This is a genomic window from Lentihominibacter sp. (assembly GCF_046951855.1).
Classification (GTDB): Bacteria; Bacillota; Clostridia; order Peptostreptococcales; family Anaerovoracaceae; genus Lentihominibacter; species Lentihominibacter hominis.
Genome location: NZ_JBKTXS010000002.1, coordinates 1 through 55,883, shown reverse-complemented (window position 1 = coordinate 55,883; position 55,883 = coordinate 1). Strand labels below are relative to the sequence as shown.

At 39.9% G+C, this 55,883-nt stretch carries 46 protein-coding genes; 7 read left to right on the top strand and 39 right to left on the bottom strand.

Annotated features, from left to right (window positions below):
* Window positions 1-6: 6 nt before the first annotated feature.
* Entirely contained in the window at window positions 7-1,542 is a 1,536-nt protein-coding gene (locus ACLR96_RS00965; protein ID WP_177268922.1) for an ATP-binding cassette domain-containing protein, read from the bottom strand.
* 398 nt (window positions 1,543-1,940) lie between these two features.
* Window positions 1,941-2,822, bottom strand: a complete 882-nt coding sequence (locus ACLR96_RS00960) for a tyrosine recombinase (RefSeq protein WP_177268920.1) — start codon at window positions 2,820-2,822, stop codon at window positions 1,941-1,943.
* A gap of 287 nt (window positions 2,823-3,109) precedes the next feature.
* Here ACLR96_RS00960 and ACLR96_RS00955 point away from each other — a divergent pair, with 287 nt between their 5' ends.
* Window positions 3,110-3,664 (top strand): stage II sporulation protein M, encoded by a 555-nt coding sequence (locus tag ACLR96_RS00955; protein ID WP_412265072.1) that lies wholly within the window; start codon window positions 3,110-3,112, stop codon window positions 3,662-3,664.
* On the opposite strand, the gene ACLR96_RS00950 is transcribed toward ACLR96_RS00955, so the two are convergent.
* From ACLR96_RS00950 to proB, 3 genes are read right to left on the bottom strand one after another with little or no spacing between them, the layout of a single operon-like run.
* Complete coding sequence (locus ACLR96_RS00950; protein WP_207722965.1) at window positions 3,630-4,178, bottom strand: NUDIX domain-containing protein; 549 nt, start codon at window positions 4,176-4,178, stop codon at window positions 3,630-3,632. The two genes, ACLR96_RS00955 and ACLR96_RS00950, sit on opposite strands and share 35 nt — an antisense overlap.
* Entirely contained in the window at window positions 4,175-4,990 is an 816-nt protein-coding gene (proC, locus tag ACLR96_RS00945) for a pyrroline-5-carboxylate reductase (protein WP_177268916.1), read from the bottom strand. The genes ACLR96_RS00950 and proC overlap by 4 nt, the downstream gene beginning before the upstream one ends.
* Before the next feature lie 27 nt (window positions 4,991-5,017).
* Complete coding sequence (gene proB / locus ACLR96_RS00940; protein ID WP_177268914.1) at window positions 5,018-5,824, bottom strand: glutamate 5-kinase; 807 nt, start codon at window positions 5,822-5,824, stop codon at window positions 5,018-5,020.
* A 162-nt stretch (window positions 5,825-5,986) separates the two neighbouring features.
* Here proB and ACLR96_RS00935 point away from each other — a divergent pair, with 162 nt between their 5' ends.
* Window positions 5,987-6,880, top strand: coding sequence for a YitT family protein (locus ACLR96_RS00935; protein ID WP_177268912.1), 894 nt, complete (start codon window positions 5,987-5,989; stop codon window positions 6,878-6,880).
* A gap of 56 nt (window positions 6,881-6,936) precedes the next feature.
* Here ACLR96_RS00935 and ACLR96_RS00930 read toward each other — a convergent pair whose 3' ends face one another.
* The gene (locus ACLR96_RS00930) at window positions 6,937-7,197 is read right to left on the bottom strand and encodes a stage V sporulation protein S (protein ID WP_147593236.1); all 261 of its coding nucleotides are present in this window, start codon (window positions 7,195-7,197) and stop codon (window positions 6,937-6,939) included.
* Between the two features lie 359 nt (window positions 7,198-7,556).
* On the opposite strand from ACLR96_RS00930, the gene ACLR96_RS00925 reads away from it, so the two are divergent.
* Both ACLR96_RS00925 and ACLR96_RS00920 read left to right on the top strand, forming a co-directional pair.
* Entirely contained in the window at window positions 7,557-8,537 is a 981-nt protein-coding gene (locus tag ACLR96_RS00925) for a ribonuclease H-like domain-containing protein (RefSeq protein WP_177268910.1), read from the top strand.
* A gap of 14 nt (window positions 8,538-8,551) precedes the next feature.
* Window positions 8,552-9,829, top strand: coding sequence for a glutamate-5-semialdehyde dehydrogenase (locus ACLR96_RS00920; RefSeq protein WP_177268947.1), 1,278 nt, complete (start codon window positions 8,552-8,554; stop codon window positions 9,827-9,829).
* An 86-nt stretch (window positions 9,830-9,915) separates the two neighbouring features.
* Here the strand turns inward: ACLR96_RS00920 and ACLR96_RS00915 are convergent, their stop codons facing one another.
* From ACLR96_RS00915 to ACLR96_RS00905, 3 genes are read right to left on the bottom strand one after another with little or no spacing between them, the layout of a single operon-like run.
* Window positions 9,916-10,329 (bottom strand): DUF3842 family protein, encoded by a 414-nt coding sequence (locus ACLR96_RS00915; RefSeq protein ID WP_177267595.1) that lies wholly within the window; start codon window positions 10,327-10,329, stop codon window positions 9,916-9,918.
* A 32-nt stretch (window positions 10,330-10,361) separates the two neighbouring features.
* Entirely contained in the window at window positions 10,362-10,889 is a 528-nt protein-coding gene (locus tag ACLR96_RS00910; protein WP_177267594.1) for an FmdE family protein, read from the bottom strand.
* Between the two features lies 1 nt (window position 10,890).
* Window positions 10,891-11,973 carry a PTS transporter subunit IIC gene (locus tag ACLR96_RS00905; RefSeq protein WP_177267593.1) on the bottom strand — a complete coding sequence of 361 codons (1,083 nt, stop codon included), beginning with the start codon at window positions 11,971-11,973 and terminating at the stop codon, window positions 10,891-10,893.
* A gap of 211 nt (window positions 11,974-12,184) precedes the next feature.
* Between ACLR96_RS00905 and ACLR96_RS00900 the strand changes: the two genes are divergently transcribed.
* A complete protein-coding gene (locus tag ACLR96_RS00900) occupies window positions 12,185-12,736 on the top strand; it encodes a 3H domain-containing protein (RefSeq protein WP_177267592.1) in 552 nt (183 codons plus the stop codon).
* On the opposite strand, the gene ACLR96_RS00895 is transcribed toward ACLR96_RS00900, so the two are convergent.
* The 5 genes from ACLR96_RS00895 to ACLR96_RS00875 form a co-directional block, all read right to left on the bottom strand.
* The gene (locus tag ACLR96_RS00895; RefSeq protein WP_177267591.1) at window positions 12,726-14,060 is read right to left on the bottom strand and encodes an MATE family efflux transporter; all 1,335 of its coding nucleotides are present in this window, start codon (window positions 14,058-14,060) and stop codon (window positions 12,726-12,728) included. The genes ACLR96_RS00900 and ACLR96_RS00895 overlap by 11 nt on opposite strands.
* Before the next feature lie 88 nt (window positions 14,061-14,148).
* Window positions 14,149-15,504, bottom strand: coding sequence for an aspartate aminotransferase family protein (locus tag ACLR96_RS00890; protein WP_177267590.1), 1,356 nt, complete (start codon window positions 15,502-15,504; stop codon window positions 14,149-14,151).
* Between the two features lie 32 nt (window positions 15,505-15,536).
* Window positions 15,537-17,327, bottom strand: a complete 1,791-nt coding sequence (locus ACLR96_RS00885; protein ID WP_177267589.1) for a sigma 54-interacting transcriptional regulator — start codon at window positions 17,325-17,327, stop codon at window positions 15,537-15,539.
* Window positions 17,328-17,440: 113 nt separating this feature from the next.
* Window positions 17,441-19,117 (bottom strand): MBL fold metallo-hydrolase RNA specificity domain-containing protein, encoded by a 1,677-nt coding sequence (locus ACLR96_RS00880; protein WP_177267588.1) that lies wholly within the window; start codon window positions 19,115-19,117, stop codon window positions 17,441-17,443.
* 109 nt (window positions 19,118-19,226) lie between these two features.
* Window positions 19,227-21,125 carry a helix-turn-helix domain-containing protein gene (locus tag ACLR96_RS00875; RefSeq protein WP_177267587.1) on the bottom strand — a complete coding sequence of 633 codons (1,899 nt, stop codon included), beginning with the start codon at window positions 21,123-21,125 and terminating at the stop codon, window positions 19,227-19,229.
* 181 nt (window positions 21,126-21,306) lie between these two features.
* Between ACLR96_RS00875 and ACLR96_RS00870 the strand changes: the two genes are divergently transcribed.
* Window positions 21,307-22,800 carry a carboxylesterase/lipase family protein gene (locus ACLR96_RS00870; RefSeq protein ID WP_177267586.1) on the top strand — a complete coding sequence of 498 codons (1,494 nt, stop codon included), beginning with the start codon at window positions 21,307-21,309 and terminating at the stop codon, window positions 22,798-22,800.
* Between the two features lie 53 nt (window positions 22,801-22,853).
* Window positions 22,854-24,293 (top strand): MFS transporter, encoded by a 1,440-nt coding sequence (locus ACLR96_RS00865; RefSeq protein WP_177267585.1) that lies wholly within the window; start codon window positions 22,854-22,856, stop codon window positions 24,291-24,293.
* A gap of 158 nt (window positions 24,294-24,451) precedes the next feature.
* Here the strand turns inward: ACLR96_RS00865 and ACLR96_RS00860 are convergent, their stop codons facing one another.
* The 25 genes from ACLR96_RS00860 to ACLR96_RS00740 form a co-directional block, all read right to left on the bottom strand.
* A complete protein-coding gene (locus ACLR96_RS00860; protein ID WP_177267584.1) occupies window positions 24,452-27,016 on the bottom strand; it encodes an Ig-like domain-containing protein in 2,565 nt (854 codons plus the stop codon).
* A gap of 521 nt (window positions 27,017-27,537) precedes the next feature.
* On the bottom strand, window positions 27,538-27,837 hold the full coding sequence (locus ACLR96_RS00855; protein ID WP_177267583.1) for a DUF4491 family protein: 300 nt from the start codon (window positions 27,835-27,837) through the stop codon (window positions 27,538-27,540).
* A 65-nt stretch (window positions 27,838-27,902) separates the two neighbouring features.
* A complete protein-coding gene (hisD, locus tag ACLR96_RS00850; protein ID WP_187525263.1) occupies window positions 27,903-29,177 on the bottom strand; it encodes a histidinol dehydrogenase in 1,275 nt (424 codons plus the stop codon).
* Between the two features lie 72 nt (window positions 29,178-29,249).
* The gene (locus ACLR96_RS00845; RefSeq protein ID WP_177267581.1) at window positions 29,250-30,611 is read right to left on the bottom strand and encodes an MFS transporter; all 1,362 of its coding nucleotides are present in this window, start codon (window positions 30,609-30,611) and stop codon (window positions 29,250-29,252) included.
* 55 nt (window positions 30,612-30,666) lie between these two features.
* The gene (gene spoIVA / locus ACLR96_RS00840; RefSeq protein ID WP_177267580.1) at window positions 30,667-32,145 is read right to left on the bottom strand and encodes a stage IV sporulation protein A; all 1,479 of its coding nucleotides are present in this window, start codon (window positions 32,143-32,145) and stop codon (window positions 30,667-30,669) included.
* Between the two features lie 85 nt (window positions 32,146-32,230).
* A complete protein-coding gene (locus ACLR96_RS00835; protein WP_177267579.1) occupies window positions 32,231-34,078 on the bottom strand; it encodes a DUF975 family protein in 1,848 nt (615 codons plus the stop codon).
* 36 nt (window positions 34,079-34,114) lie between these two features.
* The gene (gene miaB / locus ACLR96_RS00830) at window positions 34,115-35,452 is read right to left on the bottom strand and encodes a tRNA (N6-isopentenyl adenosine(37)-C2)-methylthiotransferase MiaB (protein WP_177267578.1); all 1,338 of its coding nucleotides are present in this window, start codon (window positions 35,450-35,452) and stop codon (window positions 34,115-34,117) included.
* A gap of 4 nt (window positions 35,453-35,456) precedes the next feature.
* On the bottom strand, window positions 35,457-36,455 hold the full coding sequence (locus tag ACLR96_RS00825) for an NAD(P)H-dependent glycerol-3-phosphate dehydrogenase (protein ID WP_207722964.1): 999 nt from the start codon (window positions 36,453-36,455) through the stop codon (window positions 35,457-35,459).
* Entirely contained in the window at window positions 36,456-37,079 is a 624-nt protein-coding gene (gene plsY, locus ACLR96_RS00820) for a glycerol-3-phosphate 1-O-acyltransferase PlsY (RefSeq protein WP_207722963.1), read from the bottom strand.
* On the bottom strand, window positions 37,072-38,397 hold the full coding sequence (gene der, locus ACLR96_RS00815; RefSeq protein WP_177267577.1) for a ribosome biogenesis GTPase Der: 1,326 nt from the start codon (window positions 38,395-38,397) through the stop codon (window positions 37,072-37,074). Before der ends, plsY begins: the two co-directional genes overlap by 8 nt.
* The gene (gene ftsY / locus ACLR96_RS00810; RefSeq protein ID WP_177267576.1) at window positions 38,390-39,289 is read right to left on the bottom strand and encodes a signal recognition particle-docking protein FtsY; all 900 of its coding nucleotides are present in this window, start codon (window positions 39,287-39,289) and stop codon (window positions 38,390-38,392) included. Before ftsY ends, der begins: the two co-directional genes overlap by 8 nt.
* A gap of 24 nt (window positions 39,290-39,313) precedes the next feature.
* Window positions 39,314-42,850 (bottom strand): chromosome segregation protein SMC, encoded by a 3,537-nt coding sequence (smc, locus tag ACLR96_RS00805; protein WP_177267575.1) that lies wholly within the window; start codon window positions 42,848-42,850, stop codon window positions 39,314-39,316.
* 3 nt (window positions 42,851-42,853) lie between these two features.
* A complete protein-coding gene (gene rnc, locus ACLR96_RS00800) occupies window positions 42,854-43,540 on the bottom strand; it encodes a ribonuclease III (RefSeq protein WP_177267574.1) in 687 nt (228 codons plus the stop codon).
* 8 nt (window positions 43,541-43,548) lie between these two features.
* A complete protein-coding gene (plsX, locus tag ACLR96_RS00795) occupies window positions 43,549-44,571 on the bottom strand; it encodes a phosphate acyltransferase PlsX (protein WP_177267573.1) in 1,023 nt (340 codons plus the stop codon).
* Between the two features lie 36 nt (window positions 44,572-44,607).
* The gene (gene rpe / locus ACLR96_RS00790) at window positions 44,608-45,261 is read right to left on the bottom strand and encodes a ribulose-phosphate 3-epimerase (protein ID WP_177267572.1); all 654 of its coding nucleotides are present in this window, start codon (window positions 45,259-45,261) and stop codon (window positions 44,608-44,610) included.
* A gap of 25 nt (window positions 45,262-45,286) precedes the next feature.
* Window positions 45,287-46,225, bottom strand: coding sequence for a ribosome small subunit-dependent GTPase A (gene rsgA / locus ACLR96_RS00785; RefSeq protein WP_177267571.1), 939 nt, complete (start codon window positions 46,223-46,225; stop codon window positions 45,287-45,289).
* The gene (pknB, locus tag ACLR96_RS00780; RefSeq protein ID WP_177267570.1) at window positions 46,215-47,966 is read right to left on the bottom strand and encodes a Stk1 family PASTA domain-containing Ser/Thr kinase; all 1,752 of its coding nucleotides are present in this window, start codon (window positions 47,964-47,966) and stop codon (window positions 46,215-46,217) included. The genes rsgA and pknB overlap by 11 nt, the downstream gene beginning before the upstream one ends.
* A 20-nt stretch (window positions 47,967-47,986) precedes the next feature.
* Window positions 47,987-48,715, bottom strand: a complete 729-nt coding sequence (locus ACLR96_RS00775) for a Stp1/IreP family PP2C-type Ser/Thr phosphatase (protein WP_177267569.1) — start codon at window positions 48,713-48,715, stop codon at window positions 47,987-47,989.
* A gap of 32 nt (window positions 48,716-48,747) precedes the next feature.
* A complete protein-coding gene (rsmB, locus tag ACLR96_RS00770) occupies window positions 48,748-50,040 on the bottom strand; it encodes a 16S rRNA (cytosine(967)-C(5))-methyltransferase RsmB (RefSeq protein ID WP_177267568.1) in 1,293 nt (430 codons plus the stop codon).
* On the bottom strand, window positions 50,040-50,744 hold the full coding sequence (locus ACLR96_RS00765) for a zinc metallopeptidase (RefSeq protein ID WP_177267567.1): 705 nt from the start codon (window positions 50,742-50,744) through the stop codon (window positions 50,040-50,042). Before ACLR96_RS00765 ends, rsmB begins: the two co-directional genes overlap by 1 nt.
* Before the next feature lie 24 nt (window positions 50,745-50,768).
* Window positions 50,769-51,695 carry a methionyl-tRNA formyltransferase gene (fmt, locus tag ACLR96_RS00760; protein WP_412265071.1) on the bottom strand — a complete coding sequence of 309 codons (927 nt, stop codon included), beginning with the start codon at window positions 51,693-51,695 and terminating at the stop codon, window positions 50,769-50,771.
* Window positions 51,692-52,171: a peptide deformylase gene (gene def / locus ACLR96_RS00755; protein WP_177267566.1), complete on the bottom strand. Its 480-nt coding sequence runs from the start codon at window positions 52,169-52,171 to the stop codon at window positions 51,692-51,694. The genes fmt and def overlap by 4 nt, the downstream gene beginning before the upstream one ends.
* 12 nt (window positions 52,172-52,183) lie before the next feature.
* On the bottom strand, window positions 52,184-54,208 hold the full coding sequence (gene priA / locus ACLR96_RS00750; protein WP_177267565.1) for a replication restart helicase PriA: 2,025 nt from the start codon (window positions 54,206-54,208) through the stop codon (window positions 52,184-52,186).
* Between the two features lie 3 nt (window positions 54,209-54,211).
* The gene (gene asnA, locus ACLR96_RS00745) at window positions 54,212-55,222 is read right to left on the bottom strand and encodes an aspartate--ammonia ligase (protein WP_177267564.1); all 1,011 of its coding nucleotides are present in this window, start codon (window positions 55,220-55,222) and stop codon (window positions 54,212-54,214) included.
* A 1-nt stretch (window position 55,223) separates the two neighbouring features.
* Window positions 55,224-55,847, bottom strand: a complete 624-nt coding sequence (locus tag ACLR96_RS00740) for an epoxyqueuosine reductase QueH (RefSeq protein WP_412265070.1) — start codon at window positions 55,845-55,847, stop codon at window positions 55,224-55,226.
* Window positions 55,848-55,883: the final 36 nt, after the last annotated feature.

The window sequence follows — 55,883 nt, the reverse complement described above, 5'->3', positions numbered from 1 at the left end:
GTACAATCACGACTTTGCCGATATTTCAACAACTCGTTGTATCCAGCCAGAGTAAAATGATTCTTCATGAGACACAAGCAGCACAGCTCCCTCAAACTCATCCAGAGCAGTTCTGAGCGCCTCTTTCGCCCAGATATCAAGATGATTAGTCGGCTCATCAAGTATAAGGAAATTGCATGGAGATACGGAAAGCAGACATATCTTTACTTTAGCCTGTTCACCCCCACTGAGTGTCCCTACTGACTGTGCGGCATGCTTACTTGAAATTCCACACTTTGCAAGGCGTTGTCTCACTTCTTTTACTGAAAAATGAGAACAAGTATCCGATATTATCTGAATGGGGCTCTTTCCGGGATCACGCCACGTCATTTCCTGTTGAAAATATCCTGTAACAGTCATCTGTGAGAAAGAAAAAGCTCCTCCAAGAGCGGGAATCTTCCCTGTTATGGTTTTAAGCAATGTAGATTTTCCTATCCCGTTAAATCCCCTGACTGCTACTTTTTCTCCGCCCTTTACCGTAAAACTTATATCTGTCAAAACAGGATAATGATATCCTACGGTAAGATGACTCACTTCCAAATGTCCGGAAGCAGGCTGGCCTACAGAAGAAAAATTAAAAATAGGTTTTATTTCTTTCTGCTTCGGAGCCTCCATAAGTTCCATTCGATCAAGCTGTTTCTGCCTGCCCCTTGCCATTCTGGATTTTCTTCCGGCAATATTCTTTCTTATAAACTCCTCTGTCTTTTTCACTTCTTTTTGCTGTGCCGCATATTGTCTCATATAATCCTGACGAAGCAAAGTTTTTTTCTTTGCAAAATCAGAATAAGAACCGAAATATTTATTAATTCTCTTATTATCAATATCAAGTATCCTTGTAGATATTTTCTCCAGAAAATCATAATCGTGTGATACTACCAAAAATGCTTTTGACAGATCTGATAAATATCCAGCAAGCCACGTTATATGCTCTCTGTCCAAAAAATTAGTAGGTTCATCTAACAGCAGCACATCGGGGCTTTCAAGCAGGAGTTTAGCCAATATTACTTTAGCTCGCTGTCCGCCGCTCAAGTTTTCTATAAAGCTGTCCAAACCCATAGCTGTCAGTCCCAGCCCCGATGATACCTTATCTATTTTAGTATCTGCTGAATAAAAATCTTCACGTTCCAGCTCCTCCTGACATTTTGCTGCAGCTTTCAGTTTTCCTTCATCGCCATTAGCCGCCTGTTCATAATATCTGTTCATTTGAGATTCTATTTTATATAACTTCGAAAAAGCAGATCTCAAAAAATCTCTTATGGTAACAAATTTTTTTATCTGCGCATATTGATCAAGATATCCTGTTTTAACACCGGGTTTCCACGTAATCATCCCCTCATCGGGAATGATTTGACCTGCACATATTTTTATAAGTGTACTTTTTCCCGTACCATTCTGCCCTACAATACCTGTATGTTCACCTCTGTTCAAAGAAAATCCGGTATCCCTGAACAGCAAATCATCTCCAAACGAATGCGTCATCGCTGTAATTTTTAATAAACTCATAACTAACAACCTCTCTATCGATATTTAATATAAAAAACAGAAGGTAGATGTCTCAGACATCTTGCCTTCTGCCAAACTCTTAATTCATAAAAATAACAAAAGGCTATGGATAAACATTGTCCATAGCCTTTAAATAATTAAACCGGTACGGGAAAATAAGCAATAATAGGAAACTGCTGCAGCTTACCTTTTAATCGCTGTCATTCCCGACGAAATCTCAGTACACTATTATGCACTGTACTCTGTACAATGTTTCATCGGATGTAATTGTACAGAGCTGATCTTCTTTACAGATGGTAGTTCATTATTTATATAAAAATTCATTATCTTTCTCCTTTTACCGTACCGACTATATCATAAAATGCATTCAATGTCAAATATATATTCTTTAATGCACATTATGCTCTTGGATGGGATTTATCATAAACATCCTTTATTCTGTTTTTCGTAACAGACAAATATACCTGTGTAGCCGTTATATCTTCATGACCCATAAGTTCCTGCAAAGTCTTAAGGTCTGCTCCGTTCTGAAGCATATGAACAGCAAAAGATGTTCTGATTATATTAGGAGTCAGCCTATGTTCTATCCCGGCCTTATTACCATACTCCTTAAGTATCTTCCACAGCCCCTGACGAGTTATACGTTTTCCGTAATAATTGACAAAAAGAGCCTTTTCTGCGGTATTCTCTTTTACAAGTTTTTTTCTTCCGTCATATATATAATCTTCCAGAGCTGCTCTTGAAGGTCTTCCCAAAGGCACTATTCTCGGATTGCTCTGCTCCCCTGTACATGTTATAAAGCCCATTCTCAGATTAATATCCTCCACGTTGGCTTCTATCAGTTCACTGACTCTGATACCGGTGGCATAAAGAACTTCCAAAATGGCTCTGTCTCTCACACCTTTTACTGAATCATCAGGAGTTGCAAGAAGCTTGTCAATCTCATCCATCTCCAGATATTCTATTTCTTTACGCTCTATTTTAGGTGACTTTATGTTAGCTGTGGGATTATTTTTCATAAGCCCTGCTTCTATCAGATAATTAAAAAAGGCTCTTACTGAAGCCAGCTTTCTGTTGACAGTCGCCGCCGATTTCCCTGCTATCTTGAGATTGTGAAGAAATGCTATTATTTCAGTGCTGGAAGTATCAAGAATATCCGACATACCTCTGGACCCTTCAAATGCCATGAATTCTAAAATATCACGGCTGTACGCCTCCAGCGTATTCTTAGACATTTTTCTTTCTTTTTGCAGGTATTCTATAAAATCTTTTGTATACATACTGCCCTCCCTGTCAAAATCAATGGTGACTATGCTTTGAATTATACTACTGATATATTAGGTTTACAATAATCAAATTTTATTGATTATCGAAATAAATGTATATTTATAAAGAATAAAAACAAACTCTTTACAGCTCATCCTGTTTCAATTCATGCTTTCCATACTTTAACATACTCATAAAGTTTTCTGATAATAATTATTGTCATAACACAGGTTTGTCCGTCATATCTTTTATATGAACTGAGGCTCCAAAGGGGCCGCTATATGTCATATTTGACAGATAGATGAAAGGGGACATACTTATGAAAAAATCAGCAACTATATTCATATTCATTTTTATGACAGGCCTATTTGCCGGAATATTTTTCAGTACGAATCTGTCATACGAAAATAACGAATATCTTTCTTCTCTGCTGCTTGCAAGCTTTACAGACAATGCAGCCGGTTTCGGTAAAATATTCTTCTCTGCTCTTGTATCTAATTTCATCCTAATGTTAATAATGCTTCCTGCTATAGTGACAAAATTTCTCTGCCCTATTCCGCCTGTCATTTTATGGTTTAAAAGCTTTTCCATCGGGTTCTGCAGCGGACTTGTATATCTCAACGCCAATAACGCCATACTGATCTCCCTTACAAAAATATTTCCCCCAAACTTATTTATTATACCTGCTTTTTTAATCATATCAACTGTTATATTCCACTGTTCCACGTCTGAAGCCATCAAAAAAAACAGACCTTATCAGGAAAATAAAAGTCTGCTGATTCTGACCGCTATTTCTGTCATTCTTGTATTGGCAGGCTGTATTACAGAATCAATATGTCACTCAGCTGCTCTTTAGCCATAAGAAGCCCTGCAACAGTTTTAGCATCTATGAGTCGGCCCTCATATGCCATCTTATAGACTTCTTCAAAAGGCATCTCAATTACATTTATTGCTTCATCATCATCAAGATCCTGCTCCCCTGCATTTAAGCCTGTCATAGCATACATGTGAATAACTTCTTCCGAATAAGCGACACTCGTATTTATCTTTCCGAGATATCTGATATTCTCTGCAGTGTACCCGGTTTCCTCCTTAAGCTCTCTTGCAGCTACCACTGCAGGATCTGTCTCGCCTTTGTCCACTTTTCCGGCAGGCAGCTCCAGTACTTTCATCCCACAGGCATATCGATACTGTTCCACCATGACTATATTCCCATTATCTTTAATAGGTACTACTGCCACAGCCCCATTATGTTCTATTATTTCTCTGTAGGCATAACCTTTCACTGCAGTTACTTTATCCCGGCGCACATTCAATATAGCCCCTTCATATATACGCTCGCTACCTATTTTCTTTTCTTCAAAAATCATTGCTTTTCTGACCCCATTTCAATAGATCTGTCAACAGCTGCCTGAAAACCTTCTTTTACATCCTCCATAAATCCGTTTTCAAATAACTTATTGACAGCTTCTATAGTTGTCCCATTAGGAGAACATACATTTATTCTAAGCTGCTCAACAGATTCCGGACTTTCAAGAACCATTTTTGCAGCCCCCAGTACTGACTGCGCGGCAAATATTCTTGCTGTTTCTGCATCCATCCCGTTTTTTACAGCCGCTTCTATAAGCGCCTCTATATACATATATGTATATGCGGGACTGCTGCCACTGACCCCTATTACGCAATCCATCAAACGCTCTTCTACAAACTCCGCTCTTCCTATGACCGAAAACAAAGATTCTGCCAGATTAAATACGTCGTCATCAACATTGCCGTTCCGGCAAATAGCAACCATAGCTTCACCTACTTTTGCAGGCGTATTAGGCATTATCCTTATAACTGCCGCGTCATTCCCCAAATAGCGTTCCACAAACTCCATACTTACTCCGGCGGCCATAGATATCACTGTCTTTTCATCTGTATATGCCGGAGCTATTTCTTTCATAACCGATTCTATGACCTGAGGTTTGACTCCTAAGACCACTATATCCGACTTCTCGCACAGCTGTCTGCCGCTTTCGCAGATAGTAAGCTGTGAAATTTCTTCCTTAGTCTTTTCACAAAGTTCACTATTCATATCAAATGCCAGCAACTGATTATGCCCGGTCTTTCCGGACTGCGCATAGCCGGATAAAATAGCTCCGCCCATATTGCCAATACCTATAAATCCTATTTTTTTCATAGTGATCACCTCATATTTATTAATCCACTATTTTCCTATAGTACCTAAAAATAACGTACCTCGTCCTTCCCCCCGAGTGCTGTCTCTGATAATATCATGCTTCGTTCCGTTAAGCAGTATCATAGGGATACCAAACTTGTTCACTCGAGCTGCAGCTTCTATCTTGGTACGTATACCGCCTGTTCCAAACGAGCTCTTTTCTCCTATACTTATAGAAGATATCAGCTCTTCTGCATTATCAACAGCCTCAATAAGAGAAGCATCATCGCTGTTCTTGGGATCTTTATCAAACACACCATCTATATCACTTAAAATTATCATTAAATCAGCATTCCAGAGAATAGCCGTAAGAGCCGCCAAAGTATCATTATCACCGATTTTGATTTCTTCAACACATACGCTGTCATTTTCATTAATAATGGGAACAACACCCTCATCTATAAGGGTAAATAAGGTATTTCTGATATTAAGTGTTCTGTGATGATCGTTAAAATCATCTCTGGTCAGAAGAATCTGGGCCACATGCACATCGTAATCGGCAAAATACTCTTTATAAGCCATCATAAGCTCTACCTGCCCGATAGCACAGAAAGCCTGCTTATAATTAAGATCTCCTCTCCTGTTCCATCTGTTTATAGCGCCAACACCGCATACCCCGGCCCCCGAAGAAACTACCATCACTTGTTTACCCATATCTATAAGGGAATTAACCTGTTCCACGATATTATACAAAACATTTCTATCAACAGTCCCATCTTCGGCAGATATAACGTTGCTTCCTATTTTAACCACTATTTTTTTACTGTTCAGAATACATTCTTTTAACTGTTCCATTTCTTTACTGCCTCCTACTCGACCAGAAAATTATACAACATAGAGAAGAAAAGGTAAAGGGGAGGCTTACATACAGTATTTCTGATTCATTGCGCAGCATAGACAGCTGTGATATACTTACTTAAAATTATAATTGTTTTAGGCTGCCAGAAGGGAAAATTAATGAAATCAAAAAATGAAACATGTGACCAGAAATTAAAATCTGACGTGAAAAAAGAAATAAAAATTCTGATTTTCGGTCTTATAGGAGCGCTTATAATGGCAGTAAACATAAAAAGTTTTGTACACGCAGGTGGTCTTTATCCGGGAGGCTTCAACGGTGTAACATTGCTTTTGCAGTCTATCTTCGAAAACTTTTTCGGTATAGCCCTGCCTTTTACTCCCATAAGTCTCATCCTTAATGCTGTTCCTGTTGCTGTGAGTTTTCTTGCTATAGGAAAACGTTTCACAGTCAATACTACTGTGATCATTGTCGCCACAAGTATTTTCACTGATATTGTCCCGGCCATACCTATAACACACGATATCCTTCTCATAAGTATATTCGGAGGGATAGTAAACGGCATAGCAGTGAGTCTCTGTCTTATAGGAGGCACCTCCACCGGCGGAACTGATTTTATCGCAGTTTTCTTCATGGAAAAAAAGAACACAGATGTATTCAACTATATACTTCTTGGCAATGCCATAGTACTTATAATAGCCGGTATTCTTTTTGGCTGGGACAAAGCACTATATTCTATCATTTTTCAGTTCACATCTACCCAGATGATACATCTTCTCTATCAAACACATAATAAAGTAACTCTGTTTGTAGTCACCGATCATCCCGAAAGGGTTTATGAGATCATCAGGGAAGTAACTCACCACAGCGCCACCGAACTCACTGCCACCGGTATGTATTCACAGCAGGAACGAGGCATAATATATTCCATTGTATCACGTACAGAAGCCAAGGTCGTCATAAGGCAAGTTCTTGAAAGCGACCCGCATGCCTTCGTAAATGTAGTAAAAACAGATATGTTCACAGGAAGATTTTATATGGACGATATACACTGAAAATGAAAAAAAGCCCTGCGCTCCTCCGGAGACAAGGCTTTTGTCTTTTTTTTACTTTATCTGGGTTCTACGATAAGTTTTATCGCAGTTCGTTCTTCCCCTTCAATCTCTATATCGGTAAACGCCGGTACCGATACAAGATCTATTCCGCCGGGTGCTACGAATCCTCGTGCGATAGCGATTGCTTTAACTGCTTGGTTCAATGCTCCTGCACCGATCGCCTGTATCTCGGCTCCTCCCTTTTCCCTCAAAACACCGGCTAATGCGCCTGCTACTGAATTAGGATTTGACCTTGCTGATACTTTCAAAACTTCCATTTTTAATTCCTCCATAAATTATTACAGTATTTTGTTGTTTCCCGGGTTCTCCCCTTTGTTAAATAAATTATATATCCTGTGAAGTTCTTTTTATATCCGATTCATTCGACATTTACGTCTAAAAATAGCCATAAAACAGTATTATTGAAATTTTTTCGACTTTTACTTGCTTTTTTCAAGCAAGTAACTTATAATTTATCTGAGGTTATCCCCCTGATAGCCTCATTAATCTCTAATCCCAATACCCCTTTTAACAAGAGAGACCTGTTAGGTCTCTTTTGTTTTTATTATCTGTGATGACTTGATTACGTCATTTTCACTTTATTTTATCCCTGTCCCTTGCTATAATACTAATTACTATGAAACATTTAACCGTAAAATACAATGAACCTATTTATACCAGCAGTATACTTGATTTTTATTTCCGCGATGTGCGTGCAGGAGTCTTGGATATAGAGACTACAGGGCTGAATTCGTCACGAAACAAATTCATACTGGGAGGACTTCTGGATTTTCAAAATAAAACACTTCATCAGTTCTTTGCAGAAAACAGGAATGAAGAAATTCTGGCTCTTGAGAAGTTTGCCGAGGAAGTATCAAAGCTTGACATGGTGATCACATATAACGGAAAACATTTTGACATGCCATTCATCAACAAACGGTTAAGAATGTTTTCCATGAAAAACTGCACACCTTATAATCTTGACCTCTACCTTGTTTTGAACGGCCATTCCCCAATAAAAAAATTCATTCCCAATCTTAAACAAAAGACTGTGGAAAATTACATGGGACTGTGGCAGAACAGGTCAGACGAGATTTCAGGTGGGGAAAGTGTGGAGCTTTACAATAGCTATGAAAAAACAGGAAATAAGCAGCTTGGTGATAAAATATTGCTTCATAACAGCGATGATGTACTTCAGCTTACAAGACTTCTCAAGGTTATCAGCAAAGCGGATTTTCATAAAGCTATGTTTCATTTAGGATTTCCGGCCGGTCCTTTTACTGTGGAAAAAATCAGAATCGACAGTGATTCCATATCAGTTTCAGGAACTCAAAGAAAATTTAATATGGATTATATGGGATTTTCATTCGGAGATTATCCGGCAGAAATTCGCCTCACCGGAAAAACATCTGATTTTTGCATGAAGCTTCCGATAATACGAGACTCCGGACTTGCTATAATAGATTTGGAGTCTGTCGGAATTTCCTGCGAACCATTCAGCATTTATCCTTCATACAGCAGTGGTTTTTTAGTATTGGAGGATCACAACAAAAAAAACTATATGGAAATAAACCATTTTATAAAAGATTTTATCCGATTGTTTATGGAGAATTTATGAGAAAGGACATTTATATGGATTTTATCGACAGTATTAAAAAAGTTAAAGAAGACAGTTTCGCTATGGCTTCCCTATCGGAAGATGTGAGAAACAATGCACTTGAAGCAGTCACAAAAGCGCTGAATGAAAACAAGGCTGCTATATTTGACGCTAATAATCGCGACCTGGAAGCTGCCAAGGAAAGCTCTCTTGCAGATCCCATCATAAACAGGCTTAAATTTGACGATCATAAGCTTTCCACATGCATATCAGGAATATATGATCTTATCGATCTCGATGACCCTCTTTTCAAAGAACTTTTAAAACGTGAGCTTGACAAGGATCTTGTTCTGACAAAAACAACATGCCCTATAGGTGTTATCGGAGTGATATTTGAATCCAGACCTGATGCTCTCGTTCAAATAGCAGCTCTCTGCATCAAAAGCGGAAACTGTATAATACTGAAGGGCGGAAGTGAAGCAAAAAACACAAACAAAGCGTTATTTGACGTAATCTACAAAGCTTGTGTCGCTGCAGGACTTCCTCAGCATTTTGCCGTACTCATAGAGGACAGAGCGGAAATCAATGAACTCTTAAAGTGTCACGATTACGTGGACCTTCTTATCCCAAGAGGTTCAAACCAGTTTGTTCAGTATATAATGGACAATTCCAAAATACCTGTCATGGGTCATGCAGATGGTATTTGTCACATCTATGTTGATGGGGCCGCCAACGTTGAAAAAGCTGTTCCCATAATTATTGATTCCAAGACTCAATATGTAGCGGCATGCAACGCAGCGGAAACATTGCTTGTACATAAAGACATAGCCGATGTCCTTCTTCCGCTCCTTTCAGATGCTTCCGGAAACAATATAAAGTACAAATGTGACGCAAGATCAATGGGAATGATTTCATGTGAACCGGCTACAGAAGAAGATTTTAAAACAGAATATCTCGATTATATCCTTTCGGTAAAAATAGTGGATAATATAGATGACGCCATAAACCATATAAACAAATACGGTTCCCACCATACTGACTGCATTATAACAGAAGATAAAGATTCAGCAGACAAATTCATGTCGCTGGTAGATTCAGCAGGGGTATATCAAAACTGTTCCACAAGATTTGCTGATGGCTTTAGATACGGATTCGGTGCAGAAGTAGGCATCAGTACAGGGAAAATACATGCCAGAGGACCTGTAGGGCTTGACGGACTTGTAACATACAAATACAAGCTTGTTGGCACCGGTCAGATAGTAGCCGACTATGCCAGCGGTAAATCTACATTCAAATTTCATGATCTGATCTGAAAAATATTTTCATACTTATCGATCAAAAATCGGAAAAGCCGGCTTCGCTGATTTGTTTCAGCAGCCGGCTTTTTTAATATTGTCTTCTATAAACTTTTCAAATAGCTGCCCAACGCTTTTACAGCATTATCAACATGCTCTGACACCGACAGCTCCTCTACACTTACTACATGAATGTGACATCTGTTTATAGGCAAAAGTATTTTGTATGTATGACTGCCGCCTATGGCCGATGCCATTGCAGGCGATAATTCTCCCATCATGGAATTGGCGTTAAGTATCCCGATGACACCTATGACAATATCCACATGCTGCATATTATGAATTATAGCATTCTCTCCTGTGGCACCGTCATCCGCACCGGCTCTGAGCATCTGTCCTGTCGCTACAGAATTTGTTCCAAGCGCTATCACATTTATATCGGGAAAAGCCTTCTTTACCCTATCAACTATTGCTCTGCCTATTCCGCCTCCTTGTCCATCCACAACCGCTATGTTCATTCTGCTTTCTCCTCTTCCACTTCCGTGATTTTTTAGTCCCAACCTCTGTCATATCCGCTGTAACAGTCCATACATACAGGAAGACCATCCATAACTCTCATCTTTGTTTCCGCAGCACTCTCCCCGCATACACTGCATTTGACAGATTTTAAAGATAATGCCGGCTCCGGCATATTCATTCTTGGTTTACCGATTTCAAAAATATCTTCAACAGGAGCAGTCAGTACAAACTTTATATACTCACCGCCATGAATTCCTGACTTTTTATCCTTTGCCATCAGCCTGAAACATTCCCCGGTATTTCTTTTAAAAAAATTAAAAGCAAATTTCCCTGTACCTCGGTAGATAAGATTTCCCTTACCTAAAGTACAACCTAATACCGATTGTATCCCATCTACTCCACATGCGTCATTCTCCGTGACACATACTATCTCTTCATCTTCCGCTCTTTCTATTCCAAATCTTTTCTGAGCTTCAATGGCCGCCCGCACACCTAAGGCGAGCCCTCCACACGTATGACCGTGAAAATCTACAGCTTTATCCCAAACATTTTTACTCATATTACAGCTCCAGTTTATAATCTCCGTCTTTTATCTTTCCTGCCCTACGCAGCAATCTGTCTATAACAAAAGACAGTACTGCAGGAAGGGCGATCTGCAGCAGCATCACCTTCCACAGGGTATCAAAAGAAAAGCCCATGTCATTAAAAGTTCCTATCTGTCCCACAAGACCCGATGTCCCCATACCGGCTCCTACAGCTATATTTGTCATCTTAAACACACAAGTAGACAGCGGCCCTATTATAGCTCCCGCTAATGTAGCCGGAACCAGTATCCATGGATTTTTTATGATGTTGGACACCTGAAGCATAGAAGTGCCAAGTCCCTGAGCCACCAAACCGCCTACACCGTTTTCCCTGTAGCTTGCCACAGCAAAACCTATCATCTGAGCGCAGCAGCCTACTGTGGCAGCTCCTGCCGCAAGCCCACTCAAATCAAGCATTATACACAATGCTGCACTGGAAATAGGCGCAGTAAGAACAAGACCAACTATAACGGATATAACTATACCAAACACAAACGGCTGCCATTCTGTGGCGGTCATAATAAGATCACCAAGCCTCATCATACACCAGCCTATAGCCGGTCCGGCAAGCTTTGCTACTATAGCCCCTGCTGTTAATGTTACAGCAGGAGTAACCAATATGTCAACTTTTGTTTCTTTCGAAACCATCTTTCCCAGTTCTGCTCCTACGGCAACTGCCAGAAACGCTCCTGCAGGCCCGCCTGACACTTCAATACCGAATCCCAGCATATTCGCTCCCATCATACCTGTCACCACACTGGTAAACAGAACAAGTGGAGGAGCTTTCAAACTCCATGCTACAGCCACTCCTATGGCAGCTCCCATATAAGCTTTTGCCTGTCCTCCTACCTCCACGAAAAATGAAGATATGACATTATCCCCGAAAAGATTTGCCGTCTGTACACCGATAGTATCAAAAATAACTCCTATAAGCAAAGACCCGAACAATCCGAGCGCCATTGCCGACAGTGCATCCTGTAAATACCGCTTTACGGAAATCTCAATGTTCTTGCGTTTAAAAAAACTTTCTTTCGTCTGTACTGTTTCTTTCCCTTTCATATCATCTGCGCCCCTGCCGGCTCCTATCTGCCGAAAAAGGCACACTCCTTTCTCAAATATAAACGAATTTTAACCTACCGTCTGATTGTACCAGAGTGTATATACATATATCAAGATACTTATATATATTATTTGATTGAAAATTAATGGTGTGATATTATGATATGAGAATCATTACTTACCAACATCCATAAAGGAGGTCTCTGTAACTATGAAGAATACAAGTACACAAAAAGAATGGTCAGCTTTTGACCGGAGAAATCATATAAAAAATACTCTCGAAAATTCTTCAAAACCTGTCACGGCTGCCCGGTTTGCCGGAGAGCTTTCCGTAAGCAGGCAGATAATAGTAAGTGATGTTGCGATACTGAGAGCTTCAGGATTAGATATCCTTGCCACACCAAAAGGATATATACTCAACAGCCTTGACGGTTCTGACAATTTTCCTTTCACCGGCATTATAGCATGCAGACATTCATCAAAGCAGCTTCAGGATGAGCTCTATACCATCGTCGACTTCGGTGCCACTGTTATAGACGTATCCATAGAACATGCCATATATGGTGAACTTTCAGCAAAGCTTGGACTGTCATCAAGATATGATGTGGATCAGTTCATATCAAAAGTAAGCAGTGATAAAAATTCTGCTCCTATAAGTTCTCTTACAGATGGGGTCCATCTCCACACAATAGGTTGCCGTGATAAAGAAACTTTCCTGCTTATCAAAAAATCTCTCTGTGACAAAGGCATAATTATAAAATGATTTTCTCTTTTATCTTTTTGTAATAAAACACACCTATAAAATCAGCAAGAAGCCAGCCTGCAGGTACTGACCACCATATACCATTTACTCCTATAAAAGGTACGGATGAAAGAACATATGCCAGACATACTCTCGTACCCAAAGATAAAACCGTCAGTATCAGTGACATCCCGGGCCTGTTGAATGCTCTGTATAAACCATACAAAATAAATAATCCTCCTATACCGAAGTAAAATATACTTATAATATGAAGATAAGAAATTCCCACAGCTAAAATCGCTGTCTCATCCGAATGAATAAACAACAAAAGAAGCTGTTTTGCAAATGAAAAAACAAGAATAGAAATAACAGCAGAAAAAATCAGCATACTTATAACAGCAGAACGTATTCCCTTTTCAATACGTTCTTTTTTACGCGCGCCATAATTCTGTGCCGCAAATGTGGAAAAAGAATTTCCGAAATCCTGAAGCGGCATATATGCAAAAGCATCTATTTTAGTAGCTGCTGCAAATGCTGCCATGACAACAGCGCCAAAACTGTTTACAAGCCCCTGTACCATCAATATCCCCAGATTCATGACTGACTGCTGCATACAAGTCAGAAAAGAGGCACCCATTATTTCATTAAGTCCTATCCATGTTATACGCATATGCCTGCGTGCCGGGCGCAGCTGAGGGCACTTTACCAATGTATAGATCATGCTTCCTATCCCTGAAAACCACTGCGAAATTATAGTAGCTAAAGCTGCACCTTCTACACCCCACTCAGCCACCAGTACGAATATAAGATCCAAAATAATATTCATGACAGCCGAAATGCCAAGAAATACCAGAGGTGTCACTGAATTTCCCACAGCCCTGAGCAAAGATGCGAAAAAATTATAAAGAAAAGTGGCGAATATTCCGCAAAACATCACCATTAAATAATTTCTCATCAAATCATAAACCTCTTCAGGTACCGAGAGCATCTTCATCACAGGATCTATAAAGGCCATTACTGCAATATTCAAAAGCACAGAAAAACATGCGATCATCACAAAAGCAGTAAATATATTTCCTTTCATGTGATCCAATCGCTTCTCACCATATCTTATAGAAAAAATCGCTCCGCAGCCCATGCACATTCCCAAAAGTATAGACGTTATAAAAGTGACCAGCGTATATGATGATCCAACTGCCGCTAAAGCATCAGAACCTAAAAAACGCCCTACGATCAGTGTATCTACTACATTATAAAGCTGCTGGAGCAGATTCCCACATATCATGGGGAATGCAAAAGCTAATATTCCTTTTGTGACTGAACCTTTTGTCAAATCTATCTGCATATTATCTCCTGATGATTCTTTTTCATAAAAAAATAACGGCGCACAAACCCGCGCCGTTATTTAACTACTTTAATACATGCGCACAATCTTATTTTGCACAAGTCTTGATAGCGTTTTCTAAGATTTCCAAACCAGCATCAAGCTGAGCATCAGTAACGCACAGAGGGCAGAGGAATCTGATAACGTTTCCATATGTTCCTGCTGCTTCAAGCATAAGACCCTTGCCCATAGCTTCCTGAACGATAGCATTTACAAGAGCTGCATCCGGTTCTTTTGAAGTCTTGTCTTTAACAAACTCGATACCCATCATAGCGCCCAGACCTCTTACATCTCCCACGCACTCATACTTATCCTGCCAGCCTTTGAAAGCTTTCATGGCCACATCAGCTATGTGCATAGCTTTTGCAGGATAATCATCTCTTTCCATAACTTCTATTACTTTAAGAGCTGAAGCTGCTGATACAGCATTTGCGCCAAATGTTCCGCCGATTGTTCCCCCTGTTACAGCATCCATAACTTCTGCTCTTGCAGTTACCGCTGATAACGGCAATCCTGCAGCAATGGATTTAGCTGTGGACAAAATATCAGGAGCACATCCTGCATCTGCAAAATACTGTGAAGCAAACATTTTACCACTTCTTGCCCATCCACACTGAACTTCATCGCAGATCATCATGATTCCATGCTCGTCACAGATCTTTCTGACAGCTTTTACCCATTCGATAGGAGCCGGAACAAATCCGCCTTCACCTTGTACAGGCTCGAATACGATAGCAGCGCATGAATCATATGGAGTAGCTTCTATGAACACTTCTTCCAGCTTTTTCACATAATAGTCTATAGCTTCTTTTTCGCTCATATTGCCAGGAGCTCTGTAAAGGTTAGGGAACTCTGCTCTGTATACACCGTCAGGGAAAGGACCCATGCCTACCGCATAAGCCTTTTTAGCGGTCATAGTCATTGTAAGAGAAGTTCTTCCGTGGAAAGCGCCTGTAAATACTATGATATTAGGCCTTCCTGTATAGCTTCTTGCGATCTTAACGGCATTTTCATCTGCTTCGGAACCTGAGCACACGAACATAGTCTTTTTCTTATCTCCTTTTACAGGAACGATTCTGTTCATTTCTTCCGCAAGTTTCACATAGCCTTCGTGAGTTGTAATGTTGAACATTGAGTGGAAAAATTTATCAGCCTGTTCTTTAACCGCTTCAATGCATTCAGGATTGCTGTATCCTATATTGAGTACACCGACACCGCCGATCCAGTCGAGGAAAATATTTCCGTCAACGTCTTCAAACATAGCTCCCTCGCCTCTTTCGATAACTGCTTTGTAAGCAGTTCCGATTCCGTTTGGAACAGCAGCAGCCCTTCTGTCCAGTACAGCCTTAGCCTTAGGTCCAGGTAATGTTCCGGTAACGATTTTAGGTAATGCTTCTCTTAACATAACAAACCTCCATAATAAAATATTTATAAAAATTAATTTATACCTAATTCAGAGAGCTTCCTGTAAAGTGTTGCTCTCGACAGTCCCAACTCCTTCGCAACAGTATCTTTAATACCGTTATGCTGTTTCAGTTTTTTTCTAATTATTTCTTTTTCGTAAAGTTTCACCTGCTCGGCAAGAGGTCTGTCCAGATTCTTAAATTTGACCATCTCTTCCTCTTTTTTCAAAATACGTGCGGGAACTTCCTCCATGGTTATTACATTTCCAAAAGCCATGTTCGTACCGTATTCAACAGCATTCTCAAGTTCTCTCACATTTCCGGGCCAATCGTGATTAGTATAAAGTTCTTCTACCTCAGGAGAAAAACGCTCTATCTTTTTATTCATAAAACTATTATATTTTCTAAGGAAATGATACATAAGCAGTTTTATATCGTCTTTTCTCTCTCTCAGCGGCGGTATAGAAAGCGGTATAACGCTAAGCCTGTAATAAAGGTCTTCTCTGAAACGATCTTCTTCAATAAGCTTTTCAAGATCCTTATTGGTAGCAGCAATTACCCTCACATCCACAATTATGCTCTTGCTTCCTCCTACTCTGTCAAATCTCATGTTCTGAAGAACATGGAGAATCTTGACCTGAAGATGAAGGGGCATATCACCGATTTCATCGAGGAAAATGGTGCCACCGTCAGCAAGCTCGAATTTACCTTCCTTACCCTTTTCACTAGCCCCTGTGAAAGCTCCTTTCTCATATCCGAAAAGTTCGCTTTCCAGCAGATTCTCAGGAATAGCTCCGCAATTCACCGTTATAAAAGGCTTATCTTCTCTCGGACTTGCGTAATGAATAGCTTTAGCGAACATTTCTTTTCCCGTGCCGCTCTCACCTGTTATGAGAACGGTGGAATTGCTTCTCGCTGTTATCAGAGCCTGCTGTTTGGCTCTCATTATCTTGTCACTGCTGCCGATTATATCGTCTACTGTGTTTTTTATCTTTCGTGTATTGAAATTGTAAACCAGCTTCTGTGCTTCCTCTATATCTCTGAAGGAGATCACTACTCCATCTATGTCATCGCTTGACATAAAAGGCTTCACTGTTACTATGAAATGATGCTGCTTTCCGTCGACTTTAAAGATTTCTTCATTTTCAGTATATCCGGTTCCTGTATCAAGAACTTTTATAGCAGGGCTTCCAGGCATAATATTGCTTATGTGTTTGCCTATAAGGTCTCCCTTATTTGTCCCGAACAGCCCCGCAGCTCTGTTGTTACAGTGCTTGACATAGCCCTTTTGATCAAGCGCGAATATACCTTCGTGAGCAGTCTCCAATACTATAGACATTTCATCTCTTGAAACCTCGACATTTTCCAAAGTTTCCTGCTGGTCCGCCTTTGCCGACAGCAGATCTGCCATCTTTTCAACAAACACGGTCATGCTTTCCCTCTTATCGAGAAGGAGATGTTTTTGCTCATCAGTAAATGCCACAAGCCCGATTATTCCTATGATCTCGCCTTTCAAAACTATGGGAGTACATATCTCTGCAAGCTCTCCAAGTCTCGTATTGCCTACAATAGGCCTGTCATAATCTTTGCAGTTCTGAGCATCCTCTACATACTGCGTCTTACCTGTTCTCAGAACTCTTGCATAAAGGTAGTTTCCTTCAAGATTTCCATCTTCTTCCTTCTTGCCTATCCTCCTGTGATAATAACCGGTACCGCCCAGTATTCTCAGTTTGTTGTCCACTATTTCAACTTCAAGACCGACAGCGATGCTGATGGCCTCTGCAACCTGTTGTACACTTTCTTTAATGCCGCTTAAAACAGACATTCTTATCACCTTTATCAAATATAATATCTACTAAATACCTATTTCTATTTTACCACATGCACAACATGTTTTTAAAAGTTTTTTCCTGCTTTTAATACTTTTATAGCTGTTATTTAAATATCATTTTGCTGTGTTTTATCCCTGCCTTCTCCGTCACTGACTTCAGCGCCCAGATTCATAGTTGATTTTTCCAGCTCAAGTACCATATTATTAATCTTAGACAGTTTTTCAGGAGAAATATCCTGCCCTACAGCCAGTTTGGTATTATACAATATATCTTCTATTCTTCGGTGTATATCAAACAGATTAGCTCTCAGACTGTTTAACACTTCCTCATCCACTTCCTCTTTCATGGCCTGCTCCATATTGACAAGTTCATCCTTTTCAAGAACAAATTCAGAATTCCCTCTGACCACTATAGGATGATATCCCAACTCAGCTTCAACGGTCTGTGCGAAATCTTCCTTTGCCTCAGGTTCACCGTGAACAAGGAAAATATGCTTCGGCTCAGCCTTAAATCCTTTAAGCCATTCCAGAAGACCGTCTCTGTCAGCATGTCCCGAAAAACCCTCAAGATTATATATGTTGGCATTTACCTTTACCTTTTCACCAAAAAGCGTAACTTCCTCCGCACCGTCCAGTATCATCTTTCCGAGGGTTCCTTCAGCCTGATACCCCACGAAAACTATGCTGGATTTTCTGTTCCAGAGGTTATGCTTAAGGTGATGTCTTATCCTTCCTGCATCACACATACCGCTGGCGGAAATTATCACTTTAGGCTCCGGATCAGTATTAAGCCATATTGACTCTTCACTCGTTCTTGTAAATCTGAGGTTCTTAAAATCCAGAGGATTATCTCCCTTTGTTATAAATTCCTTCGTTTCTTCATCAAATACCTGCGCGTTGCGTTTAAAAACTTCTGTCGCGGTAGTTGCCATAGGGCTGTCCACATATACCATTATATTGTCAAAGTCCCTGCGGTATTCATTATCTGTTTCATACACCCGATTTAATTCATATATAAGCTCCTGAGTCCTTCCTACGGCGAAAGAAGGTATAACCGTTGTGCCGCCCTTTGCCGCCGTGTCCCGGATTATATCCATAAGTGCCTTGACATCCATAGAATTGGCCGGGTGCAATCTGTTGCCGTATGTCGTTTCCATGATAACATAGTCGGCTTTCTTTATGATGGTCGGGTTCCTTAAAATAGGCCTGTCCATTACTCCCAAATCCCCTGAAAACACTATCTTTGACACGTTATCATTTTCCGTTACCCAAAGCTCTGTTATGGCTGAGCCCAGAATATGTCCAGCATCATTGAAAACAATCTTCATTTCCTCATTAAGCTCCACCAGCTGATCGTAAAGCACAGGCTCTACATATTTAAGAGAATCCGCTGCATCATTATATGTGTACAAAGGTTCCACCAGAGCTCTCCCTGCTCTTTCGTTTTTTTTGTTTTTCCATTCGGCCTCTCTTTCATGAATATAACCGCTGTCCTTAAGCATAACATCTAAAAGATCTGCTGTAGCGTCGGTACAATATATCTTCCCCTTGAATCCTCTCTTTACCAAAAGCGGAATCCTTCCGCAGTGATCTATATGAGCATGACTTAAAATCATGTAATCTATCTGGGCAGGATCAAAAGGAAATTCCTCGTAATTCAAAGCCTCCTGAGCCTTTCCGCCCTGAAACTGTCCGCAGTCCAGTAATATCTTATGATTCTCTGTGGTTATAAGATGACAGGACCCTGTAACGCCTGTCGAAGCTCCGCAAAATTGTATTTTCATATCTGCTCCTTTCACCTGAAACAAGTGGCTTAGCCTAATTTTATTATACTACTCTGCTAATGTTATTTACACAAAATACTATTATAAAATCATATTTTTCTATAAAATTCTATGCTTTATCATTTTTGCATTCTATCGTAATAAGTGCACATTGCCCCCGATACAGGGGAATGAAAACATCATATTCCGGACATGCAGGTACATATCTTATATCTGCGAGCAGTGATGCAGCCGCTGTTATATATTCCATGGTATCTTCGCTTATAAGTTCCGGTGAATTGATGCTGTGCCAAATGGACTCTTCGCTGATATCGAAATCTTTCAGATGTTTTATTTTTAATATACACCCTCCGTGATTTACCAATTTTAACAAAAACTCACTACATTGTGATTCTGTATCTACTGAATCCCGGATGCTGTAGTATATCATTACATGCATCGAATTCCCTTCTCTGGTGACAATACAGTTTTCTGCAGCCTCGATAATATGTTCATCCAGCGAGCATACTATTTCATACAGATAATACAGAGGCTTCTTCAGCCCTGCCCTATTAAAAAGCGATTCTATGGATACCGCCCGTATCACATCAGTACCATCCAGCAGATGCCTCATCATATCAGCCGGATTATCACCATGGAGGGAAATAATCTCCACTGATGCAATATTTTCTATACACTTCACACCGATAGAGTATTTTTCCATGCACCAGCTTTCGAAAGACCTTACGGCATCATCAAAAAAGCAAGTATCGTTTCTGTCATCAATTACACATATATCCATATCCAGCATTTGCAGACTTCTCAAAAACTCATGCAGAAAATCAAAACATTTTAAAGCCTCATAGGCATCTAAAAGCTGCTTTACGCTTACAATAATATGAGAAAACCCGAACCGTTCTCTGCAAAAAGACAGATTTGCTCTATATCTTTCCCTCAGACATTCAAACAGGCTTTCTACATAAATATAATTCCATGTTCCTTTAAGCTCTGCATTCTGCGACTTCGAAAAGTCAAGAATATAATTCCTCAGGTTTTTTCTTCCTGCAAGAGTCACCGGATATGTATAGTGTTGTGTGTCGGACAACAATGCCACTATATCTGATACATTGTCAATATGTGTTATATCAGGCTTCATAACTTCGATCGTTCTTGATTTAAAATAATTTCTGACTTCAAACGGAGAATACCCTGTAATATCTTTATAACGTCTTCTAAAAAATGTCGGAGAGGAAAAACCTGATTCAATGGCAACTTCCTCCAGATTCTTGCTAGTATCTGCTATACCCATAAGTGACATTTCCACCCGGAGTCTCGTGATTATATTTTGATATGACTCACCAAGCACTGACGTAAAAAGATGAGATATGTAATATTTGCTCAGATATTCATGTTCCGCAATATCATCCAGAGTAAGCTTTTTCTGATAGTTCTCATACATATATCTCACTATATTACGTATTCTGTTTACCTGTATCGGCTTATCCTTATAAGGGTTGGTAGGCTGAATTTTATTGTCTTTAATATACCAGTATTGAAAACTATTAGTCAGGCACAGCAAAAGGGAAACAAGATTTTCATGAATATTATTGAGTGGATTATGATCTATATCTATATCGAAAAACTGTTTGGAAATATTTCTAAGAAGATTTTTCACATACTCTATCAACTCCGGAACATCATTGTTATAAGTTGTGTTCAAAATAAAAAGAACCTGAGAAAATTCAGCATAATAATCAGAAAAGGCATCGAGATATATATGATATATTTGAACAACATTATCGTCAGAACAATCATGAATATAGTGAAGATTGGCTTCATTTACTATGAAAACATCATCTGCTTTCAAACAGATGTCTTCTGTACTTATATATAGATTTATGCTTCCTTTCAAAACATAAATTATTTCTATATACCCATACTCATGCATATGAAGGGGATATTCATTTATATGAAGTATCTCCACATTCAAAGGGTATTCATTATTACATTTAAGATTCTCTAAATACATATCCATCCCTCATGTCGCTTTTAAAAACAGGGTCGCCTATCGGCTATATCTTGTCATAATATTATAATTTACAAAAAGCAACGCTGCAAGTAAAGAAGCATAAAAAAGCAAAGAATAATCTGAAAATTTAAATTTATTTCAGTTATGCTGTATAAAAATTAATTTATCAGGAGGAAGAACAATGCAAATTAAAACAAAAACAGGAACTGTAATAGGTAAAACGGACCACAACAATATGAGTGAATTTCTGGGGATACCCTATGCACTGCCGCCCGTAGGCGAATTGAGATTCAAAGCCCCCGTTCCCATACCGGAGTCGGATCAGCAAATATTGGCCTATAACTTCGGCCACACAGCAGTACAGGAAATAGATGAGATAGAATCAGCCTCCATTTCTTCTCAGGGACAAAGTGAAGACTGTCTGACACTGAATATATGGAATCATAATATGGCATCCGGAATTCAAAAACCTGTTATGGTATTTATTCACGGCGGCTCATACTCATCAGGTGGTTCCTCTGATCCCCTTTATAATGGATATAATTTTGCTCTAAATCAGGATGTCGTCTTTGTAACACTCAACTACCGTGTAAATTTCTTCGGTTTCATGAATTTTGAGGAATACGGTGGTTCTGAATATAAAACAAGTGGATACAACGGTCTCCTCGATCAAATATGCGCTTTACAATGGATCAAAGAAAATATATCCGCCTTCGGAGGAGATAATGAAAACATCACTATATTGGGTGAATCAGCAGGAGGCGGCTCGGTTTCTCTTCTGATGACAATGCCGAAGGCAAAAGGGCTGTTTCATAAAGTAATCGCCCAAAGCGGATCATTGAACCTTTGTAAAGGAAGCTTTTTAAGCAAACAACATGCCGCTGATTTCGCATCACGTTTAGGCTGTGAGACCATTGATGAGCTTTTAAAAGTACCCACCGAAGAAATAAGAAAAATATATCCGGCGTGGGCAGAAAACTATGGTCCCAAGTACAGCATACTATTTGCTCCGGAAGCAGATAATGAAGATATTCCAAGAGACCCTTTCAAAGAACTTGCCGGCGGCTGCGCTTCAAATATAAAATTGATGCTGGGTACCAATGCAAACGAATTTAATTACTGGAAGCTTTATTTTGACAACTTTGACGATATGGCAATAAAGTTTCTTGAAGACCAGCTCTACATAACAACTCCGCCTCTTATAAACGAAATTGCTGTACGGGAAGAGTTTTTCCGATACAGGCAAAACCATAACATGAAGGAAAATAATATAGCTCTTAATGATGAAATACTGTTCAGGCTCCCTGCTATACATATGGCCGAGAAACAGTCCCGCTACAATGACGTTTACATGTATTACTTTACATGGAAATCAAGAATAAAAGGCTTAGGTGCATGTCATGCTTTAGAGCTCCCTTTCGTATTCGGAAACATGGAAGAGGAAGAAAGTTTCACAGGATTAGATGTGCCTGACAATCTCTCCTCTATGATGCAGGAAGCATGGGCGTCCTTTGCAAAAGCCGGCAAACCTTCTGCAAAAGGTGCACCACAATGGGCAGCCTATAATGACGCTGACAGAAATACCATGATCATAGACAGTCAGTGGACGATGGAAAAAGATCCTGAGGGTGCGTCCAGGTGCATAATAGATAAAATGTTTTCCGATAACCGTTAGGTACACATAAACGTAATATACAATTACTATAGTTTAAAAAGGAGAATCAACTGATGGAAAATGTAAGAATCAATAGAAACAGCGCTCATGTTCCTATATCAGTAAAAATAGGTTACGGTCTGGGCGGTGCAGGGGATTCGATACCTTACAACCTGTTTTTCACTTATTTTCTGTTTTTTTTAACCGATGTTGCCAAAGTTAATCCGGCTATAGCAGGAACAATTTCTTTTATAGCAATCTTATGGGATGCCGTTACTGCTCCCATAGCGGGGTTCTTATCCGACAAATCAAAAAACCCAAGAGGAAGACGTCGTCCGTGGATGTTCAGAAGCATCTGGCCTCTGGCCATTATCGTTTTCCTAATGTTCCTGCCGAATGAGTTTACCGGCCTTGGTCAGAGTATTTACTACCTTCTCATGGCTGTATTGATGTGGACATTCTACACAACTTATTGTGTACCATATGCGGCTCTCGGTGCAGAAGTCACTCACGATTATAACGAAAGAAATACAATGCGTATGATTGTAGGCTTGTTTTCATATCCGTTTGTAGCCCTCTGCAATTCCGGTCCTATGTGGATAATGACAGTCCTCGTTCCTAAAGGAGTAGATATAAAAACATGCTGGTGCATATCCGGCAGTCTTGCCGCAGCAATAATAATACTTTGTTGTCTGATATGCTGGTTCTCAACCAGAGGCCGGGAAGACTCTGCAGCCGATCTCCAAAGAGAGATGGAAAAGCAGGAAAAAAGTCAGGGTTTTATAAATACATACAAAGATATATTTCGTATGAAGGCATACAGAAATCTGATTTTCACAGGGCTGTTTTATATCATCGGGTATACTCTGTTCAGTGGTATCGGAGTATATATGTTCACATACTGCGCTCATATGACAGAAGTACAGCAGGCAGCCTTCTGGAGCATATACACTGTAATCGCATTATGCTGCACGCCAATATCAATAATTATAGCCAATAAGATCGGAAGTAAAAAGAAAACACTTTTTCTTTTCAGTATAATGTTTGTTATAAACTGTGTAGTATTCTATTTCATGGGTCTTTCAAATTTCTCTCAGGTGATTATTAACGGAGCTGTCGTCGCATTGACAACCAGCGCATTTTGGGGACTGTATTACTCAACAGTATATGATTGTGCCGAAATTGATACATTCATAAATGGACATCACAGAGAAGGCAGTATCGTTGCCTGTGCACAATTCGTTCAAAAATTAGGAGGTGCTATCGCCACCAATGCTGTCGGATGGCTTCTGAGCGCTTTCGGATACATCGGTGCAGCACAGCAAACACAAACTTCCGTACACGGAATACTTCTTATAGCTACATTGCTGCCGGCACTATTTATACTAATCAGTATGATAATATTTTCCAAATATCCTGTAAATAAAAAGAACCATGATGCACTACTTGAAGCTCTTGCAAAAAAAGAGGCTGGAGAAAGCTATACAACAAAAGATTTCACAGAAATACTTTAAACCGCTCTTACTTAAATAACATAATACATTAAATTTTTAAAACTTTAACCAATATAAAAAAGTTCCCATTCAAATATAAGATAATTCTATATTAATGGGAACTTTTAAATTCGTTCAAAAAATTTTATTTGTTTTTAATCGAAAGAACCACACATTTATTATACTTTTTTCCTTCTGCTGTAAAGACCTGACGCAACTACGCCCGCTCCCGCTGCAAGAATTAATACTGCCCAAACAATAATATTGCTGTCATCACCTGTCTTCGATGAACCGGTGTCAGTCTTATCACTGACATTCCCATTTTGACCAGGTGTATCATCTTTAATATCATCAACATCTATCCAGCCGCTTCCGCTCTGGTCAATATTCTCTTTGATTTCCTCAGAAGTATATGCAAGTGCATAGGTCGAGAACCTGTCTGTTGTAAAAGTCAGTGTCCCGTCAGCATTTACTTTCGGAGAAATTACTGATGTCTCGATATTTCCGTCTGTATTCTCATGATTCCTTATTATAAAATAGGTTTTCGCAACCTTTTGTACCTCCTCAGGAATTGCAATGGTGAACTCTACAGGACTGTCAAGTTCTGTGATCGTTCCGGCTTTTTTTCCGTCAATCAGTAGATTCACTCCTAAATCAAGATACTGCTCAATCTGAAAATTCACATCGTATTTAGCTGCAAGCTTCTCCACAGCGCTTGTAATATTTTCGAAATCTGCAGGTTTTTTATCAAGCACTTCGGAAGTAATTTTCGTCGTTATAATCTCTCCCTTTTCCACAGCTTCCCTTATAGCTTTTTCTGAAGTCTTATCAATACCGGAAACTGCACCGCCTGCGATTACCTTTTCAACCATAGAGGTCAGCACTTCCTCAGCTTTTTCCGCAGCTTCCTTTGACATACCAGACACAACTTCTTCTACAGTTCCATCCGGAACGGCTGGAGCTTCCGCAGTTACCTCATACACAGTCACTTCGCATTCAGCCTCTTTATTCCCAGCTTTAGCTTTAACCTTCGTGATTCCGTTTGTTATTCCCGTAACCTTTCCATCTTTATCAACTTTAGCTATTTTCTCATCGGCCGATTCCCATGTTACGGTTTTGTCTGTGGCATCATCAGGGGTAACTTTTACGGTCAGAGTTTTTTCTGTTCCCTTTTCAAGATTTAACTTTTCTGCATTAAGAGTTATTCCTTCAACTTCTATCTCACCGACAATCTTTACAGGGGCTATTTCTGCACCTTTCTTTGCAAAAGCTATCTGTCCTCCTGACACCACCTTTGTATCAGGGGTTACCCAAGACCATCCGTCAGATAAATTTATTTCAGATAAATCCGTTCCCGCAGATGCTTTCTGTGTGTCAAAGGAAGGCAATGAAAAGTCTTCCGAAACAGCGCTGCTTATGATATTAATAAGTTTATTATTCTTGTCATAGACAGATACTTTTACCATATTCGCAACTCTTGATGTATTGGATACCTTTGCCTCCTGACCGAAAGTATATATCATGTCATCATCTCTGTGTGTAAGAGTATAATAAGTTTCGCCGTCTACAGTAATAGTATCAAGACTGCCGCTTAATCCCGCAGTCCCCAGTTCCCCGTTCTGGCCGTCATAGAATTTCACCTTTCCCAGACTTGAATAATATGTATCCACGCCGTCGGCCACATCTATTTTCTCACTTATCGAGTGTTTCATGGTACCGTTTGTTTTCCCGCTGCTGAAAAATACATTGCTGTAAACCTCCGCCGATACCACAAAGTAGCCTACCTTATCATTTGCCTGAGACACATTTATCTTGAGATTACCACTATCATTAAGTGAAAAACTATATCCATCAAGCTTTTCAGCTTGTACCAGCTTATCATATCCTGTTACTTTTGCAGCAAGTTCATTTTCCAAAGTCTCCATATCAGAAGCTTTATAGCTTATGCCGCACAATAAATGGGGCTTTGATGATATTCCTATGATCTCTGCCTCAGAAAGATCCATGTTTGATACGGTAATTTCAGAAGTTGCAGTCTCTCCATTTACTCCTAAGACATGCTGCAGTCCGTAATCACTGCCTCCTGCCTGAGCCATGGAACCGTTTCCGTACAATATACCGATATGATCTCCGACATAAGTTCCCTTTACTTTGCAGTTTTCAAAAACATAATTTGACTCTTTAGCCGGCTCATATCCTATGAACAGCCCGTTATATGTAGGAGAAGTCAAGTTCATATCTACAGTAACATTCTTCATAGTTGTATTCCCACCTGCATATACGAGAAGAGGCCCTTCATTATTATTGCTTGATGTCAGTGAAATATCTCCCTTGGCAGTTATACCGTCATATACATAATCACTGCCGCGAAACTGCTCCTCTACCATATAGGAATACTCCGACAGCTCCCATGTATAATTCTTTAACTCGCCTCCATAAAAAGATTTTATAAGAGATCCCGACTTATTATTGGTAATAGTAAATCCTTTGCCATCCAGTTTCCCTTTAAAAGAATTCATTGTATATCCATCTGCAGTAAGCTCGATGTTGTTTCCAAGCTCTGCATAGATATACTTCTGCTTCTGGTCTAAGATTTTAAAATCAGCTTCATTCTTGATAATATACGGATCGGCTTCAGTTCCGCTTCCGCTCACTGTCGCAGCATCTACCTTAAACATCATGCATGGCGCGATAAGTGATAATACCAAGACAAATGCAAGAACCTTGCTTATTATCTTCTTCATACGTCCTCCTGTGAATTATTGATTTATATAAATAAATTTTGTCAGGTTCATTATACCCCCCCTCAGTTTTTTTGCAAGAAAAATTATGCTCTTTTAAAAAACTTCTTTTTACAGAATAGGCAGCTGATTTATTAATTTTTCAAAAGCAACTTTTTCTGCTCTCCCTTAACATCTCAAAATAATATTTTTCAGTATTACAAAAAGATTCCCTGACATTTTTACAGGGAATCCCTACTTTATACTCCTTCACAAGATCTCGCCTTATTAATTTAGCTGTAGTATATCTGATCTCTGCGCACACTTTTTATAATATTTAAAGTCTGTAAATATTTTATCTTTAGTAAGAATCAACTCCTGTATTCTTGGGTTTATACAACATATCCGAGAGCAGCAGTATTAGCGATCCAAATCAAATCGCTCATCACCGACAACAGCTGTCAGAATATTAACAGCGCAAAGACATATAAATATATAATAATACAAAAAACAGCCCGGCGTTTTTTATAAGCAGAGCTGCCCTATCAATATCTGTCATTGTGTCTTCTTCGAGGATTTTCAGGAAACCATCCCTTCTCTACACGTTTTTCCTGTTCAAAAATTTCCTTTATGCTCCACAAGCATGAAATACCGAAAACAGCCAGTATGCCACTCCAAAGATTTACTTTTACAAAAAGTGAGCCGACCAATGCTGCCAATCCCAACAGAAGAAATATAGGCCAAATATTTTTAGAAAAAAAATATTCACATTTTATAACTATAACATGAAAAACACCAATGAGCATAAACGTTGTTACACCAATTATAATCCCAAAAAAATTCATTTTGCTCCGATCCTTAAAAGTTTGTGCTTATTAAAATTTAACAATTTTCCGAAAAAGATGCAGACTCAATGTTTTTCCATTCTTATCTCTGCCGCTCTCGCATGACCTGTAAGGCCCTCACCTCTGGCAAGATTCGAAACAAGCGGAGCTATACTCATCATTGCATCAGCAGTCATACTCTGATATGTGCATATTTTAAGAAACGTTCCGACCCAGACGCCTCCAGTATATCTTGAAGCGCCAAGTGTAGGCAGGGTATGATTAGGACCTGAAGCATAATCACCGAATACTTCGGCAGTATTGCCGCCTATAAACAGCGAGCCGAAATTTCTTAGACTATCAGCCACATAATCTGTCCTGCTTTCAGATACATTGACTTCCAGATGTTCAGGAGCATATTCATTCGCATATTCGATCGCTTCATCTAACGTATCGGCTATAAGAATCTCCCCAAAATCATTCCATGAACTCCTTGCAATCTCTTCGGTATCCAATGTCGGAAGCTGCTTTTCCACAGCATTCCATACAGCCTTCCCCAACATCTCATCAGTAGTCACAAGAATTCCTTTTGCTTCTCTGTCGTGTTCGGACTGCGCCAACAAATCCGCTGCAATTATCTCAGGATCCGCTGTATTATCTGCTATTATCAGCACTTCACTCGGTCCTGCCACAAAATCTATACCCACTTTTCCATAACACTGTCTTTTGGCTTCCGTCACAAAGCTGTTTCCCGGCCCTACTATAAGATCAACAGGCTCTATCTGATCCGTTCCGTATGAAAATGCAGCTACAGCCTGGGCGCCCCCTATGGCATATATTTCATCTATACCTGCAACATCCATCGCTACCAGAGTCTTAGGATGAATACTATCCGTTCCTTTTATAACAGGAGAACATGCTGTCACACGTCTGACTCCTGCCACCTTTGCCGGTATTCCCAGCATAAGTGCTGTAGAATAAAGTGGATATCCTCCTCCCGGAACATAACAGCAGCACGAATCCACAGGGATCACTCTATGACCGAGTATTATTCCTTCAGATGGGGAAAAATTTTTCAAAGATCCTACAGTTCCTTTCTGTGCTTCGGCAAAAGCTCTTATATTGTCCGCAGCTTTTTTTATATCCTCTACTTCACCGGCCGGTACCTTATCGTACGCTTCTTTTATCTCATCGGAAGATATTCTGATAAACTCCCTTTTGCAGCGGTCAAATCTACTGTTATACTCTTTAAGCGCTTTATCTCCGTTTTTTATTACACTGTCTATTATCTTTCCCACTGTTTCTCTCAATCGACTTCTGTCTTCTTCAGATCTCGTCTTTGAAGTCTTTAATTCTATCATTGCTGCATCCCTCCTGTGTTTATCACTTTATCATAATACTATATAATAGTGAAAATATATTGTCAACTATCCTTATTTTCTCTTAAGGGAAATAAAGACTCCTGCCGTACAAATCAATGTAAATACTATAAAGGAAATCCTTATGACTTTTATAAGAACCTCTGCAGGAGCATCCGCCAGAGGCATGTCCTCTATCAGCATCGTAACAGTTATAGTTACAATCACCATACTCAGCGTATGTCCTATAGATCTCATGGTAGCCAATATAGAGGATGCCACTCCATATTCAGCTTTATCCACACACGACATTACAGCATTGGTATTAGGAGATGAAAAAAGTGAAAATCCCAGACCTGTAATTACCAGAGCCATGATTATAACAAAAATTTGCGTTTCCCGTCCTATGAAGATAAATATAAATGTTCCTGCTGCACAGAATGCCATTCCCACAGAAGACATTTTGAAAGGAGAGATCCTATCTGAAAATCTACCCATGACAGGTGAAAGCACCGCCATGATAATGGGCTGAAATATCATAATAAGCCCCGCTGTCTGTGATGAATATCCCATCACCACCTGCAGATATATAGAGATAAGATAACTTATTGCAAAAGTAGCTCCGTAATTGAGCATAGCCGATATATTAGAAAAAGCATATCCTTTGTTCTCTCTGAAAAGAGTAACATTTACTATGGGATCCTCGCTTCTGGATTCATGTATTATAAACAATATTCCCAATATAACACCAACAGCAGTAATTAATACATAAATCATTCCCTTACCGATTTCCGAAAGACCATACATCATCATTACTATGAATATTACATAAAGAATGTTTCCCGACATATCCGGTGATTTTCCGCGATTTTCAGATTTTTCTCCGGGGAGCTTAAAGATGGCTGCAAAAAATGCAATAGCCCCCAGAAGTCCCGTAAGCATAAAAATTGATTTCCATCCGAAATTATAATTGAGAAAACCTCCTATAACAGGGCCTGCTGAAAGCCCCACATAAGTCGATGCAAGGGAATATCCAAGAACTCTTCCTCTTCTTTCTCCGGGAAAAGCACTGATAAGCACTGCTGTATTAGTACTGAATATCATAGAAGCGCCGATCCCCTGTATTATCCTTACAGCAAGAAGCATAACCATAGACACGGAAAAAACGGCTGCAGCGCAGCAGACTACAAAAATCACTATCCCCGCCACAAGAACCGTTTTTCTGCATGTTATATCAGCCAGCCTGCCAAGCGGCACCGAAAATGCCGCCACAGCAAGTGTATACCCTGTTATGAGCCAGCCTACCGTTCCGGCGCTTACACCAAACTGGTCTCCTATGTCAGGAACCGAAAGATTAAGCGCGCTGCCTGTAAATGTAGTGATAAAGGCTGTTATTATCACTACTGTTATTATTGCTCTCTGTTGATTCTTTTCCATATTGTTATTATATACTATATGGCTGTTAAATACTATTTTTTCTAAAATAAACCCATCAGATTACAATACATATAAAATATTCTTTTCCTTCATCACTTATTTTCTGCAATGACTTCTGCATCTTTACTCTTATATTATCGGGAACTCCTGCGATCTTATTTTCCATTTGTTCGGCAACCATCTCATATAAAGACTTCCCGAATATATTGGTATCCCATATACTGTTAGGAGAATTTTCCATCTCTTCCTTAAGGCTGTTCACAAGATCCTCAGACTGTTTTTCACTGCCTACCACCGGAGATATCTCAGTAGTTATATCAGTTCTTATTATATGAAGAGTAGGTGCTTTAGCTGTTATTTTTATTCCATATTTATTCCCCTGTCTAAATACTTCAGGTTCGTCAAGAACCATTTCACTCAACTTAGGCTCTACTATGCCGTATCCCCGCTCTTCTACTTGCTGCATAGCACTTCTCAGTTTATCATAAGCTTTTTTTGCGTCTGCAAACTCACCAAGAAGATTAAAGAATTCATAATCGTTGTCCACCCGGGTACCCATCAGCTCAGTGATGATTCTATAATAAAGATCTTCTGCCATATTAAGCCTCAGTTCTATTTCTCCGGTACCCATATCTATGTTTCTGATCTCAGTACTTTCTATTGTATCTCCGTCAGCCAGTTCACCGGCCATTTTCTTGAATTCCTCTATGGTGTCAAAACTTTGAGCCCAATATCTTATATCATCTGTTACCTGTTCTTTGAGCCAGTGATCTGAAGCCAAACCTTCCATATATCCAGGTATGCGAAATGTTATCTCCTTCACAGGAAATCTGCCCAACATCTCCGTCATAACCTTGTTAAGCTCTGCCTCTGTAGCTTTAGCACAGTCTATTCTCATAACGGGAACTCCATATTTTTCTGACATTCTGTCGGCAAGTTCCTTAACACTGTCTGATGAAGGCTTTACAGAATTAAGCAGCACGACAAATGGTTTATTAAGCTCTCGCAGCTGATTTATAACTCGTTCTTCTGCCGACTCATAGCTGCTTCTTTCCATAGTTCCTATAGAACCATCAGTAGTTATTACAATACCGACAGTAGAATGATCTTTTATTACCTTTTCAGTGCCTATTTCAGCAGCCTCTTCAAATGGGATCTTTTCATCATTCCAAGGAGTGGATACCATACGCATCTGTCCGTCCTCCATATGGCCCATCGCTCCCGGAACCATATAGCCTACACAATCCACCATCCTCACTTTTAAATTAAGACTACTGTCAAGCTCAAGCTTGACAGCTTCCGCAGGGATAAACTTAGGTTCAGTAGTCGTTATAGTTCTGCCTGTACCGCTCTGCGGCATTTCATCCAGTATTCTTTGTTTTTCATACGTATTTTTTACATTGGGGATTACCATCAGATCCATAAACCTCTTTATAAATGTAGATTTACCTGCCCTTACAGGCCCCACTACTCCTATGTAAATATCGCCGCCTGTCCTTTTGCCTATGTTTTCGTAAATATTTATATTTTCCAAAATAAATACCTCCCCATGTCCTTGACTGTAAATCAATATAGTATATGAGGAGGCTTTGTTTTTATTCTTGTTTTTAATGTTTATATCATAATTTTTGATAATAGTCTCTCCCGTCTCCAAACTGAGCTATTATCCTGACATCCGAATTGGTGATTCCCTTTCCTGAATTAGGATGCTTCGATGAATACCAATGATCAAAAGAAAAAACACATACTAATACAATGCAGACAGGAATCAGTACATTAAGTCTGATTTTACGTATAAGATTATCGAGTGCCGGAGCCAGAGCATATACCACCGCCATAGCCCCCACTCCAAAAGTCAGAAGACCTTCCGCGCATATACGCCCATTCAAATTGAGGAAATATCCGCTGTAATCCCACCATTTGTGTCCCAAAGCAACTTCCAGATACAGAGATGTAAAATATTCCACGATCCCACATAATATGACAGCAGCAATAAATTCCGCAAGAGGATTTTTTCGGAGTCGGTTAAGCATTACTAATATCATAATGCCGCCCGATCCATATATAGGAAGCCACGGTCCGTACATAACACCCCGATTGACAAACACGCCGTCTCTCACAAGATGAAGACTCACTTCCCATGCCCATCCTATAAAAGAAAACACAAAAAACAGAATTATCAGAGAGGGAACAGAATAATTTCTCATATAATTCGGTGTATCCAGATTTATCTTTTTTCGGCGCACTTTTATAGGTGACAATCTCCAAGGATACGAGTTTCCGTCAAAGATATGTCTCAGCCTTTGAATATTATATATTTTATTTTGTTTTTTCTCATATTCAAGATCTTTTGGAGTACCCAAAGGCATTATTCCGAGCCAATTTTCCAGTATCCCCCTTATTCCTGTTGCCTTCTGCATTTCGAGAACCGGTTCCCTTGTATATTCCAATACGTCTGCGTAACTTTTCTCCATCACTGACATATCAGGCTTCTCGAAAAGATATGTATCATTTAACAATTCTGTTCCGGGGACACTTTTTTCTTTGGCAAGCCTTCGTACTTCCTTATAAAATTCACAATATACTGCACTTCTGTAAGCATTGGTGTAAAACAATGCCGAAAGGCCCAATGTAACTCCGTCCAGAATAAACCACGGAATAAAGCTTAAGAAGATCTTAAAACATTCCCACTTATGACCTTTCATTATCCGCCTGGATAATGTTATGGCCTCATTAGCTTTTATATCAGGATTCTCCGCCACGATATACGGAACCATATAATACGAATAATATTTAACAGGCAGACCTACAATAGTAAAAGTCCATAAAGTACCGTAAACGGACAACATCAGCATAGTAAAGGCTGACTTTATCCACTTGCCGGATCTCGGCAGGAATCCAAAAGTAGATATGGGGACCTTATCATATATCCTTCCTTCAAGAAATATACGCCTAGAAGTCACAATAAAACAATCTCTCAGCATAAAAAGAAGTATCAGATGTATGAAGACAGCAACGATAATAAAAGATATTATCACAGCATTTTTAGACTTAAATACATGTTCAGCCTTGTCAAATATATTCACATATATTTTCCCGGAATTTACAGAGTTGGCTATGCTCGAAAATACACCTTTATCCCGTCCTAATATCTCACTGTTATTCTTAGCTTTGATATTATACTCCACTTCTTTTGACAACGCTTTCCCCGAATCAAGCCCCCCAATCAGCATTGCAGATATGACTCTTTCCGCTATATCTCCGCCATTGAGCTCAACGCCTTCTTCCGACTGCAGATCAGAATATTCGCCGCCTATATAGTAATTCTCATTATATCGAACCACATCCAAAGATGTGACAAACTCTGCCCCTATGAATGCCGCAAAAAGACATATGGCGACAAACAGCCAATAATGCTTTTTAAGAGATCGTCTGCCGTTACGTTTAAGTTCCTTTCTGTCTATCATCTATATCTCCTGATATGATTGCTGTTTCAAATATCTCTATAATACCTTGCCCGCTAAACTGAAAGTTTTTCCCTCAGTTATCTCTACATCTATAATCTGTCCTATTAAATCTCTGTCACCTTTAAAATCAACAAGCTTAAATCCTTCCGTTCTTCCAGTCAGAGTATGCTCATTCTTTTTGCTCACACCTTCAACAAGAACTTTTTCCACACGCCCCTTATAAAGGGCATTCCTCCGTGCGCCCCCTTCGTTAACTGCGTCTACCAGACTGTCAAAGCGCCGGTGTTTGATTTCTTCAGGGATCTGATCTTCATATTCAGCGGCGGGAGTCCCCTTCCTCACTGAATAAAGAAATGTAAATGCCGAATCATATTCAACTTCTCTCACAAGAGATAATGTCTCCCGGAAATCCTCATCTGTTTCACCCGGAAATCCGACTATTATATCAGTGCTTATTGTTATATCCGGAACAGCCTTCCTCAGTTTATGAACCAGCTCCAGATACTTTTCTCTTGTATAATGTCTGTTCATCCTGCTAAGAACCGTATTGCTTCCGGCCTGAACCGGCAGATGTATATAATTACATAATTTTTCGCAGTCAACATAAGCCTGAATCAGTTTATCTGACAGGTCTTTGGGATGAGATGTCATAAATCTGATACGCTCGAGCCCCTCTATATCATTTATCATATATATTAGATCCGCAAAATCATAAAATTTGCCATTACCGCCCGCCCCCCTGTAAGAATTTACGTTCTGTCCAAGAAGAGTTACCTCTTTTACGCCATCTCCCGTAAGAGTCCTGATTTCTTTAACTATATCTTCCGGACTCCTGCTTTTTTCTCTTCCTCTGGTATACGGAACTATACAATATGTACAGAAATTGTTGCAGCCATACATAACATTTACAAAAGCCTTATGCTTATATAACCTCTTTGACGGTAATCCTTCAACTATCTCAGGGCTGTCTTCAAATATTTCCGCCATTTTTTTCTTTTCTCCGTATACTTTTTCAAGAAGCTGCGGAAATCTATGTATATTATGAGTTCCGAATATTATATCCACCCATGGATATTTGCTTTTTACAGTATCTATTATATGCTGCTGCTGCATCATACAGCCGCATACGCAAGCTACATATTCCGGGTTCTTCTCTTTTAGCTTTTTAAGCTGTCCAAGTGTGCCGAAAAATCTTTTATCAGCATTCTCCCTTATGCTGCAAGTATTTATTATTGTTATATCCGAATCATCTTTTGAAAAGGTCTCCTGACATCCTCTTTCCTGAAGCATTCCCGATATCGTCTCAGAATCATGTTCATTCATCTGACAGCCAAATGTTATGATATTGTATTTTTTGCCCTTCAATAAATCCATTTTCTTATCCTTGTTCGTGCTTTTTATTTCTGCCCATCAGAATCTCTACAGCTTCTGCTGCCGTGACTTCTCCCTTTACAGCTCTGTAAATTGCCTCTGTAATAGGCATCTCCACACCCTCTCTTTTAGCCAGCTCATAAGCAGCCTCTGTCGTGAACATTCCTTCCACTACCATGCCTACCTTCTCTGTCGCTTCATCAGGGCTCATACCTTCTCCTATCATTATTCCGCATCTCCTATTTCTCGAGTGCATACTTGTACATGTGACAATCAGATCTCCTGTTCCTGTAAGTCCTGCAAAGGTCTCAGGTCTGGCCCCTAATTTCAGTCCCAATCTCGTTATTTCCGCTAAACCTCTCGTCATAAGAGCCGCTTTGGCATTATCTCCAAAACCCATACCATCTGATATTCCGGCACCCAAAGCAATGATATTCTTAAGGGCTCCTCCCAGTTCCACCCCTACAACATCTTCAGTAGTGTATACTCTGAATCTGTCAGTCATAAACAGATCCTGAATCTTCTCTGCTGCCTGCAGGTTATATGATGCAGCCGCCACAGTAGTGGGAAGTCTTCTTCCTACTTCTTCCGCATGAGACGGTCCTGAAAGAACAACATATCTATCCATGTCAAGAACCTCGGAAGCTATCTCCGACATTCTGGCAAGACTCTTTTGTTCTATTCCCTTAGCCACATTTATCACTACAGATTTATCATCTATATATTCGGCAGCAGACTGCAAAGCACTCCTGAAATGCTGGGCCGGAGCAGAAAACAACACTGTATCAGCACCGATAAGAGCTTCCTCAACTGTATATGAAATACCAATATTATCATTTAAAGCTACTCCCGGAAGATAATCTACATTTTCCCGGTTATCTTCCATAGATTTAAGATGTTTTTCATCTATGTCCCATATTCTTACTTTATTTCCTTTTCCTGCAAGAACTGTGGCCAGCGCTGTTCCCCAGCTGCCTGCTCCTATTATACCTATAGTACTGATCATTTATTTTTCCTCCTGTTTCTTCGTGTCTGTTTTTCTCTCAAATATACTCATTACAGGCTCCTCTCCTCTGAAAAGCCTTATGATATTAGCTCTGTGCTTTATCAGAACTATAACAGCCACTACTATTCCCAGATATATAAAATCTTTCTCCATAAAAAATGAAAGTACAGGAAAACATACAGCCCCTAATATAGAACCTACCGACATCCGTCTCGTAATCAATACTCCTGCCACCACTATTGCCAAAGTAGCAAGCCCCAAAAGAGGATTAAGTCCCATAAGCGCTCCAAATGCTGTAGCTACGCCCTTTCCCCCTCTGAATCCGAAAAATACAGGCCAAACATGACCAAAGAAAACAGCGACAACACACCACATCGCCCCCGTATGTCCAGCCAAAAGACTTCCCAGCAAAACAGCGCAGGTTCCTTTTAAAACATCAATAATGAGGGTCACGGCACCCGCCTTCTTGCCCATAACCCTGAGGGCATTAGTAGTTCCGGCGTTTCCGCTGCCTTCGTTTCTTATATCTATACCTTTAGCTTTTGCCATTAAAATAGATGGAGAAATATTCCCTATAAAGTATGCTATTACAACAGACAATATACAAAGCCACATATCACTCATTTTCTTTTTCTCCCTTTTCTCTGAATACAAATTTTATTGAAGTTCCTTCGAAACCAAACGCTTCTCTTATTTTATTCTCCATATATCTGGCATATGAAAAATGCATAAGAGATCTGGAGTTTACTTTAAAGGAAAACAGAGGAGGCTTCACGCCCACCTGAGTGACATAATATATCTTAAGCCTTCTGCCCTTATCTGACGGAGGCTGTTTCATCATCATGGCATCTGAAACCAAATTGTTGAGCTGCCCTGTAGGCACTCGCATAGCTCTGTTTTCAGCTACATATCTTGCCATTTTTATGACATTATCCACACGCTGCCCTGTCAGTACAGATATAAAGACAATGGGTGCATACGACATAAATGCCAATTCCTTGGCTATCTCTTTTCTGAAGGTATTCATTGTATTGGTCTCTTTGTCTATAAGATCCCATTTATTTACTACAATAACTATACCCTTTCCCGCATCGTGTGCTATCCCGGCTATTTTCTTATCCTGCTCTGTTATACCGTCCTGAGCATCGATCATGAGCATACATACATCGCACCGTTCTATAGCTGCTACAGCCCTTACTACACTGAACTTTTCTATATTCTCACTGACTTTACTCCTTCGCCTTATTCCCGCAGTATCTATGAGAAGATATCTTTCGCCGTCCTTTTCAAATGGAGTATCTATAGAATCACGGGTGGTGCCCGCTATAGGAGATACGATCACTCTATTCTCCCCTAAAAGCTTATTTATAAGAGATGATTTTCCGACATTGGGTTTTCCTATCATAGCTATTTTAACAGAGTCTTCCTCTTCTTGTCCCGCTCCTTGAGGAAAACTCTCTATGATACGATCCAACAGATCTCCGAGATTGAGCATATTCGCTGCTGAAACGGGTATGGGCTCTCCCAGTCCCAGTTCATAAAAATCATAAAAATCATCAGGGATCTTTGCTGTATCTATTTTATTTACTGCCAGTACAATCTTTTTTCCTGTCTTCATCAGCATAGCTGCAACTTCTCTGTCGGAAGCTGTTATGCCGTCCTTTCCATCCACCATGAAAAGTATAACATCTGATGTATCCATAGCAGTTTCCGCCTGTTCTCTCATCTGAGAAAGTATTACGTCTTTGCTCTCCGGCTCGATTCCGCCCGTATCTATCAGAGCAAAATGTATGCCCGACCATTCGGCTTCAGCATATATCCTGTCTCTGGTAACACCGGGAGTATCCTCTACTATAGATACTCGTTTCCCTACTACTTTATTGAAAAATGTGGACTTTCCTACATTAGGCCGCCCCACTACTGCTACTAACGGTTTACTCATAAGTGATTCCTTCCGCAAATTCAGCCGGATCAAATTCTTTCAGATCTTCCAGCCCTTCTCCTACTCCGATAAATTTTACCGGCATATCAAATTCATCAGCTATAGTTATTACTATACCACCCTTTGCTGTTCCGTCAAGTTTTGTCAGGATTATACCTGTTATATCAGTGACATCTCCAAATTCTTTCACCTGAGATACTGCATTCTTACCTGTTGTAGCGTCCAGAACCAGTAAATTTTCTCTGGCTGCCTCAGGGAATTCCCTTCCTATAACTTTATTCATTTTATTTAACTCATCCATAAGATTTTTCTTGTTTTGAAGTCTTCCTGCAGTATCACAAATAAGTACATCTATATTTTTTGCCTTTGCCGACTGAATAGCATCGTAAATAACAGCAGACGGATCTGAGCCTTCTCCATGTTTAACAACATTAATACCTACCCTGTCTCCCCATATACAAAGCTGTTCTGCCGCTGCAGCTCTGAAGGTATCGGCAGCAGCCAGCATGACAGTCTTTCCTTCATTTTTAAGTTTATATGCTATCTTACCTATGGAAGTCGTTTTTCCTCCTCCGTTTATTCCTATCATCAAAATCACCAGAGGTATATCCTTGCAAAGAGTATGGTCGGCATCTTTATCTATAAGTCTGGTTATTATCTGACTGAGACTCTGCTTTATATCTTCCGGATCGGAAAGTTTATTTGATCTTATCTCGTCACGAAGTATATCTACGATCTTCATGGTCGTTTCCATTCCTATATCAGATGTTATTAATATTTCTTCGAGCTCTTCAAGAAAATCTTCATCCACTGCTGCTCTGCCCATAAGAGCATCACCTATCTTCCGTGAGAGCTTTCCTAAAAAGGAACGTTTTTTTCCTTCACTAAGCATTTTAATTCTCCCTTTTCATTATATTTAAAAATCACCTTCAAGGTTAAGTGAGAGTACTTTGGAAACTCCCTTTTCCGGCATCGTTATACCATACAGAACATCAGCATGCTCCATAGTGGCCTTCTGATGTGTAACCAAAGCAAACTGTATTCCGGTAAACTTCCTAAGGCAATTTATGAATCTGTCTATATTGGCATCATCAAGTGCTGCTTCCACCTCATCTAAAATACAAAAAGGCGTAGGCTTGGCCTCAAGAACAGCAAACATCAATGCTATGGCTGTAAGAGTTTTCTCACCGCCGGACAGAAGATTAATATTCTGCAGCCGCTTTCCGGGCGGCTGTGCCACTATATCTATATTGGATCCAAGGGGGTCTTTTTCATCTGAAAGACGAAGCTCTGCATGACCTCCGCCAAACAGTTCTCTGAATTTCCTCTCAAAATTAACTACTATCTTATCAAAGCTTTCTTTAAACTTGATCTTTATGGTTTTATCCATATCATCAATCATCTTGGTAAGACCGTTAACAGCTTCCTGTATATCTTCTCTCTGGCCCATTAGAAAATCATATCGCTCTCTGACAGTCTCATATTCTTCAATAGCGCCTACATTGACCTCCCCAAGGTCCTTAAGCCTGCTCTTTACCTCTCTGTTTTCCCTGACAGCAAGAGACATAACAAATTCATCACTTTTAAATTCCATGGCCTGGATATATGAAACCCCAAAATCCTCCCACAGTTTATTTTTATATGTATCCAACTGGGTTTCATTTTTAGCATTCTTTATTTCCAGCTCATATTTCTGATTTTGGACGCTTTCAAGTCTGCCTGTAACTGCCTCTTTTTCCGAATTAAGCTCAGAGATTCTTCCTGCAATATCAGCTTTTTCTTCCGATATCTCATTAAGACAACTTTCAAGGCGCTTTTTTTCCTCTTCTTTTTTCCTAATGACTCCATCCGCATCGCTATTATCCGATATAAGACGCTGTCGCTCTTCTCTTAGAGATTCAAGCTGACTTCCTTTCAGCGATATATCTTTTTCCAGCTGCCCTGCAGAGCTCCTAACTCTGTCCTCCATAGACTCTATATGAACTTTTTCACTTTCTAATCTGCTGACAGCTATTCTGTCTTCCGTAATTTTTCTGCTTATAACCTCAAAAGACTCTTTTCTCTTCAGATAAAGTTCCTGATGCTCTCTTCCAAGTCGTTCAGCCTCTTTTAAAGCTTTCTCATCTTTTTCTATTTTGTTTTCTATTTCCAGAACCATTTTTCTGGAGTTTTCTTTCTCAGCGTTAATATTATCAAGCTCTTTTTCAAGCTTGTCTGTTCCTGATCTTATATCTTTCAGTATTGTCTCTGTCAGCTTTATTTCATTTTCCAGAGATAAAAGCTCCTTCTCCTTTTGCCTGATAGCCTTCTCTGATTCAGCAATAGTTTCAGAAAATCTCCCGAGTTTTTCTCTGAGTTCTTCCATCTGCATCTCTTTGGATTTCTGTTCATCTGATTTTAATAATATCTCTTTTTGAAGAGATATTATCTCTGCTTTTCTATCGAGAATATTAGCTGTCTTGTTTCTGTACTTTCCTCCGGTTATTGCTCCTCTGGCATTTATTACGTCTCCATCTAAGGTTACAAATCTAAAATCCGATACTATCTTTGACATTTTAAGAGCATTATCCATATTATCTACGAAAACAACTCTGCCCAGCAAATAATCTATAATATTTTTATACTGCTCATCATAGTCAAGACAATCAGGAGCAAAACCTATAAAACCATTTTCACCTTCAAGCCTATTATTTTTATAAGCTCTGCCTCTTACTGAACTTACAGGCAGGAAAGTCATTCTTCCTGCACTGTTTTCCCTCAGCGATTTAATAGCTTCTTTAGCACTTCGGTCATCTGTGCATACTATATTCTGTAAAGATGCCCCCAGAGCTGTTTCCACAGCTGTCTCATATCCTGAAGGAACCTTTATAAGATCGGCCACAACTCCGTGTATACCTCCAAGCCCTGACTTCATAACATGTCTTACAGCATAATTATATCCTTCATAATTGCTTTCCATCTCCTCAATGGTTTTTACTCTTGACGAAAGACGTCCCAACAGGATTCGCAGTTCCTCCACGATCTTTGAAAGATACCGTTCTTCTTCCTGATCCCGGCTAAATTTTGCTTTTTCATCTGCTGCCCTTTCTCTCAAATCATTCAAATCACTGACTATATGCTCTCTCTGATTTTTTATCCGGTTAAGCTTGTCCAGAGCTTCTTTATTACTATCTTCGCCTGACATCTTATCTTGTGACAATGCGTCTTTTCTTTTTTCAAGAGTCTCCTGAAGTCTTTTTAGGCTGTTTTTTTCTGCTTTTCCGGAATTTATCTTCCCTGACAGTTCAAATACATCATTCTTATATTTTTCTGTTTGCTCTGTCAAAACAGAAAGCTCGCTTTCCGCAGCGCTGTAAAGCTCGCTTTTTTCCCTCAGAACACCGGCAGCATCCGAAAGAGCCTTGTCTATTTCAGCTTTTTTTTCAATATACTGCTGCTCTGTCTTCTTCTCAATATTCAATTTCTCTGTCAAAGAGCTTATTTCATCCTTAAGCCTTTGTATATTCTCATCTATCGATGCTGCACGTTCACTATCCAACTGACATTTGTTTACAGTTTCATTCAGTTCATCTATAGCAGTAAGCAATTTAATGCGAGTTTCAGATGATAATGTCTCAAGATTTTCATTTCTGGAGTTATATTCCTCAAGACTTTTTTCAAAGCCGATTTTCTTATCGCCTAAACTATCCATAGTAAGTTTCAGCTCTGTAAGATCATCCTTGATATACTCATTCTTAAGTTCAAGATTTTCTATATTCTTAAGAGTGATATTTATTTCAAGTTCTTTATACCTCTCTCTCAGTTTCAGGTATTCCTTAGCTTTCAGGCTGCTTTCCTTAAGACTTCCTATCCTGCCTTCCAATTCACCTATTATATCACTCAGACGTTCCATATTAGCGCTGGTTGACGCCAGTTTTCTCTCGGCTTCTGCCTTTTTTGTCCTATATGTGACAATACCCGCAGCCTCTTCAAATATCTCTCTTCTGCTGTCAGTCTTATTGCTCAGTATATCTGATATTTTACCCTGTCCTATTATAGAGTACCCATCTACACCTATTCCCGTATCCATAATGAGGTCTCTTATATCTCGAAGTCTACACTGATTTCCGTTTATCCGGTATTCGCTCTCCCCCGATCTAAACATACACCTTGTAAGAGCTACCTCTTTATAGTCTATAGGCAGACTTCCGTTTTCATTGTCTATTACAAGGGTGACTTCTGCCATCCCTCTTGATTTTCTGCTGTCTGTTCCTGAAAAGATAACTTCTTCCATCTTTCCTCCGCGCAGCATTTTAGGACTTTGCTCTCCCAGAACCCATCTGATGGCATCACTTATATTACTTTTGCCGCTTCCATTAGGTCCGACAATGCATGTTATACCCTGATCGAATTCTATTGCGACAGGTTCGGCAAAAGATTTAAACCCATGCATTTCTATCTTTTTAAAATACATTGATTACAGCTCCCTTTCAAGCATGGCCTTTGCCGCACTCTGTTCAGCCTGCTTTTTGCTTTTTCCCGTTCCCTTTGTCATTGCTCTCCCATTTACCTCAAGCTGAACCTGAAAAGTCTTATCATGATCCGGCCCGGATTCTTTAAGCAGCACATATTTTATATTTGCCTCGCCCTTATTCTGCAGCTTTTCCTGCAATGTAGTCTTATAATCAACGATAATAAATTTACCGCGTTTTACATCTTTTATGGATTCATCAAACAAACTCAGGACCACAGTCTTTACTGCATTAAACCCTCCGTCCAAATATACGGCACCTATCACAGCTTCCATAGTATCTGCCAATATAGACTCTCTGAATCTTCCTCCATTATGTTCCTCGCCGTTTCCAAGCATAATATATTTCCCCAGATCCAGCCGCCTTGCTTCATTAGCCAATGACTTTTCACATACAAGAGTAGCTCTTGTCCTCGACAAAAAGCCTTCCTCTTTTTCAGGAAAGCTTCTATATAGTTCTTCACCTATTATAGCGTCAAAAAACGCGTCCCCCAGAAACTCAAGACGTTCATTGCTCTTGCTGTTTCTGTCATGCTCTTTGATATATGAACTATGAGTAACAGCATTTTTAAGAACATCTATATCATTAAAATGATAACCGATCTTCTGTTGAAGCTGTCTGATATCCTCCATATATTCATCTACTCCTCTTCATCTTTTTCTATTATTTCTTCCAGATCAAGCATGGACTGTCTAATGATCTCCACTACATTTTCCTGTCCATATGGAATGCCTTTTAGAATAGCATTCTTAACAGCATTCACTCCGGACGAACCATGTATCTTAATGACAGGTCCATTCACTCCCAATATGGGCGCTCCGCCATACTCCTCATAATCAAATTCCTGTTTCATAGATTTGAGGTCGGATTTCAGCATAAGCGCCGCCAGCTTATTTTTTACATTTCTCATAAGCTTATTCTTTATAAGCTTTAAAATGTTCCATGCTACTCCTTCTGTGAGTTTAAGGATAACATTTCCCACAAAACCATCGCATACAATCACTTCACATGCTCCTACAGGCACTTCTCTGGCTTCTACATTTCCTATAAAATTAATAGATGCCGCTTTAAGCTGCTGATAAGCGTCTTTTGTTACACTTGTTCCCTTGCTTTCTTCTATTCCCAGATTTACCAATCCCACTTTGGGCTGCTGTCTTCCCCAAACTTTCTCCATATAAATACTTCCCATAAGTCCATACTCCAGCAGATTCTGAGCCTTTGCTTCGGAACTTGCTCCTGCGTCCACGAGAAGAGACGGTTCCCCGCCCAGGCATGGATATATACTTGCGAGAACGGGCCGATCTATTCCCTCAATTCTTCCCAAGATCATTCTTGCCCCCACAACCAGAGCTCCTGTATTTCCTCCCGAAATAAAGATATCTCCCTGGCCGTCTTTTACCATAGTAAGACCAACTACCATAGAAGATTCGGTTTTTCTTCGTATAGCCTTCACCGGACTGTCATCCATAGTTATCACTTCTCTGGCATCCACTATTTTTATATTTTTGCCTTTAAACTTACTCTTTTTCAATTCAGCTTCTATATCTTCTTTTCTTCCCACAATATATATATCATGTTTTATCAGCTTGGCAGCCTCGACAGCTCCCTTAACTATTGCACCCGGTGCGTTGTCTCCTCCCATTCCGTCCAATACTATTTTCATATTGCCCTCCTTAACATTAAAATAAGCAAATTCCTCTTATTTAAACTCAGTAATGAATTTTTTCACACTGCCTGCCACATCTTCGCAACCGAAAACTGATGAACCGGCAACTACTATTTCCACTCCGGCATCAGTCACAGATCTTACATTTGAAAGATTTATCCCTCCGTCAATCTCTATCTTAAGCTCCGGGTTTCTTTCATTCTTCATTCTGTAAAGCCTTTTTACTTTATTTAATGCTGAAGGAATAAACCTCTGTCCTCCAAACCCCGGATTCACTGACATTATCAAAACCATGTCCACATCTTCCAAGCAATATTCCAACACTGACAAAGGAGTTGCAGGATTAAGTGCAATTCCTGCTTTTACTCCCAGAGATTTTATATGCTGAAGAGTTCTGTTCAAATGCACGCAGGCTTCCTGATGTACTGTTATATATTCTGTCTGTTCCGTAACGAAATCTTCAAGATATCTATCAGGCTCCTCTATCATCAAGTGAACATCAAAAGCCATCGACGTCTTCCCGGCAAGACTCTTCATTACCGCCGACCCAAAGCTTATATTAGGTACAAAATGCCCGTCCATAACATCCACATGTATCAAATGCGCCCCTGCTTTTTCTATTGTTTCCACACTTTTCCCAAGCCTTGAAAAATCTGCCGATAATATGGATGGCGCCAGCTGTATCATATTAAGTTCCTCCTGTCAACGCTGTTTAATATTGTTTAGATTTTTTTATTTCATCAAGCATAGATACATATGATTCGTATCTGCTTTCGCTTATCTTATTCTCTGAAAGAGCTTTTGCAACGCCACATCCGGGTTCAGCCACATGCCTGCAATTGCTGTATCTACAGGCTGCCGCACTGTGCATTATCTCCGGAAAAAAATGTTGAAGTTCTTCCTCGCCAGCCTCGAGAACATCAAATGATGTAAACCCGGGAGTATCGAAAATCATAGTCCCTGTCTTAACATCTATGGTAAACAGTTCCGAATGTCTCGTAGTATGCCTGCCGCGCTGTGATTTTTCACTTACTTTGCCAGTCTCTGCACCTGCTTCAGGAATAAGCCTGTTTAGTATTGTCGACTTTCCCACTCCCGAAGGTCCTGCCAAAGCAGAAGCTTTGCCTTTTATGAGTTTTTTCAGCTCGTCAAAACCAATTCCGTTCTTACTGTCAAGACACACTACCGGATACAAAGAACTGTAGATATTTTTAAGCAGCTCTATATTTTCTTCAGCTTTTTCGGCTTTCTTACTCTGCAAAGAATCAGCCATATCACACTTATTGATACAAATAACTATATCTGTTCCGGACTTTTCTGCCATCACAAGAAATTTATCTATCACTATAGGCGCCGGAGACGGCCTTGCCGCCGCAGCTACAATTATGAAACAGTCCACATTCGCAACAAATGGTCTTATAAAACTGTTTTTTCTCGGTAACATATCTACTATAAGACTGTCATCATTATCAGGTATTACTTCGATAACAACTTTATCGCCTACTGCAGGTTTAATATCGCGCTGTTTAAATATTCCCCGCGCTTTACACCTATAAACTGTATCGCCGGATTTTACATAATAAAACCCGGCGATACCCTTTACAATCAGCCCTTCCAGACAGCCGCTGCACTTAACGCCTTTACTCTTCATCTTCATCGTCTTTTGAAGGTTCTGTAGGCGCAGTAGTCTCTTCAGGTTTGTTGCCCTTACTTACTCTTATCTTTACAGATGTACCCTTATCAAGCTGTGCATTTGCATCATACTGCTGCCACATTACTTCTCCTTCGGCATAAGTACTGCTGTAATCATAACTTATGCTTCCTACCGAAAGACCTGCATTGAGAAGAGCTGCTTGAGCATCTCCCAAACTTTTACCGACAAGATAAGGAACTACCGCTTTCGCTTTAGACCCATCACTGACAACTACATTTATGGCTGTACCTTTCTCAGCCGTTGAACCCGCCTTAGGATCCTGTCTCAAAACAGTACCTGCCTCTTCCTCGCTCGCCTCTTCTGTCACAGATCCCAATGTGAACCCTGCCGCTTCAAGATATGAAGCCAATTCATCCTGCATCTTACCAGTAAGATCAGGTACATCTCCATCACCAAGTCCTTTGCTTATATTGACTTTCACAGTACTTCCCGTTTTTATCTTAGTTCCGGCCTTAGGATCCTGAGAAACGATTTTTCCTTTTTCTACGTCTTCACTTACAACTTCATCAGCCTTTTTAATTTTAAGATCATATTCTTTAGCAGCATCCTTTGCCTCTTCCAGTGTCATATTTTTAAAATCAGGCGCTTCTATCTCCTCACCGCCGAAAATACCTGCGGCAAATGCTACGATCAGTCCAAGCACAATGGCCCCAGCCACCGATGCGATTATAATAATCATCTTTTTCTTTTTATCCATAGGCTTTTTCTTACGTTTTCTGCCGTTCTTTTCGTCTTCAGCCTCATCGTAATCTTCGCCGTCATCGTAATCAGTCTCTGCTATAGGTCCGTTTCCGCCTTTTATATTGTTCATCGTACCTGTAGCCCCGCCCATCAGCACAGAATCACCTACTACGCTTCCTACAAATTCAAGATTATTCAACGCCTCTATCAGTTCTTCGGCGGAAGCATATCTGTTCACCGGATACTTATCTGTACATTTCAGAATTATATGTTCAAGAGCAGGCGGAACTCCATCCACCAGTTTTGACGGAGGAACCATTTCTCCGTTTATATGCATGAGAGCAATATTTACAGGATTATCTCCGTCAAAAGGAACTCTTCCTGTAATCATTTCATACATTACGATACCAAGAGAATATATATCCGATTTCTCATCCACATATCCACCCCTTGCCTGTTCAGGGGAAAAATAATGTACAGAGCCTATGATACCGTCCGTATTATCCACAATAGTAGCTGCATTAACTGCTTTTGCTATACCAAAATCCGTTATCTTAGCGGTACCGTTAGGTGTTATCATTATATTATGAGGTTTTACGTCCCTGTGTATTATATGATTCTTATGTGCGAAAGCCAATGCTGCAGCTATCTGTTTTGACAGCGCTATCACCTTGGGATAGGACATGGCTCCCTGTTCTTTGATATAATCACTGAGAGTTTTTCCCTCTATAAGCTCCATTACTATGTAGTGAATGTTTCCTTCTCTTCCCACGTCATAAATATTAACTATATTGGGATGCGACATGCTTGCAGCCGCCTGAGACTCTCTCCTGAAACTGTCTATGAATTTGCTGTCATTGATAAATTGAGGCTTCAATATCTTTATAGCAACAAAACGATTAAGAAGTTTATCCTTCGCTTTGTATACCACCGACATTCCGCCCTCGCCTATCCGCTCAAACAGTTCATATCTGCCTGCAAGAACTTTATTGCTCATAACTTCCTCCTATAAATCATCTATATCTTCAAACAAACCACTGTGATATTATCTCTCCCGCCGCATTGCAGCGCCTCATCCACAAGCTGTGTGCAAATATCATTCATACTTTCATCTCTCTCCAGTATCTCTGCCATGTTTTCCGGAGAAACTTCTCCGTAAAGTCCATCTGAACACAGCATCAGAATATCATCTCTTGAAACCTCAAGCCTATAAAAATCCGGTTCCACAAATTTATCAGCGCCAAGAGCCTTTGTTATCACATTCTTTTGTTTGTGATTTTCTGCCTCTTCTTCTGTAATGACTCCCTTATCTATCAGCTCATTCACATAAGTATGATCCTTGGTGATTCTGCTGAGCATCCCGTCTCTAAACAAGTATGCTCTGCTGTCCCCTAAGTTTGCTATATAGGCAACCCCTTTGAAAATGTATGCCAATACAATTGTAGTCGCCATTCCCCTATTGTCTTCATTTTCTATTCCCAATCTATATATCTTTTCATTAGCACTTTCTATAGCCTCCGAAAAAAAACCGAATATATCGTCCGGTTCCTTAAATTCTTGCAGATCGTTATTATTGACATAGTGGGCTATTTCACTGACAGCCGTTCTGCTGGCAACTTCTCCAGAATTATTGCCGCCTACACCGTCAGCCACAATATACACATCCTGACTGGGGATAACAAAACAAGCATCTTCGTTTTTCTCACGAACAATACCTTTATTACATTTAAATCCAATCTGTACCATTACTGCTTTCGCCTTTCACTTTAATTGCGGACCTATAACAGACTGTCATCTCGTTTCATGACACATATAAAAAATCCATCAGTTCCGTTTATATTAGGCAGCAGAAGCGTTCTTTCCACCTTTTCAAAAGACGGATTCCTTTTTAGAAACGCATCTGTGACTTTCTCGTTTTCAGCCGGGTTTATAGTACATGTACTGTATACCAGTGTTCCGCCCGGTTTGACATAATTCGAAGAAGCAGAAAGTATAGCCAGCTGTTTTTTTGGCAGCAGATCCATTTCTTCCGTAAAAGCCTTATATTTTATCTCAGGCTTTCTTCTTACTACACCTAATCCCGAGCATGGAGCGTCTACCAGAACTCTGTCAGCTCTATGTAACATCGAAGAGTCCACTCTGGTAGCATCCCATGATCTTGTTTCTATATTGGTTATGCCTAATCTCCTCGCTTCTTTATCTATCAGATCAAGCTTTCTTCTGTAAATATCCGAAGCTATGATCTTTCCTGTATTATTCATTCTCTCAGCTATAGCTGTAGTTTTGCCTCCCGGGGCTGCACATACATCCATAACTGTCTCGCCATGCTTGGGCGCAACCTTTTCAGCTACCAGCATAGAGCTTTCATCTTGAGGAGTAAACATACCTAACTTATACATTTCTGTTTCTAACAGTCTGTTGCCTTTCACATTAAGAGCATTCTGGCAAAGCTTTCCTTCACTGACCTCAAAACCCTGTTCCTCCAGCTTGGCAATGAGATCCTTTTTCATTATCTTCAGCCAGTTAAGTCGTATGGTCATAGGAGGAGTTTCATTCCCCGCCCGCATAAGTTCTTCTACAAAATCAACATTATAATATTCAAGCCAAAGTTCGACTATCCAAGGCGCATAAGAATACTTGACCGACAGATATTTTACTTCATCATCAGCTCTGTCAGGTAGCCTAAGCTGCATCTTTTTATTGAGATACTCTCTCAGCACTCCATTTATAAGCCCACTCTTACTTCTGCAATATTTCTTTGCCAGCATTACGCTCTCATTGACAGCAGCGTACTCCGGCACTGAATTCATACATCCAAGCTGATATATACCCATTCTGATTATAGTAAGCTCGGGTATCTTCAGGCTTTCTATACCGTCATTTAAAAGCTGATCTATATAATAATCAAGAGTAAGTTTGCTCTCAAGAACTCCATATACAAGTTCCCTTACAAAGCCCTGTGAATTAGGCTTATTGATTATTACCTGGTGGTTGATCGCCAAATTTGAAAACGCTTTCTTAGACTCCACGTCTACAAGCGATAAATACGCTGTTTTTCGATTTGCATCCATCAGTCGCGCCCCCTAATCATTAAAATTCTGATTAAATTAGCTATTGATGTAGCCAATGCAGCTACATATGTCATCGCCGCTGCGGACAATACCTTTTTGGAACCTCTGGCTTCCTGATCATCTACGATATTTAAATCTACAAGCTGTTTTATAGCTCTTTTACTTGCATTAAGTTCCACCGGAAGTGTAACCGTATGAAACAAAACAACCGCGGCAAAGAATATGATCCCCAGATCAAATATAAAATTCCCCGTAGCTCTGTTCCCCTGCCATATTATTAAAAGACCTATCAGCATCAGCGGCCAGGATACCGTCGAAACAAGGCTCACTACAGGGGCTATGGCATTTCTGAATTTCAAAAATCCATAAGATGTACCATCCTGTATCGCATGGCCGGACTCATGTGCCGCAATACTTACAGAAGCTATAGATGTACCATTGTAAACCTGGCTGGACAGTCTCATTATATCCTTAGACGGATCATAATGATCTGTAAGAGTCCCCGCCACCATTTCTATGGAAACATGTTGAAGTCCGTTGCTGTCCAGAATCATCCTCGCCGCCTGTCTTCCTGTTATTCTTCTTCTGTTTTCTATTCCCGAATACTTTCTATAAGCATTTTTCACCTTAGCCTGCGCATATAAAGCAAATATAATAGCAGGTATCAATATTATAAACGTAGGATCAAATACCCCAAAATACATATAATTCCCCCTCCGGATTTAATTTTATCCTAAAACCCTTCCAATTTCAATGGAATTGCCTTTTAAATATTCTTTGACTTCTATTCTTTTTTTACCCGGCATCTGTATCTGAGTAACTCTGAGCACTTTACCACCCGCTGCTATATCAAGCCCATCCGGGCCGGCTCCCAATACAGTACCGTTCACTTCATAGGTTTCAACCGCCAAATCCTCTGCTTTCCAAAGTTTCATCATTTTATTCTCATAATAAGTATATGCTCCAGGCCATGGATCAAAAGCCCTTATTATACGTTCTATTTCGCCCGGCGACTTCGAAAAATCTATACAACCTTCATTCTTTGAAATCATGGAAGCATAAGTGGATTCTTCATCGTTTTGCTTCTCACCTTTTATTATATCAAGCTTAGGGATAGTATCTGCCAAAAGCTCTGCTCCCATACGAGCCAGTTCATCATGAAGCTGGCGCCCTGTTTTATTCGCAATAGGAGTTGATCTCTTAGAAAGCATATCCCCTGTATCAAGCCCCTCTTCCATATACATTATGGTTATACCTGTTTCCTTATCTCCCGCCATTATAGCTCTTTGTATAGGAGCAGCCCCTCTAAATCTCGGGAGCAGTGATCCATGAATATTGATGCATCCCTTTTGAGGTATATCCAGAATCTCTTTAGAAAGTATCTGTCCATAAGCCGCAACTACTATAAGATCAGGCTTCGTATGTTTTAATATATCTATAAACTCTTTATCATTTTTAACTTTCTGAGGCTGCAAAACTTTTATTCCCAGCTCCAAAGCCTTTTCCTTTACCGCCGAAAACTTTACTTTCCTGCCTCTGTCCCTTGATGTGTCAGGCTGTGTGACCACAAAGGGAATCTCATATCCTTCATCATAAAGTTTCTGCAGCGCAGGAACTGCAAAATCCGGTGTGCCCATATATACAACTTTCATCATTTACCCTCGTTCTCCTCTGTTGGCAATTGATACATTTCTTTTGCTTTGTCTATATACAGTATTCCATCCAAATGATCAAACTCATGGCACATGACTACCGCCTTAAAGCCTTCAAACTTATACTCCTGAGGTCTTCCATCCCTGTCCAAACCTTTTATGGTTATTCTTTCAGGCCTTTCCACAAGCCCCGAATATCCAGGCACAGAAAGACAGCCTTCTTCGCTTTCCTGACTACCTTCTTTCTCTGTGATCTCAGGATTTACGAAATAATAAACTTCGCCCGGTTCAGGTTCAGCCACAAATATACGTCTCATCATTCCTATCTGAGGTGCCGCAAGACCAACACCGTTAGCGTCTCTCATAGTCTCTACCATATCATCCAGTATCATTCTGATTCTGTCATCTACTTTGTCCACTTCTCTGCAATGCTTCCTCAGTATAACATCGCCTTCTTTTACTATATTTCTCAGTGCCATCAGCCTCTCCTCCTAAACAAAACTGTATGGATTTATATCTACTACCGCTGTATATTTTTTCTTTCTGTTTTTTCTGTCCTGTTCCTTCAGCGAAATTATCAGATCAGAATATTTTTTCCTTTTGCCTCTTAAACATTTTATGAGCATTGAAAATCTGTATGTTTCCTTTATCTTGCTCATATACGCTTCCTGAGGAGAAAAAACATTTCCTCTTTCATCTTCCGGAAGAAGCTCCTTTATCCTCTCGTACCAGTCCTTTGCTCCAGCAAGAGCCGCTTCCCGATCATCTGAAGAAAACACTATCTGAAACATATCGCTGTAAGGTGGATATCCCATATATTTTCTAAACTGTATCTCGGTATTGTAAAACCCTTCATAATCCTGTCTGGAAGCAAACTCCAGAGCATAATGCTCAGGACTGTATGTCTGTATCACCACACTGCCTTTCTCACTTCCTCTGCCTGCTCGTCCCGAAGCTTGGATGATGAGCTGAAGAGTTCTCTCAGGAGATCTGAAATCAGGTATATTCAATGAAACATCTGCCGAAATTATCCCAACCAAGCCTACATTTTTAAAATCAAGTCCCTTTGCTATAAGCTGTGTACCTATAAGAATATCAGTCTTTCCTTTTCTGAAATCCCTTATTTTGCGATCCAACTCCCCTTTTTTTCTTACGGAATCAAGATCCATCCTTTCTACTGAAAATTCAGGAAACAATTCTAAAATAGTTTCCTCTACTTTTTCCGTACCACTGCCAAAATACCTTATATATTTACTTCCGCACTCAGGGCACCGATTCAATGCACCCTGACTGTATCCACAGTAATGACATACAGCGCTGCCTGTCTTCTTATGGTAAGTAAGAGACAGTCCGCAAGCAGGGCATTTCGCCACATATCCGCATTCCCTGCATGATATAAAAGTTGAATATCCTCTTCTGTTGAGAAACAGCATAACCTGCTTCCCGTCTTCAAGCTTTTCTTTCATTTTGCGATAAAGTTCTCTGCTGATTATTGACTTGTTTCCGTTCTTTAATTCAGCCCTCATATCCACGACTGCAACATGTGGCATATCAACTTTATTATATCTTTCTGTAAGCTTTATTATCTTATATATGCCCTCTTTTCCTCTGCTGTAAGTGGATACGGACGGAGTAGCACTCCCCAGTATTAATATACCCTTATTATCCTTATCCTGAAGTCGCTTTACTGCAACTTCTATAGTATCATATTTCGGTGTATGATCCGATTTATATGTTGACTCATGCTCTTCATCCACCACTATCAGTCCGATGTTCTCAAGCGGAGCAAAAACAGCTGATCTTGCCCCTATTACTATCTTCACCTTATCATCTCTGATCTTTTTCCATTGATCATACCGTTCTCCAAGAGAAAGCCTGCTGTGAAGCACCGCAATACTCTCATATCCGAATTTACCTATAAACCTGTCTATTATTTGAGTCGTAAGAGATATTTCAGGCACCAGTACAATAACTTTTTTCTGCTCAGCTAATACAATCTCGGCTGTTCGAATATATATTTCAGTTTTCCCGCTTCCTGTAACACCATGTATAAGAAATCTATCATGTTTTCCTCTTTTCACAGCATTCCCTATGCGCTCCATCGCAGATGTCTGCTGGTTAGTCAATTTTTTTAAGGAATATTCTTCTCCCTGTCTTTCACTGAACGGATCTTTACGAACTCCTCTTTTTGCTTTGCTTCCTACAGGAGTAAAACACTTTATCGCATCTATATACCTGCACAAATATCGATTTCTCATCCACACTGCAGTTCTTATCATCTCAGGCGTAAGCGATATCTCCTCATCAACTTTCTCTACATACTTGAGCCTGTCTGCCATATCATCAGTCACCTGAGATGATACAGATATCACATAACCTTCTCTCAGTCTGTTGCCTTTAGCAAAGGGAACATATACCTTATTTCCTGCGGACACATTTTCACAATTACATCCATATGTATATAAACTGTCTGTACTGTCACTTCTGTTATCTATTACTATATTCAGATATTTCATCAGCTACAGAAGGAAAATATCATTTTCCTTACACTCCTCAATCATTTCTTCAGGCCATATGGACGCCTGAACTTCTCCTATATGCGCCTTTCTTAAAAAATACATACAGAGCCTGCTCTGCCCTATTCCCCCGCCTATAGTATAAGGCAACTCTCTGTTCAATATTTTTTTATGAAACGCCATATTCCTTCTGTCATCTGCACCGGCTTCCTTAAGCTGTCTATCCATAGCCCTTTCATCTACTCGTATCCCCATAGAAGAAATCTCAAATGAACGATCGAGAACATCATTCCATAAAATTATATCTCCGTTCAATTCCCAGTCATCATAGTCGGGAGCTCTTCCGTCATGCCTCTGTCCGGATTTAAGTACACCTCCTATTTTCTTGATGAAAACAGCCCTCTTTTCCTTTGTTATGGCATCTTCACGCTCCTTAGGCGTCTTTTCCGGATACATATTTTCCAGTTCTTGAGATGTTATAAAAAATATCTCATTAGGGAGCTCTGTTTTTAATTCATTGTAAAGCCTGTTAACATAATCATTGAGATTCTTAATGGCATTGTAAAGCGTCACTACGGTTTCTTCCAGATACTCTTCCGTACGGTCCTCTTTATTGATAACCTTTTCCCAGTCCCACTGATCAACATATATAGAATGGAGATTATCCAGTTCTTCATCACGTCTTATGGCATTCATATCAGTATACAGCCCCGTTCCGGGCTTAAAATTATATTTACCCAAGGCCATTCGCTTCCACTTCGCCAAAGACTGAACTATTTCGACAGTTTTTTCTCCCATATCTTTAACAGTAAAACTCACCGTTCGTTCTACACCATTAAGATTATCGTTAAGGCCTGTTTCAGGAGCAACAAACAGAGGGGCCGATACCCGTCTCAATCTCAGACCATATGCCAATTCCTGCTGAAAGAAATCTTTGATTTTCTTTATAGCCCTCTGACTTTCCATATAATCAATAAAAGGTGTATAGTTCTTAGGTATAATCAGTTCATGCATATCAATCATCTCCCTCACGCTTTGAATACTTGCAGCCACAATAATTCTGGCGGTACAGTCCATATTTTTTCGAAAGTTCCACCGAACGTTTGAATCCATCCTTTTTCTTGAAATCTCTGTCGAGAAATGAAATCCCATACCGCGCCGCTAATTCTCTTCCCAGTACGGAAATCACTTTGAAATCTTTATGAGGACTCACCGTTAATGTTGTGCCAAAACAATCATATCCCGAAAGACTTGCGCTTTCTGCAGTTTTTTCCAGTCTCTGGCTGAAGCATACACGACACCTCGCTCCCCCTTCAGGCTCATTTTCCAGCCCTTCTACCGCTGTTATAAACTCTTTAGGTCTGTAATTTCCTTCCGCAAAGCCTATTTTCGCAATTCCGATATTCTCTCTGTTGAATTGATCTATAAACTCTATCTGAGCAGCACGTCTTTTTTGATATTCCTGTTCTTCCGTTATACACGGATTATAAAAAAATACTGTAATCTCAAATTCATCAACAAGCCGTTCCACTACAGCTGTACTGCATGGTCCGCAGCAACTGTGCAGTAAAAGTCTGGGCTTTCTGACAGTCTCATTAAAATCATCTTCCAGTATGAAATTTTTTTCATTTTCCAACAAACACTTGTTACTCACAATCATAATGGTTTATTATAT

Excerpts from the sequence above, each read along its gene's own strand:
- ACLR96_RS00965 (WP_177268922.1), bottom strand. The coding sequence starts at position 1,542 with ATGAGTTTATTAAAAATTACAGCGATGACGCATTCGTTTGGAGATGAT.
- ACLR96_RS00960 (WP_177268920.1), bottom strand. The coding sequence starts at position 2,822 with ATGTATACAAAAGATTTTATAGAATACCTGCAAAAAGAAAGAAAAATG.
- ACLR96_RS00955 (WP_412265072.1), top strand. The coding sequence starts at position 3,110 with ATGAAAGGGGACATACTTATGAAAAAATCAGCAACTATATTCATATTC.
- ACLR96_RS00950 (WP_207722965.1), bottom strand. The coding sequence starts at position 4,178 with ATGATTTTTGAAGAAAAGAAAATAGGTAGCGAGCGTATATATGAAGGG.
- proC (WP_177268916.1), bottom strand. The coding sequence starts at position 4,990 with ATGAAAAAAATAGGATTTATAGGTATTGGCAATATGGGCGGAGCTATT.
- proB (WP_177268914.1), bottom strand. The coding sequence starts at position 5,824 with ATGGAACAGTTAAAAGAATGTATTCTGAACAGTAAAAAAATAGTGGTT.
- ACLR96_RS00935 (WP_177268912.1), top strand. The coding sequence starts at position 5,987 with ATGAAATCAAAAAATGAAACATGTGACCAGAAATTAAAATCTGACGTG.
- ACLR96_RS00930 (WP_147593236.1), bottom strand. The coding sequence starts at position 7,197 with ATGGAAGTTTTGAAAGTATCAGCAAGGTCAAATCCTAATTCAGTAGCA.
- ACLR96_RS00925 (WP_177268910.1), top strand. The coding sequence starts at position 7,557 with ATGAAACATTTAACCGTAAAATACAATGAACCTATTTATACCAGCAGT.
- ACLR96_RS00920 (WP_177268947.1), top strand. The coding sequence starts at position 8,552 with ATGGATTTTATCGACAGTATTAAAAAAGTTAAAGAAGACAGTTTCGCT.
- ACLR96_RS00915 (WP_177267595.1), bottom strand. The coding sequence starts at position 10,329 with ATGAACATAGCGGTTGTGGATGGACAAGGAGGCGGAATAGGCAGAGCA.
- ACLR96_RS00910 (WP_177267594.1), bottom strand. The coding sequence starts at position 10,889 with ATGAGTAAAAATGTTTGGGATAAAGCTGTAGATTTTCACGGTCATACG.
- ACLR96_RS00905 (WP_177267593.1), bottom strand. The coding sequence starts at position 11,973 with ATGAAAGGGAAAGAAACAGTACAGACGAAAGAAAGTTTTTTTAAACGC.
- ACLR96_RS00900 (WP_177267592.1), top strand. The coding sequence starts at position 12,185 with ATGAAGAATACAAGTACACAAAAAGAATGGTCAGCTTTTGACCGGAGA.
- ACLR96_RS00895 (WP_177267591.1), bottom strand. The coding sequence starts at position 14,060 with ATGCAGATAGATTTGACAAAAGGTTCAGTCACAAAAGGAATATTAGCT.
- ACLR96_RS00890 (WP_177267590.1), bottom strand. The coding sequence starts at position 15,504 with ATGTTAAGAGAAGCATTACCTAAAATCGTTACCGGAACATTACCTGGA.
- ACLR96_RS00885 (WP_177267589.1), bottom strand. The coding sequence starts at position 17,327 with ATGTCTGTTTTAAGCGGCATTAAAGAAAGTGTACAACAGGTTGCAGAG.
- ACLR96_RS00880 (WP_177267588.1), bottom strand. The coding sequence starts at position 19,117 with ATGAAAATACAATTTTGCGGAGCTTCGACAGGCGTTACAGGGTCCTGT.
- ACLR96_RS00875 (WP_177267587.1), bottom strand. The coding sequence starts at position 21,125 with ATGTATTTAGAGAATCTTAAATGTAATAATGAATACCCTTTGAATGTG.
- ACLR96_RS00870 (WP_177267586.1), top strand. The coding sequence starts at position 21,307 with ATGCAAATTAAAACAAAAACAGGAACTGTAATAGGTAAAACGGACCAC.
- ACLR96_RS00865 (WP_177267585.1), top strand. The coding sequence starts at position 22,854 with ATGGAAAATGTAAGAATCAATAGAAACAGCGCTCATGTTCCTATATCA.
- ACLR96_RS00860 (WP_177267584.1), bottom strand. The coding sequence starts at position 27,016 with ATGAAGAAGATAATAAGCAAGGTTCTTGCATTTGTCTTGGTATTATCA.
- ACLR96_RS00855 (WP_177267583.1), bottom strand. The coding sequence starts at position 27,837 with ATGAATTTTTTTGGGATTATAATTGGTGTAACAACGTTTATGCTCATT.
- hisD (WP_187525263.1), bottom strand. The coding sequence starts at position 29,177 with ATGATAGAATTAAAGACTTCAAAGACGAGATCTGAAGAAGACAGAAGT.
- ACLR96_RS00845 (WP_177267581.1), bottom strand. The coding sequence starts at position 30,611 with ATGGAAAAGAATCAACAGAGAGCAATAATAACAGTAGTGATAATAACA.
- ACLR96_RS00835 (WP_177267579.1), bottom strand. The coding sequence starts at position 34,078 with ATGATAGACAGAAAGGAACTTAAACGTAACGGCAGACGATCTCTTAAA.
- miaB (WP_177267578.1), bottom strand. The coding sequence starts at position 35,452 with ATGGATTTATTGAAGGGCAAAAAATACAATATCATAACATTTGGCTGT.
- ACLR96_RS00825 (WP_207722964.1), bottom strand. The coding sequence starts at position 36,455 with ATGATCAGTACTATAGGTATAATAGGAGCAGGCAGCTGGGGAACAGCG.
- plsY (WP_207722963.1), bottom strand. The coding sequence starts at position 37,079 with ATGAGTGATATGTGGCTTTGTATATTGTCTGTTGTAATAGCATACTTT.
- der (WP_177267577.1), bottom strand. The coding sequence starts at position 38,397 with ATGAGTAAACCGTTAGTAGCAGTAGTGGGGCGGCCTAATGTAGGAAAG.
- ftsY (WP_177267576.1), bottom strand. The coding sequence starts at position 39,289 with ATGCTTAGTGAAGGAAAAAAACGTTCCTTTTTAGGAAAGCTCTCACGG.
- smc (WP_177267575.1), bottom strand. The coding sequence starts at position 42,850 with ATGTATTTTAAAAAGATAGAAATGCATGGGTTTAAATCTTTTGCCGAA.
- rnc (WP_177267574.1), bottom strand. The coding sequence starts at position 43,540 with ATGGAGGATATCAGACAGCTTCAACAGAAGATCGGTTATCATTTTAAT.
- plsX (WP_177267573.1), bottom strand. The coding sequence starts at position 44,571 with ATGAAAATAGTATTGGACGGAATGGGAGGAGACAACGCACCGGGTGCA.
- rpe (WP_177267572.1), bottom strand. The coding sequence starts at position 45,261 with ATGATACAGCTGGCGCCATCCATATTATCGGCAGATTTTTCAAGGCTT.
- rsgA (WP_177267571.1), bottom strand. The coding sequence starts at position 46,225 with ATGAAGAGTAAAGGCGTTAAGTGCAGCGGCTGTCTGGAAGGGCTGATT.
- pknB (WP_177267570.1), bottom strand. The coding sequence starts at position 47,966 with ATGAGCAATAAAGTTCTTGCAGGCAGATATGAACTGTTTGAGCGGATA.
- ACLR96_RS00775 (WP_177267569.1), bottom strand. The coding sequence starts at position 48,715 with ATGGTACAGATTGGATTTAAATGTAATAAAGGTATTGTTCGTGAGAAA.
- rsmB (WP_177267568.1), bottom strand. The coding sequence starts at position 50,040 with ATGGATGCAAATCGAAAAACAGCGTATTTATCGCTTGTAGACGTGGAG.
- ACLR96_RS00765 (WP_177267567.1), bottom strand. The coding sequence starts at position 50,744 with ATGTATTTTGGGGTATTTGATCCTACGTTTATAATATTGATACCTGCT.
- fmt (WP_412265071.1), bottom strand. The coding sequence starts at position 51,695 with ATGATGAAAGTTGTATATATGGGCACACCGGATTTTGCAGTTCCTGCG.
- def (WP_177267566.1), bottom strand. The coding sequence starts at position 52,171 with ATGGCACTGAGAAATATAGTAAAAGAAGGCGATGTTATACTGAGGAAG.
- priA (WP_177267565.1), bottom strand. The coding sequence starts at position 54,208 with ATGAAATATCTGAATATAGTAATAGATAACAGAAGTGACAGTACAGAC.
- asnA (WP_177267564.1), bottom strand. The coding sequence starts at position 55,222 with ATGCATGAACTGATTATACCTAAGAACTATACACCTTTTATTGATTAT.